Here is a 56,181-nt window from a genome sequence, read left to right on the forward strand (position 1 = left end):
CGACCGGATCCGCCACGTCGCCCACATCGGCGTGCGCACCCGCAACTTCGCCTACGCCAACAACGGGCTCGAGGCTCCGGCCGAGGAGTTCCGGGTCGAGCTGACGGCGCCGAGCGGCGAGCTGTGGACCTGGGGACCTGGGGATGCTCCCCAGATCGTCACCGGCTCGGCGTACGACTTCTGCCAGCTGGTCACTCAGCGGGTCCACCGTGACGACACCGACCTGAAGGCCGTCGGCGAGGACGCTGAGAAGTGGCTCACCATCGCGCAGGCGTTCGCCGGCCCCGCCGGCGGAGGGAGGGACCCGAAGTGACCGAACCGATCCGGATCGCCAACTGCTCCGGCTTCTACGGCGACCGCCTCTCCGCGCTGCGGGAGCAGCTCGAGGGTGGCGACGTCGACGTCATCACCGGCGACTACCTCGCCGAGCTGACCATGCTGATCCTCGGCATGGACACGCTGCGCGACGCCGACCTGGGCTACGCCCGCACCTTCCTCAAGCAGCTCGAGGACACCCTCGGCCTCGCCCTCGACAAGGGCGTGAAGATCGTCAGCAACGCCGGCGGCCTCAACCCCGCGGCCCTGGCCCGCAAGATCGAGGAGCTCGGCACCGGCGCCAAGGTCGCGTACGTCGAGGGCGACGACCTGCGCTCGGCCCAGCTGTTCGAGGGCGCGCTCACCGCCAACGCCTATCTCGGTGCTTTCGGCATCGCGTCCGCACTGAGCAACGGGGCCGACATCGTCGTCACCGGGCGCGTGACCGACGCCAGCGTCGTCGTCGGCCCGGCGATCGCCCACCACGGCTGGACGCCCACGTCCTACGACGCCCTGGCCGGTGCCGTCGTCGCGGGCCACGTCATCGAGTGCGGCACCCAGGCGACCGGCGGCAACTTCTCCGGCTTCGTCGACCTGTTCCGGGCCGGCGCCCCGATGGACAGGCCGCTCGGCTTCCCGATCGCCGAGATCGCCGCCGACGGCAGCAGCGTGATCACCAAGCACGACGGCACCGGCGGCGCGGTCACCGTCGACACCGTCACCGCGCAGCTGCTCTACGAGATCCAGACGACGCGTTACCTCAACCCCGACGTCACCACGCGTCTGGACTCGATCCGGCTGCACCAGCAGGGTCCGGACCGGGTCGAGATCAGCGGCGCCACCGGCACCGCACCGCCCGAGCAGCTCAAGGTCGCGGTCAACCGGCTCGGCGGCTACCGCAACCAGGTGGAGTTCGTGCTCACCGGCCTCGACGTCGACGCGAAGGCCGAGTGGCTGCGCAGCCAGCTCGACCCGCACCTCACCGCGAAGGACGTGACGTGGACCCAGACCCCGGCACGCACGGGGGATGCGGACACCGAGGAGGGCGCCTCGGTCATCCTGCGCTGCATCGGCAAGGACCCCGAGGCCGGCCCGCTCGGCAAGCCGTTCACCGGCCCCGCGGTCGAGCTCGCGCTCGCCAGCTACCCCGGCTTCACGATGACCACCCCGCCGCAGAAGCCCAGTCCGTTCGGCATCTACACGCCCGAGTACGTCGACCGGGCCCAGGTGCAGCACACGGTGGTCCACCACGACGGCACCCGCGAGGTGATCGCCGACCCGACCACGTTCGCCGACCCCGCGGAGCTCGACGCCGAGCTCGGCAAGCGGCCCTCGCCGTACCCCGCCCCGGCCGACACGATCACCCGCCGCATGCCGCTCGGCACCTTCGTGCACGCTCGCTCGGGCGACAAGGGCGGCAACGCGAACCTCGGCCTGTGGGTCAAGCACGACGGCTCGCCCAAGTACGAGGCGCGCGTGCAGTGGCTCGCCAAGATCGTCAAGGACCGCAAGATCCGCGAGCTGATCCCGGAGGCGCGCGACCTCGACGTCGACGTCTACGTGCTGCCCAACCTGGGCGCGGTCAACGTCGTCATCCACGGCCTGCTCGGCGACGGCGTCGCCGCGTCCACCCGGTTCGACCCGCAGGCCAAGGGCCTGGGTGAGTGGGTCCGCAGCCGGATCGTCCACATCCAGGAGGACCTCGTATGAATCACCCCACGAACTTCTTCTCCCCCGCTTCGCTCCTCCGAACAAGTTCGCGGGGACCCCGATGACCTCGTTCGACCACGGCTGGACCCCCGAGCAGCTGGCGCTCAAGCAGAGCGCCATCGAGTTCACCAAGCGTGAGGTCACCCCGCACCTCGACCAGTGGGAGCGCGACGGCGAGCTGCCGCGCGAGCTGCAGAAGAAGCTCGCGCACGCCGGGCTCCTCGGCATCGGCGTCAGCGAGGAGGTCGGCGGCGACGGCGGCACCCTGGTCGACATCTGCGCCGCGCAGGAGGGCTTCATGGCGGCCGGCTGGTCCGGCGGCGCGATGGCCTCGGCCTTCACGCACGGGATCGCGATCCCGCACATCATCCAGAACGGCTCGCCTGAGCTGATCGACGCGTGGGTCCGCCCGACCCTGGCCGGCGACCTGATCGGCTCGATGGCGGTCACCGAGCCCGGCACCGGATCCGACGTCGCGAGCATCAGCACCCGTGCGGTCCGCGACGGCGACCACTGGGTGATCAACGGCGCCAAGACGTTCATCACCTCCAGCGTCCGCGGCGACTTCGTCACCACGGCCGTACGCACGGGCGAGGCGGGCGCGCACGGCATCTCGATGATCGTCGTACCCAAGGGCACGCCGGGCTTCACCGTCTCCCGCAAGCTCGACAAGATGGGCTGGCTGGCCTCCGACACCGGCGAGCTGTCCTACGTCGACGTGCGGGTCCCGGTCGGCAACCTGGTCGGCGAGGAGAACCACGGCTTCTACTACATCGCCGAGAACTTCGTCACCGAGCGGATCTTCCTCGCGCTGATGGGCTACGGCCACGCGATGCGCTGCCTCGACCTGTCCGTGCAGTACTGCAAGGACCGCGAGACCTTCGGCAAGCCGCTGGTCAAGAACCAGGTGGTGCGGGCCAAGCTGGTCGAGATGCACCGCCAGGTCGCGGTCGCGCGCGGCTACACGCTCGAGGTCGCGCGGCGCTACGTCGCCGGTGAGAACGTCATCGCGGAGGCCTGCCTGGCCAAGCAGACCGCCGTCGACACCGCGGTGTGGGTGGCCGACCAGGCCGTCCAGCTGCACGGCGGCATGGGCTACATGCGCGAGTCCGAGGTCGAGCGCCACTACCGCGACGTCCGGCTGCTCCCGATCGGCGGCGGTGCCACGGAGGTCCTCACCGATCTCGCGGCCAAGCTGCTGGGCTACGCGTGATGGGCCTGCTGAAGCCGCTCGGCGGCGAGGTGACGGTGCACATGAAGGCGCCGGTCGAGGACGTCTGGGCGCTGGTCAGCGACGTCACCCGGATCGGTGAGTTCTCGCCCGAGACCTTCGAGGCCACCTGGACCCACGGCGCCACCGGACCCGTGGCCGGCGCCCGGTTCAAGGGACACGTCAAGCGCAACGGCGTCGGGCCCGTCTACTGGACGCCCTGCACGGTCACCAAGGCCGTCGAGAACGAGGTGTTCGAGTTCGCGGTCGGGCTCGACGGCAACGCCCTCAACACGTGGGGCTACCGGATGCAGCCCGAGAACGGCGGCACGAGCGTCACGGAGTACTTCCGGCTCACGCCGGCCTGGTTCATGCGCGGCTACTGGCTGCTGCTGGGCCGGCTGCGCGGCAAGACCAATGAGCGCGGCATGCGCACGACCCTGGAGAGGATGAAGGCGGTGGTGGAGGCATGACCACGACACAGACCCCCGAGCAGGAGCGGCGCGCGGCCATGGAGGCCAAGATCGCCGACCTGCACGCGGAGCAGGAGAAGGCGGTCGAGGCCGGTGGCAAGTACGTCGCCCGGCATCGTGAGCGCGGCAAGCTCACCGCCCGCGAGCGGATCGAGCTGCTCGTCGACGAGGGCTCCGCGTTCCTCGAGCTGATGCCGCTGGCCGGCTGGGGCAGCGACTTCGCGGTCGGCGCCTCGCTGGTGACCGGCATCGGCGTCGTCGAGGGCGTCGAGTGCCTGATCGTCGCCAACGACCCGACGGTCAAGGGCGGCGCCCTCAACCCGTGGTCGCTCAAGAAGTCCTTCCGGGCGGCCGAGATCGCCGAGAAGAACTTCCTCCCGACGATCAACCTCACCGAGTCCGGCGGCGCGGACCTGCCCACCCAGAAGGAGATCTTCATCCCCGGCGGCCGCGGGTTCCGCGACCTCACCCGGGCCAGCGCCCGCAAGCAGCCCACCATCTCGGTGGTCTTCGGCAACTCCACCGCGGGTGGCGCGTACGTGCCCGGCATGAGCGACTACGTGATCATGGTCAAGGAGCAGGCCAAGGTGTTCCTGGCCGGCCCGCCGCTGGTGAAGATGGCCACCGGCGAGGAGTCCGACGACGAGACCCTCGGCGGCGCCGAGATGCACTCGCGGATCTCCGGCTCCTCCGACTTCCTCGCCGTCGACGAGCACGACGCGATCCGGCTCGCCCGTCGTACCGTCGCCCGGCTCAACTGGCGCAAGCAGGGTGCCGTCCCCGCCGCGACCTACGCCGAGCCGGACCTCGACCCCGAGGACCTGCTCGACCTGATCCCCACCGACCTCAAGGAGCCCTTCGACCCGCGCGAGGCGATCCTGCGCATCGTCGACGGGACCGGCCCCGGCAACGAGGTCCCCTTCGACGAGTTCAAGCCGCTCTACGGCTCGGCGCTGTGCGTGGGCTGGGCCCAGCTGCACGGTCACCCGATCGGCATCCTCGCCAACGCCCGCGGCGTGCTGATGAGCGAGGAGGCCCAGAAGGCCGCGCAGTTCATCCAGCTGGCGAACCAGAAGGACACGCCGCTGCTGTTCCTGCACAACACGACCGGCTACATGGTCGGCGCGGAGTACGAGCAGGGCGGCATCATCAAGCACGGCGCGATGATGATCAACGCGGTCTCCAACTCGAAGGTCCCGCACCTGACGGTGATCATGGGCTCGTCGTACGGCGCAGGCAACTACGGCATGAACGGCCGGGCCTACGACCCGCGGTTCCTGTTCACCTGGCCCTCGGCGAAGTCGTCGGTGATGGGCCCGGCCCAGCTCGCCGGCGTCCTCGAGATCGTCGCCCGCGAGTCCGCGGAGAAGAAGGGCCAGCCCTTCGACGCCGAGGGATTCGTCGCGATCAAGGAGATGGTCGAGACGCAGATCGAGGAGCAGTCGCTGCCGTACGTCCTCTCGGGGATGGTCTACGACGACGGCGTCATCGACCCGCGCGACACCCGGACGGTGCTGGGCATCTGCCTGTCCGTCATCGACAACCAGCCGATCGAGGGCGCCATGAACTTCGGCGTCTTCAGGATGTGAGCGCCATGATCACCCGAATCCTCGTGGCCAACCGCGGCGAGATCGCCCGGCGCGTGTTCCGCACGGCCCGCCGGCTCGGCATCGAGACGGTGGCCGTGCACTCCGACGCCGACGCGGACCTGCCGTTCGTGCGGGAGGCGGACGCCGCCGTACGGCTGCCGGGGAACACCCCCGCCGAGACCTACCTCCGCGGCGACCTCGTCATCGCCGCCGCGCTGCGGGCGGGCGCCGACGCGATCCACCCCGGCTACGGCTTCCTCTCCGAGAACGCCGGCTTCGCCCGCCAGGTCGCGGACGCCGGGCTCGTCTGGCTCGGTCCCGACCCGTCGTCGATCGACTCGATGGGCTCCAAGATCGAGTCCAAGAAGCTGATGGACGCCGCCGGCGTGCCGGTGCTCGGCAACCTGACCGTCGACACCGCGACCGAGGCCGACCTGCCGCTGCTGGTCAAGGCGTCGGCCGGCGGCGGTGGCCGCGGCATGCGGGTCGTGCGCTCGCTCGGCGAGCTGGCCGGCGAGGTGGAGAAGGCCTCGGCCGAGGCCGAGTCGGCGTTCGGCGACGGCACCGTCTTCGTCGAGCCGTACGTCGAGCGCGGCCGCCATGTCGAGGTCCAGGTCGTCGGCGACCGGTCCGGGAACGTCGAGGTCTTCGGCACCCGCGACTGCTCGCTGCAGCGTCGCCACCAGAAGGTGGTCGAGGAGGCGCCCGCGCCCGGCCTGTCCGACGCCGTGCGCACCGCGATGCACGACGCTGCGCGGGCCGCGGCCGAGGCGGTCGACTACGTCGGCGCCGGCACCGTCGAGTTCCTCTACGACGCCGACACCGAGCGGTTCTTCTTCCTGGAGATGAACACCCGGCTCCAGGTCGAGCACCCTGTCTCCGAGCTGATCCACGGCGTCGACCTGGTCGAGCTGCAGATCGCGGTCGCCGAGGGCCGGCCGGTCCCCGCGGTCACCGAGCCGGTCGGCCACGCGATTGAGGTCCGCCTCTACGCCGAGGACCCGGCGGCGGACTACGCCCCGCAGACCGGGCGGCTGCTCGAGCTCGAGGTCGAGCACGACGACACCTTCGCCCTCGACGGCTTCGGCACCCGCCTCGACACCGGCTTCGAGACCGGGGACGAGGTCGGCACCTTCTACGACGCGATGCTGTCGAAGGTGATCACCTGGGCGCCGACCCGGGAGCAGGCCGCGCGGTCGCTCGCGCGGGTGCTGGAGAGGGCCCGGATCCACGGCCTGGTCACCAACCGCGACCAGCTCGTCGCGTCGCTGCGACACCCGGCCTTCCTCGACCCGGCCGGCCTGGCGACCTCGTTCTACGGCGACCACCCGGAGACCCTCGCGGCCGGGGGCGCCGACGACCTGCTTCCGCTGGTCGGCGCGGTCGCGCTCGCCGAGCACCGCCGGCTCGCCGCCACGGTGCAGTCCCGGATCCCGGCCGGCTTCCGCAACGTCGTCGCCGCGCCGCGCTCGACCCGCTTCGGTCTCGGCGCCGAGGAGGTCGAGGTGCTCTGGTACGGCGGCCGCGACGGCTACCGCAGCGCCGATCGCGACGACGTGGTCGTCGTGTCCGCGTCGCCTTCGGAGGTCGTGGTCGACGTCGACGGGGTGACCCGGCGCTACGCGGTCCGGGTGAGCGGGGATGCCGTGCTCGTCGACGGTCCGCGCGGCGGCGCCACGCTCCGCATCGTCCCGCGCTTCGTCGACCCGTCCACCCAGGTGGCCGCCGGCTCGCTGCTCGCGCCCATGCCGGGCAGCGTCGTGTCCGTGAGCGCCGCCGTCGGGGACGTCGTACAGGAGGGCCAGACCATCCTCGTGATGGAGGCCATGAAGATGCAGCACACCATCGCGGCGCCCTACGCGGGCACCGTCACCGAGCTGTCGGCGACCGCCGGTCAGCAGGTCGAGGCGGGCGTCGTGCTCGCCGTCGTGGAGCCGGAGAGCTCCGAGGAGGACAACTGATGACCATCCCGTTCACCGAGTCCGAGGAGCGGGTCGCGCTGCGCGACTCCGTCAAGGCACTCGCCGCGAAGTACGGCCACGCGTACGTCGCCGAGCAGGCCCGGTCGGGCGGCAAGACCACCGACCTGTGGAACGACTTCGGCAAGCACGGCTTCATCGGGGTCAACATCCCCGAGGAGTACGGCGGCGGTGGCGGCGGCATGGGCGACCTGGCGGCGGTCCTCGAGGAGGCGTCCGCGCAGGGCGCCCCGCTGCTGATGATGGTCGTCTCACCGGCGATCGTCGGCTCGATCATCACCCGCTGCGGCACCGAGGAGCAGAAGCAGCGGTGGCTGCCCGGCATCGCCAGCGGCGAGACCGTCGCCGCCTTCGCCATCACCGAGCCCGACGCGGGCTCCAACAGCCACCAGATCACCACCACCGCCACCCGCGACGGCGACTCGTGGGTGATCAAGGGCCAGAAGACGTTCATCTCCGGCGTCGACGAGGCCGACGTGATCCTGGTCGTGGCGCGCACCGCCGACGCCAAGACCGGCAAGCTCAAGCCCGCGCTGTTCCTCATGCCGACCGACGCCCCAGGCCTCGAGCGGCAGCACATCCCGATGGAGTTCGTCGCGCCGGAGAAGCAGTGGACGCTCTTCTTCGACGACGTGCGACTGCCCGCCGACGCCCTGGTCGGCGACGAGGACGGCGGACTGTGGCAGCTGTTCGCCGGCCTGAACCCGGAGCGGATCATGGGCGCGGCGATGACCTGCGGCCAGGCCCGCTACGCCCTGGAGAAGGCGGTCGACTACGCCAAGACCCGCACCGTGTGGAAGGACCAGCCGATCGGTGCCCACCAGGGCATCGCGCACCCGTTGGCCAAGGTGAAGATCGAGCTCGAGCAGGCCCGGCTGCTGATGCAGAAGGCCGCCGCGCTCTACGACGCGGGCGACGACTTCACGGCCGGCGAGTACGCCAACATGGCCAAGTACGCCGGCGGCGAGATCGCCTGCAACGCGCTCGACGTCGCCGTACAGACCCACGGCGGCAGCGGCCTGACCACCGAGCTCGGCCTCGGCAACCAGCTCGTCGCCGCCCGCTTGGGCCGGATCGCCCCCGTCAGCCGGGAGATGATCCTCAACTTCGTCGCCATGCACTCGCTGGGGCTGCCGAAGTCGTACTGAGGCGCGGAGGGAGTTTCACCGGCCGGCCGGTGAAACTCGCGCTTGGACGAGGAAGCTTCCTCGTCCAAGCGCCAGTTTTGTCGTCCAACCCCCGCCAGTTTCACCGGCCGGCCGGTGAAACTGGCGCGGCGGGCAGCGCGGCGGGGCACAATGCCGAGATGCTGCGCCTGCTGCCGCCCCTCCTGGTCCTCATCCTCTGGGTCTACTGCCTGGTCGACGTGATCACCGCGCGCGAGGACAGCGTCCGCAACCTCGCCAAGACCTGGTGGCTGCTCATCGTGTTCTTCTTCCCGCTGGCCGGCTCGATCGCCTGGTTCATCGCGGGCCGTCCGGTCACCGAGCGGCCGTTGACCCGCGAGCAGGGCGCGGCGCCGAGCTATCCGGAGTACGAGCGCCGCGGCCGCTTCGCCGCCGCGGACCCCGAGAAGGACGAGGAGTTCCTGCGCAAGGTGCGCGAGCGGGCCGAGGAGCAGCGTCGCGCGCACGAGCAGAGGAAGCGGGAGCAGGAGCGGCGCGAGCAGGAGGGTCCCGAGCCGGTCTGAGCCTGAATCAGTCTGTCGCGCGCCGCAACGGGTACGCGGTGAGGATGGACGACGAGGTACTCCACGGCTATCTGCAGCACCACTGGGCGGGATCGACGGCGGGCGTGTCCCTGTTCCGGCGGGTGGCCCGCACCCACGCCATCGCCACGGTCGCGACCGCCATCGACAGCCTCGCCGACGAGGTCGCCGACGAGCGCGAGACGCTGCGCCGGATCATGCACGACGTCGGCACCTCCCCGAGCACGCTCGGGACGGTCGCGGCGAAGGCGGGCGCCGAGCTCGGTCGGCTCAAGCCCAACGGCCGGATCCTCACCCGCGCACCCCTCACGGACCTCGTCGAGATCGAGGCGCTGCGGATCGCGGTCTGGGGCAAGCGCTGCGGCTGGGAGGCGCTGCGCTCGGTCGCCGACGACGAACCGCGGCTCGACGCCGCACTCCTCGACGACCTCGTCGCCCGGTCCGACCGGCAGCTCGACCTCCTGGCGCAGCTGCACCTGACCACCGCTCGCCGTCGGATCGTGTCATGAGGGTCGTCGTCACCGGCGCGTCCGGGAATATCGGCAGCGCCGTGATCCGGGAGCTCACCGCCGGCGGCCGGCACGAGGTCGTGGGCGTCGCGCGCCGTCGCCCCGAGCTGTCCGACCGCGCCGTCGCGGAGGGGTCGGTCACCTGGCGACCCACCGACGTCGGAACCGACGACCTCGACCCGGTGCTCGAGGGCGCCGACGCGGTCGTCCATCTCGCCTGGAAGTTCCAGCCGACCCACCGCCCGGAGGAGACGTGGCGGACCAACGCCGTCGGCACCCGCCGCCTGCTGTCCGCCGTACGACGCCAGCGGGTCCCCACGCTCGTCTGCGCCTCCTCCGTGGCCGCCTACTCGCCGGCCCACCACGACGACCTGGTCGACGAGGGCTGGGAGACCGACGGGTCGTCCGCGGCGGCCTACTGCCGCGAGAAGGCCTACAACGAGCGCGTGCTCGACGCCTTCGAGGCGTCCGGCGAGGACACCCGGGTGGTACGGATCCGGCCGGCGTTCGTGTTCCAGCGCTCCGCGGCGAGCGAGCAGCGCCGGATCTTCGGTGGCCCGCTGCTGCGGCCGCGGATGCTCGACACGCGGCTGATCCCTGCCCTGCCGGTCCCGCGTGGGCTGCGGCTCCAGGCGGTGCACGCGGAGGACGTCGCACGCGCCATCGTCGCCGCGGTCGAGCGGCCGGTCACCGGGGCGTTCAACCTGGCGGCCGCCGGGGTGCTGCGCCGCCAGGAGCTCGGCGAGATCGTCGGCGCACCGACCGTCGAGGTACCGCCCCGCCTGGTCAGCGGCGCGCTCGACCTCGGCTGGCTCGCCCACCTGGTCGGCGTGCCCGGCTCGCTCGCGGAAGCGCTGCTCGCCGTACCGCTGCTCGCGACGGACCGGGCCCGCGCCGAGCTCGACTGGTCGCCGCAGCACACCGCCGCCGAGGCGATCGAGGCGTTCCTGTCGGGGGCCGCCCGGTCGGCCGGCTCCGGGATGCCGCCGCTGCACCCCTGAGGGTCTCGAGACGGTCGCTGCGCGACCTCCTCGACCGCCGGGGAGACGGTCGCTGCGCGACCTCCTCGACCGACGGGGAGACGGTCGCTGCGCGACCTCCTCGACCGCCGGGGAGACGGTCGCTGCGCGACCTCCTCGACCGCCGGTGGGCCGCGGGTGATGGGATCGACCCGTGGGCGGTGTGCTGGAGGGCTTCGGGACGATCGCGATCGTCATCGCCCTCGGCGCGCTCCTGGCCGACCGCGGCATCGTCGACCTGCACGGCCAGCGCAGCCTGTCGCTGGCGTCGTTCTACCTCGCGAGCCCGGCGCTGCTGGTCACCGTGCTGGAGGACTCCGACCCGTCCCGGGTGCTGTCCGGGCCGCTGGTCGCGACGGCCGCCGGCGTGGTCGTCAGCGCCGGGATCATGGCCGCGATCGCACGGGTACGACGCCTCGACGCCGGCACCGCGGTGGTCGCGAGCCTGTGCTCGGCGTACGTCAACGCGGGCAACCTCGGCATCCCGATCGCGGCGTACGCGCTCGGTGACGCGGCGCTGGTCGTCCCGGCGCTGCTGATGCAGCTGCTGGTGCTCCAGCCGCTGGCGTTGACGGTCCTCGACGTGGTGACCAGCCCGGAGCGCCCGTCGCTCCTCAAGATCGCGTCGCGGCCGGTCACCAACCCGCTGACGATCGCGTCCTTCGCCGGCCTGCTGCTCGCCGGCACCGACACCGAGCTGCCGCAGGTCGTGCACGCGCCGCTGGAGCTGGTGGGTGGGATGGCGGTGCCCGCCATGCTGATCGCGTACGGCGTCGCGCTCCGCCTCGGTCCGCTGCCGGGGCGCGGGGTGACGCCGCGGGCGCTGGCCACGGTCACCTCGCTGAAGATGGTGGTCCAGCCGGTGGCGGCGTACGTCGTCGGGAGGTTCGGGGTCGGTCTCGACGGCACCGACCTGTTCGCGGTGACCCTGCTCTCCGCGCTCCCGACCGCTCAGAACGTGTTCGTCGTCGCGATGAGATACGAGCGCGGCGTGCTGCTGGCCCGCGACGCCATCTTCGTGTCCACCCTCGCCTCGGCGCCGGTGGCGATCGGGATCTCCGCGCTGCTGGCCTGATCGGGCCGCCGGGGGGAGACCCTCCCGTGGCGCGTGGGGTCGATGTCATAGGTTGCGCCTGTGGGAGTTGTCGGAGACCTCGATCGGGCGCAGCGGCGCAAGCCCGCTGTCGGCTTCCCGCTCGCGGTCATCTACAAGTTCTTCGACGACCAGGGCAACTACCTCGCGGCGATCCTCACCTTCTACGCCTTCTTGTCGATCTTCCCTCTCATGCTGCTCGGCACGTCGATCCTCGGGTTCATCCTGGAGGGCCGCGAGGCGCTGCAGGAGCAGGTCCTCGACTCGGCGCTGGGCCAGTTCCCGATCATCGGCGACGCGCTCGGGCGGCCGGAGGGCATCCAGGGCTCGACCGGCGGCATCATCGTGGGTTCGCTGACGGCGCTGTACGGCGCGCTCGGGCTCGGCCTCGCGCTGCAGAACGTGCAGTCGGCGGCATGGGCCGTGCCGCGCAACAGCCGCCCGCACCCGGTGATGACCCGGGTCAACAGCCTGTTCATCCTGGCCGTGGCCGGCACCGCGATCTTCACCGTCTTCGTCGGCTCGGCGGTGCTCACCGAGACTAACCTGGTCGGCGACCTGTCCCGGCACGGGTGGTTCCACTGGCTGGTGCGGCTGTTGACCGTCGGGATCCTCGGCTCGGTGATGACCGTGCTGCTGCGGATGGCGGCCGCCCGGGCGATCCGCGACCGAGGGATTCGGGCCGCGCCCGGTGGCTTCACCGTCGCGGTGCTCTGGCAGGCCCTGCAGTGGATCGGCACCTGGTACGTCACCAACGTCATCGCCAGCACACACCGCAACAACATGACCGAGGCGTTCGGGGTCGTCCTCGGCCTGATGGGCCTGCTCTACATCGGTGCGGTGATGGGCGTGCTGGGCATCGAGGTCAACGTCGTGCTCGCCCGCAGGCTGTGGCCACGCGCGCTCCTGACGCCGTTCACCGACTCCGTCGACCTGACCGAGGCGGACCGCCGTGCCTACGCGATGTACGCCCAGATGCAGCGGCACAAGGGCTTCGAGACCGTCACGGTCCGCTTCGACGGCCGCGACGGCGACTCCCACGAAATCCTCCTCGACCCGCGCACCGAGAAGGTCCACAAGCAGCACATCCCCGGCCGGCCGCCCCGCCCGGAGGCGGCCGAGGAGGCGACCCAGCCGGTCAACCTGCCCCCGTCCGTCTGAACCGACCCGACCCGACCCGATTCGACCACAGCCATGGCCCAGAACTCGTTCACCCGCGGACTCGACGTCCTCATCGCGATCGCCCGCAACGGCCAGGTGAGCGTCGCCGAGGTCGCCGAGGAGCTGGGGCTCGCCACGAGCACGGCGTACCGCTATGTCCGCTCGCTGCGCGACTACGGACTGATCGAGGAGTCCCAGGGCGTCTACGTCCCGGGCTGGCGGCTGATGGAGATCTCGGGCGAGCACCTCACCCACACCCGGCTCGTCGAGGTCGCGGGGGAGTACCTGCGCACGCTGACCTACCAGACCGGTGAGACCGCGGTGCTCGCCGTGCGCGCGGGCTCGCACGCCATCTGCCTGCGCCAGTCCGTCTCGCCGGCGCCCGACCGCTACGCCTTCCGGATCAACGAGCTGCTGCCGCTGTACGCCGGTGCCGGCCAGCGGCTGCTCCTCGCCTACGCCCCCCGCCCGATCGTCGAGGTCGCCCTCGCCAACCTGGTCTCCTACTCGGCAGCCACCATCAAGCCCGATGAGCTGCCCGCCGCCCTCGCCCAGGTACGCCGCGACCAGCTGGCCGTGTCGCGCGGCGAGTTCAAGGAGGGGGCGATCGCGGTCGCCGTACCCGTGTTCAGCAACGGCGAGTGCGCTGCGTCGCTGACCATCGCCGGACCCTCGGACCGGTGCGACAACGCGGAGTGGGTGCGCCGCACCACCCGGCTGCTGCGGGCGGCGGCGACCGAGATGTCGGCCGAGATCGACGCCTGATCCTCTCCGGTCTGCTGCCGGGATTGCTCAGCGCTTCCCTGGGGAAGGGAGGGGCATGGCCTTCCTGGGTGGACCCGAGGCGGCGGCCCGGGTGGCGGCCGACCCGTTCTGGTCGGTGGTACGACGGCGGCACCCCGACGTCGAACTGGTCCTGCTGCCACCGGCCGGACCCGCCGAGCCGGCCGAGCAGCTCTCCGAGCAGCTCCGCGAGCCGATCCCGCAGACGAGCCTCGAGGCGGCGACCGCGGAGTGCGCGGCCCGGGTGGCGGAGCTGTGGGACCGGCTGGTCGGCGCGACCGAGCCCGACGAGTGGCGGGACCGCTGGACCACCGGCGCGACGCCCGAGGTGTCCCGCCACGAGGCCACCTGGACCCGGCTCGGGATGGAGCCGGTCACCGCCGCCGGCGTCCTCGAGCGGGCGGCCGCGCTGCTGGGCGACGAGGACTGGCGGGTGCTCACCCCGCCCGACGGCATGCCACGGGTGCTGGCCGGCCGGCCCGTCCGCCACGGCCGCGAAGAGATCGACCTGGTCCTGGTGCCTGCCACCGGGAGGTTCTTCCTGACCGTCCGCTCCGGGCCGTACCTGCTGGACGGTGCGCGATGAGCGTCTCCGGCATCGAGTACAACGCGATGTCCCGGTCGATCACCGACTGGGAGCACCTCGACCAGCTGATGACCGGCTCGAAGAGCGCCCTCAGCACGGCGAGCACCGCCGGCCTGCCGCCGAGCGTCCAGCCCGCCGGGGTGCTCTTCCTGGAGCGCTGGTCGGGCTTCGCGGGCGAGAGCGCGCTCATCGCCCGCGGCTTCGCCGACGCGCTGACGGCCGCGTCCGACGACTACCTCAACACCGACGACAGCGTCGACCAGCGCTACACCCAGCTCGACGGACGCCTGGGGCCGACGCGGTGAGCGTCACCATCGTGGTCCCGCCGTCCCAGCCGGCCACGTTGCCCGAGCCGCCCGGCGACGCAGCCCAGTGCGACACCCTCGCCGAGACGCTCTACACGACGGCCGCGCGCTACGAGGAGTTCGGCGAGGAGGCCACGCAGCTGCGCAACCTCACCGGCTACTGGTGGGGCGTCGCGTACGACGCCTATGTCGTCGCCTCCGGCAACGCGGCCACCGAGCACACCGCCATGGCCGCCACCGTCCGCCGGGTCGGCCGGGCCGTGACGTCGTACGCCGACACGCTGCGCGACCTGACCGCCACCCACGGCACCCTCGTCGAGCGCAAGGGCGGGCTCGACGAGCGGCGGACCACCCTGATCGCCGACATCGACGCGACCACCGAGGCCACGCCCGGGGTGGTCGCCGCGCTGCAGGAGCGGGCCACCGACCTGCGCACCGGCTACGCCACCCTCGTGACCGACCACGACACCCTGCAGCGCCGGGTCCGGGAGAACGAGGACCTGCTGCGCCAGGCGTTCCAGGCGGCGGACACCCTGGCCGAGGGACTGTCCGCGGCGGGCGGCGTACCGGAGACGGCGCGCAGCGCCATGGACAAGCCCGGTGCGCCGGGCACGGGCGCCACGCCCGCGCAGGTGCGGGACTGGTGGGAGCACCTGACCGACGCCGAGCGGGAGGCGGTCATCGCGGCCTACCCCGGCCTGATCGGCTCGGCCGACGGGCTGCCCGCGGACACGAGGGACCAGGCCAACCGGGTGCTGCTCGACGACGACCTCGCCCGGCTGGGCGCCAAGGAGGCGGACGGCACCCTCTCCGCCGACGAGCGCAAGGTGCTGGACAACGCGCGGGCCACCCAGAAGGCCGTGGAGAAGGCCGACGGCTTCGTCGACCCGACCACGGGCGAGAAGCCCGGCGGCACGCTCTGGCTCTACGACCCGGCGGCGTTCGACGGCGACGGCCGGGTCGCGGTGGGCGTCGGCGATCTCGACACCGCCGACGACGTCTCCGTGCAGGTGCCCGGCATCAGGTCCGAGATGGACGACGTCGGCGGCTACACCGACGAGGCGATCCGGCTCTACGAGTCGGCCCGCTACAACGGCGACGGCTCCTCGGTGGCGACCCTGTTCTGGCTCGGCTACAACACCCCCGAGGGCGCGATCGACCTCGACACGATCACGACCGGACGGGCCGAGGACGGCGGGCAGCGGCTCGCCGACGCGGTCGAGGGGCTGCGCGCCTCCCGGTCCGACGACCCCGCCCACCTCACCGTGATCGGGCACAGCTACGGCTCGACCACGACGTCGTACGCCGCCACCGACCACGACCTGGCCGCCGACGACGTGGTGCTGATCGGCAGCCCCGGCGCGGGGCCGGCCGACACCGCGGCGGACTTCAGCGTCGGTGCCGACCACGTCTACGACGGCCGCAACAGTCGCGACGCCGTCGCCTTCTTCGGCGACGAGGGTGCCTACCACAACCCCGGCGGGCTCGGCGTCGACCCGTCCTCGGAGGACTTCGGGGCGCACCGGTTCGAGGCCGAGTCGGTCGACCGTGGTGCGATCCGGAACTTCGACGACCACAGCCGCTACTACGACCACGAGTCGGAGTCGCTCTACAACCTCGGCAAGATCGTCGACGGCCACGGCGACGAGGTCAACGGGGCCGCGCAGAGCCACGACCCGTGGTGGCGCTGGGCCGTCGACCCGGAGGCCGACCGCGACCCGACGACGAACGTGCCGGGGCGCTCGGACACCCGTGCCGATGACGTTCCGTAGCCTGGGAGTGGCGGCGCTCGCCGTCGTGCTGATCCTGGGAGGGTGCGGCGTGGATGACCGGAAGGGCGCGGCCGGACTGGCCCGACTGCAGGACTCCGTGGTCGCGCGGACCCGCGAGGTCGTCGGCGTGCTCGCCGGCGCCGGGCTCGAGGTCACCCGCGCGGCGGGGGCCGCGGAGTACTGCCGCTCCGAGCCGGCTCCCGGCGTCACCTACCGCAGTGGCGGCGCGGTCGCGGGGACCCCTGCGGAGGTCCCTGCCCAGTTCGCCGCCGCCCGGGAGGCGCTGCTCGCCGCGGGCTGGGTGGTCGTGACGGAGGGCACCGACGGCGGCCGGCCCTGGGCCAACCTGGGCCGCGACGGCCTGCGGCTCGGCCTCTCGCAGGCCAAGCACGGTGAGCGGCTGCTCGGGTTCGCGCTCACCAGTGCCGAGTGCGTCGACGTCGCGGACGGTGGCTTCCTCGACGACGACGACCGCCGCGTCGACCTCCTCGCCACTGAGAAATAACGTCACCGAAACGCCCGGTTCCCACGCCATGGGAACGGCGATTGTTGCGCCCTGCTCCGCGGCCGGATCCTCCTGTGATCCACGACACCCACCAGCCGCCAGGAGCGCACCGCATCATGACGCGACCCCGCACCCTCTCCCTGTCCGCCGCCGCCCTCGCTCTCGCCCTGCCCGTCCTGCTCTCCGCGTGCGGCGGCAGCAGCGAGGCCGACGAGAAGCCGTCGTACGACAAGTCCGCCCCGCTGCACAGCGCCCTCCCGAAGGACCTGCAGGGCAAGAAGTCGATCACCATCGCGAGCAACGTCGAGTACCCGCCGTTCGAGTTCCTCGACACCGACAACAAGACGGTGCTCGGCATCGACCGCGAGATCGCCGACGGGCTGGAGAAGCAGCTCGGCATCGACATCGAGTTCGACAACATCGCCTTCGACGCGATCATCCCGGGCCTCGCCTCGGGCCGCTACCAGATGGCGATGTCGGCGATGACCGACAACCTCGAGCGGCAGAAGGAGGTCGACTTCGTCGACTACTTCGCCGCGGGCGCCGGGATCATGACCCACGAGGCGGACGCCGACAAGTACACGACCCTGGCCGACATGTGCGGCACCACGGTCGCGGTCGTCAAGGGCACCACCGAGGTCCCGCAGGCCGAGGAGGCCTCCAAGCAGTGCGAGGCCGACGGCAAGGACCCGATCAAGGCGACGGTCTTCCCCGGCCAGAACCAGGTCATCCTCGCGCTGCAGAACGAGCGCGTCGACGCGATCTTGATGGACAGCGCGCCCGGCGCGTACGCCGCCTCGCAGACCGAGGGACTCGTCATGAGCAAGCCCTACGAGTCGCAGCCGTTCGGCATCGTGTTCGCCAAGGGCACCGACGAGCTCCAGAAGGCCGTCCAGCAGGCGCTGCAGGCGCTCAAGGACAACGGCGAGTACGACAAGGCGCTGGAGAAGTTCGGTCTCGAGAGCGGCGCCATCGACGAGTTCACCATCAACGGCGGCACCCAGTGACCTCGGTTCCCGTGACCGAAAACTCCGCTCCGGCCCCGTCCCGTCCCGTCCCTGCGCGGGACGGGCGGGACGCCCGGGTCGTGCTCCCCACCCGGCACCCGGCCCGCTGGGCGATGGCGGTGGTGGTCCTCCTGATCGTGGCGGGCGGGATCACCCAGGTCATCGGCAACGAGCGCTTCCAGTGGGACGTCGTCGGTGACTACCTGTTCGCCCAGCCGATCCTGCAGGGCGTCGCGAAGACGCTGATGCTCACCGCCGCCGCGATGGCGATCGGCGTCGGGCTGGGCGTCGTGATCGCCGTGCTGCGGCTCTCGCCGAACCCGATCCTGTCGTCGGCCGCCTGGACCTACTCCTGGTTCTTCCGCGGTACGCCGCTGCTCGTGCAGCTGTTGTTCTGGTACTTCCTCGCCGCGCTCTACCCGACCATCGGCGTCGGCGGCGTGTCGTGGAGCGCCAACGAGCTGATCTCGCCGCTCACCGCGGCGCTGCTCGGCCTCGGGCTCAACGAGGCGGCGTACATGAGCGAGATCGTGCGCTCCGGCATCCTCTCGGTCCCGCCGGGCCAGGCCGAGGCGGCCAGCGCGGTCGGCATGCGGCGCTCGCAGGTGATGCGCCGGGTCGTGCTGCCGCAGGCGATGCGGGTGATCATCCCGCCGACCGGCAACGAGACGATCGGCATGCTCAAGCACACCGCGCTGGTGCTGGTGATCGGCTACACCGAGCTGATGACCACCGCGTCCAACATCTACTCGCGGACCTACCAGACCATCCCGCTGCTCATCGTGGCCGCGCTCTGGTACCTCGCGATCTCGGCGGTGCTCTCCGTCGGTCAGTACTTCATCGAGCGGCACTTCGGCCGCGGCTTCTCGAACCACCGGGTCAGCCGCAAGGGGAGTCGCGGGCGCAAGGGGGAGGCGGTCGCATGAGTGCTCGTGCCGACGGCTCGCAGGAGCCGATGTTCCAGGCCTGGGACGTGCACAAGTCCTTCGGCCACGTCGAGGTGCTCAAGGGCATCGACATGTCGGTCGCCCGCGGCGAGGTGGTCTGCCTGCTCGGCCCCTCCGGGTCCGGCAAGAGCACCTTCCTGCGCTGCATCAACCACCTGGAGAAGTTCGACCGGGGCGAGATGTGGGTCGGCGGCGACCGGGTCGGGTACCGCCCGCACGGCGACAAGCTCAAGGAGCTCAACGAGCGCGAGGTCGCCGTACGCCGCTCCGGGATCGGGATGGTCTTCCAGGGCTTCAACCTCTTCGCGCACCGCACCGCGCTGGAGAACGTGATGGAGGGCCCGATGGTGGTCCGCCGGGAGAAGCGCTCGGTCGTCGAGCGGCGGGCGAGGGCCCTGCTCGACCGGGTGGGCCTCGCCGACCGGGTCGACAACTACCCCTCGCAGCTCTCCGGCGGCCAGCAGCAGCGGGTGGCGATCGCCCGGGCGCTGGCGATGCAGCCCGAGCTGATGCTCTTCGACGAGCCGACCTCCGCGCTCGACCCCGAGCTGGTCGGAGACGTGCTGGCCGTGATGCGCCAGCTCGCCGACGACGGGATGACGATGATCGTGGTGACCCACGAGCTCGGCTTCGCCCGGGAGGTCGCGGACCGCGTGTACTTCATGGACAGCGGCGTGGTCGTCGAGTCCGGCCCGCCCGCCGAGGTGCTGGAGCGGCCGCGGGAGGCGCGCACCCAGGCGTTCCTGTCCAAGGTGCTGGCGTGAGCGTCGCCCGTGTCGACCGTGTCGCCCGTGTCGGCCCGTCGGCCCGGCCGGACCTGGCCGGGCTGGCGGCGTACTCCTCCGTCGCCCCGGGTCCGGTCCCGGTCCGGGTCCGGGCGTCCTCGAACGAGGCGCCCGGCGGGCTGACCGGGCCGGTGCTGGACGCGGCGCTCGCCGCTGTCTCGGGCGCCACGCGGTACCCGCTGATCGGCGGTGCCGACCTGGCGGCCGCTCTGGCCGGGTCGTTGGGGGTCTCGGACTCGTCGGTGGCGGTGGCCGACGGGGCGCTCCCGCTGCTCGACCGGCTCCTGCTCGCCTACCTGCGGCCCGGCGACGAGGTGGTGATGGCGTGGCGCTCGTACGAGGCGTACCCGCTCAGCGTCCAGGTCGCCGGTGGCCGGTCCGTGCCGGTGCCGCTTCGGCCGGACGGGTCGCACGACCTGGCAGCGATGGCGGCCGCGATCGGTGCCTCGACGCGGGTGGTGATCGTCTGCAACCCCAACAACCCCACCGGCACGGTCGTGTCGTGGTCCGCCCTGTCGGACTTCCTCGACTCCGTGCCCCCCGACGTGCTGGTGGTGCTGGACGAGGCATACACGGAGTACGACGCCCGCTCCCGGCCCGCGTCGATGTCCGTGCCCGAGCTGGCTCGGCGGGGGAACGTGGTCGTGCTGCGCACCTTCTCCAAGGCCCACGGCCTCGCCGGCCTGCGGGCGGGCTACCTGGTCTCGTCTGCGGAGGTCGCGGGCGCGGTGCGCTCGGTCCTCCCACCCTTCCCCGTCTCGTCGGTGGCCGTCGCCGCCGCCCTGGCCTCCCTCGCCCATCCGTCGGTCCTCGCCGCCCGGGTGGCGTCGACCCGGGAGGAGCGGACGCGGGTGGCCGCGTTGCTCGGCGGGCGCGGCATCGTCGTACCGGAGGCGGAGGGGAACTTCGTCTGGCTCCCGCTCGGGCCCCGGTCGGCGGAGTTCGCCGACCTGTGCCGCGCGCACGGGCTGCTGGTGCGGCCCTTCGCCGGCGAAGGCGTCCGGATCACCGTCGGTGACCCGGACCTGCGGGCGGTGCTCGCAGAGGTGCTCGCCGCCTGGGAGTGAGGGCCCCCGGGAGGCGAGGGTGAGTGGCGGGGATCGGGCGGGCACGTCCGGTCCCCGCCGGTCGTGTTCCTGTGCTGGCCCCTTCGGGGCGGGTGCGGGCGGCCGCCGTCAGCCGGCCGTGCGGATCGTCAGGTACGCAGCGCGCAGTGGGCGCCGCGCCGACCGCACGTACAGCACCACGCCGATGACGCCGAGCAACAGTATGCGCACCACCCAGCGGGCCTTGCTCAGGTCGGCGACCTCCCACGTCGCGCTGGGCCAGCTGAGCACATCGATGAGTGCCCACGCCCACAGTCCCGCCAGAGCCAGGACGACGACGATCACGGGGAGCACGTCGCGGAGCCTAGTCGCGATACGCCGTCGGTGGTCGGCGATGGGTTGCGCTCGGCTCGTCGCTTCCTGGGCCCCAGGCGGCGGTGGGCAGCTGAGCGGACCGGCCGCAGTAACACGCCGTCCACCTGACTGGGTGCCACTTCTCCGCAGAAGTCGGCCTCAAATGAGGCTGATTCTGCTGACCACCGCCGTGTAGTCGGGTGGACGGCGTGTTACATGCTCAGGCGAGCAGCTTCCCCGGGTTCATGATCCCGAGCGGGTCGAAGGCCGCCTTGACCGCGCGGTGCAGCTCCATGGACGCCGAGCCGACCTGTCGCTCGAGCCAGGCGGCCTTGAGCACGCCGACGCCGTGCTCGCCGGTGATGGTGCCGTCGAGCTCGAGGGCGGCCGCGAAGACCTCGTCGGCCGCGGCAGCCACGGCGTCGGGGATCCCGACGGCCCCATGGTCGAAGACGAAGGTCGGGTGGAGGTTGCCGTCGCCGGCGTGGGCGACGGTCAGCACGGTCACGCCGTGACGGGCGGCGGCGTCGTCGATGCGGCGGATCATCTCGGGCAGCCGGGAGACGGGTACGCCGACGTCCTCGACCAGGCACTGGCCGAGCTGCTCGGCGGCGGGATAGGCGAGGCGGCGGATGGCGAGGAGCTCGTCGGACTCCTTCGGGTCGGTCGACACGGCGGGCTCGTCGACGGCGCCTGCCTCCTCGCACAGCGCGGCGACCGCAGCAGCGTCAGAGTCGAAGCGTCCGTCCACCTGCACGACGAGCATCGCCTCGATGCCGGCCAGCCCCATCCGCTTCCAGGAGTCGATGGCGCGCAGCGTGGTGCCGTCGAGCAGCTCGAGCAGCGACACCTCCGGCCCGGACGCCACGATGCGCGCCACCGCGACCCCGGCGGCCTCGAGCGAGTCGAACGCCGCGACCACCGTCGTGGGCGGTACGACGGGCCGTCGCGTCAGCCGCACGGTGGCGGCCGTGATCACGCCGAGCGTGCCCTCCGAGCCGACCAGCAGCCCGGTGAGGTCGTAGCCGGCGACGTCCTTGGTGGTGCGGGTGCCGGTCGAGACCACGCGGCCGTCGGCGAGGACGACCTCGAGGCCGAGGACCGACTGGCGGGTGACGCCGTACTTCACGCAGCGCAGGCCGCCCGCATTCGTCGCGACATTGCCGCCGACGGTGGAGATCTCCCAGCTCGACGGGTCGGGCGCGAACATCAGCCCGTGCTCGGCCGCCGCCCGGTCGAGGTCCGCGTTGACGACGCCCGCCTCGACGACGGCCACCCGGTCCAGGGGATCCAGCGACCTGATCGCGGTGAGCGCCTCGGTCGACAGCACGAGACAGCCCTCGACCGCGCTCGCGCCTCCGGCCAGCGAGGTCCCGGCGCCGCGCGGCACCACCGGAACGCGGTGGGAGGAGGCGAGACGCAGCGCGGCAGCGACCTCCGCCGTCGTCCGCGGCAGCACGACGGCGCAGGGCAGGCCACCGGGGACGACGGTCGCCATGTCCTGTCGGTACGACGCCAGCAGGTCGCCGTCGGTGATGACCCGGCAGCGCTCGCCGAGCCCGGCGAGCAGATCCGTGACGAAGCCAGAGGTACTCACCGATGTGGTCATGCGGGGACGATACGCACCGGGAGCGAGCTGAGCCCGCGCAGCGTGTTGTGCAGGAACGGCACCGGCTCGCCGGCGGGCTCGATCGAGCGCACCCGCTGGGCGAGCTCGCCGAACAGCACCTCCATCTCCAGGCGGGAGATCGGCTGGCCGACGCACTGGTGGATGCCCATCCCGAAGGTGAGGTGGCCACCGGCCTCGCGCTCGATCCGGTACTGGTCGGCGTCCGGGCCGAACCGCTCCACGTCGCGGTTCGCCGCGCCGGGGAAGACGATCAGCTTGCTGTCCTCGGGCAGCGTCACGCCGCCGAAGGAGACCTCGCGCGACGTCGTACGGAAGAACGACTGGAACGGCGACTCGAAGCGCAGCGCCTCGTCGATGGCGAACTTCGCGAGCCGCGGCGTGGAATGTACGAGGTCCCACTGGTCCGGGTTCCCGGTCAGGCAGCGCAGGGTGTTGCCGATCGCGATGACGGTGGTGTCGAGACCGGCGGAGAGCAGCGCCCGCACGAGTACGGCGGCCTCCTCCGGCGCGACCACGCCGGCGTCGGCGTGCGCCCAGATCTTCGCGCCGAGCCCGTCGGGGCTGAGGTTCTCGCGCGCGCAGTTGTTCATCGTCCACTCGATGGTGTGCTCGCCGGCCCGCATGTAGTGCTCGTAGCGGGCGTCCTCGGGTCCGAACTGCGCGAAGTTCATCGCCCCGTGCGCGAGCAGGTTCTCGGCCCGGCCCTCGCGCGGGATGCCGACCGCGTCGCCGAACACCCGGATCGGGAACAGCTCGGCGAGGTCGGTGATCGCGTCGAACTCGCGCATGTCGAGGAGCTTGTCGACCAGCGGCGTCGCGAACTCCTGGAAGCCGGCGCGCAGCGGGCGCATGTTGCGCGGGCTGATCACGTCGGCCATCACCGTGCGCAGCGGGGTGTGCATCGGCGGGTCGGAGTCGAGGATGCCGGGCTTGCGCCACGGCGGCTGGTGGTGGTAGTTCCGCGGCCCCACCCCGGCCCCCGAGATGAAGGTCTCGTGGTCGACGAGGATCTCGCGGACCTCGGCGAACCGGGCGAACGCCGCGACGTCGTACGTGTCCAGCCACACCGCCGGACCAGCCTCGCGCATCCGGTCGAAGAGCGGGTACGGGTCGGTCAGGTTCGCGTCGTCGTACGGGTCGTCGGCGATGTTCATGCCGGGACGGTAGGAGCGGCCGGAAGCCGCCAACAACGAAGGTTCCCGCGTGATGAGAATCCGCGTTGCCGGGGTGTGCCGGCCCTCCGCGACGATGTGCCCATGACCGCTCACCTGACGCAGACCTCCGACCGCGTCGTCGTCCTCGGCACCGCCCGGCTCACGCTCGCGGACCTCGTCGCCGTCGCCCGCCACGGCGCCCGCGTCGAGCTCGACGCCGCCGTCGACGAGCGCCTGCGCGCCAGCCAGGAGTGGGTCGAGGCCGCCGGCCTGGAGCGCCCGATCTACTCGATCAACACCGGCTTCGGCTCGCTCGCCGGCCGCCAGGCCTTCGCCGACCCGGCCGACGCGGCCGAGCTGTCGCGCCGCCTGGTCCTCAGCAACGCCTCCGGCATCGGTCGGTACGTCGACGCCGAGCTGGTCCGCGCCACCATGCTGATCCGCGCGGTGAGCCTGCTGTCCGGCCACTCCGGCGTCCGCCCCGAGGTCGCCCGGCTCGTCGTCGACATGCTCAACGCGGGCGTGCACCCGGCGATCCCGGAGTACGGCTCGCTCGGCGCGTCCGGCGACCTGATCCCGCTGGCCCACCTCGCGGTCGTGATGACCAGGGGCGTCGCGGGCCGCGAGAGCGCCGAGGAGGACGTCCGGAACTCCGGCGAGGTGCTCCTTGATGGCCGGGGCGGCAACCGGGTCGTCACCGGCGCGCAGGCGATGGCCGACGCCGGCCTCGAGCGGATCGCGCTCGCCGCGAAGGAGGGCCTGGCGCTGCTCAACGGCACGTCCTTCTCCTGCGCCCAGGTCGCGCTCGCGCTGCACGACGCGCAGAACCTGCTCGACACCAACCTGGTCACCGCCGCGATGTCGATCGAGGCGCTCAAGGGATTCGGTGACGCGTTCATCGCCGAGCTGCACGAGGCCCGCGGCCAGTCCGGCCAGGTCGAGGTCGCCGCCCGGATCCGCCGGCTGCTCACCGGCGCGACGCTGGTCGACGGCGACCGCGACCACGATCCGGTCCGCCAGCCCCCGCAGGACGCCTACTCGCTGCGCTGCGTGCCGCAGGTGCTCGGCCCGATCACCGACACCCTGCGCTTCGTGGCCGGTCTCGTCGAGAACGAGATGAACGCCGCCACCGACAACCCGCTGATCTTCCCGTCCCTGCCGCGCTCGCTGAAGGCCGTGTCGGGCGGAAACTTCCACGCGGAGTACATGGCCTTCGCCGCCGACTTCCTCGCCATCGCGGTCACCGAGATCGGCAACATCACCGAGCGCCGGCTGTTCCGGATGGACGACGGCACCCTCAACCGCGGCCTTCCGGACATGCTCGTCAACAGCGCGCAGGTCGGCATGGACTGCGGCTACATGCTTCCGCAGTACCTCGCCGCCGCGCTGGTCTCCGACTGCAAGACGCTCGCGCACCCCGACTCCGTCGACTCGATCCCCACCTGCGCCAACCAGGAGGACCACGTCTCTATGGCCAACAACGCCGGCCGGCACGCCCGCCAGGTCGTCGCCAACATCGAGGCCGTCGTCGCCATCGAGCTGCTCATGGCGGCCCAGGCGCTGGACCTGCGGATCCTGCAGGACGAGGTCACCGAGGACGGGCTCGCCCCGACCAGCCGGGCAGTGCGGGCGCTGGTGCGCGGCAGCGAGGACGCGCAGGGCCAACCGGTCGCGCACCTCACCCAGGACCGGGTGCTCTACCCGTGGCTGCGCAAGGCCGTCGAGCTGGTCCACTCCGGCGCCGTCGTCGCGACCGCGGAGGGCCTCTCGTGACCGCGGACGTCCGGGTCCGCGTGGCTGCGGCCCGGCAGGTCGCCGATCGGGTCCGCGAGCTGGTGCTGGCGCCGGTGAACGGTACGCCGCTGCCCGGCTGGACGCCCGGCGCGCACGTCGACGTCGTGCTCACCGACGAGCTCACCCGCTCCTACTCCCTGTGCTCGGAGCCCGGCGCCGACACCTGGCGGATCGCGGTGCTCGAGGAGACCGACGGCCGCGGCGGCTCCAGCCACGTCCACCACGCCCTCGCGGTCGGTGACGAGCTGGTCACCTCCGCACCCCGCAACGACTTCGAGCTCGTCGTCGGCGAGCGCCGGATCGTGCTCGTCTCGGGCGGCATCGGGATCACCCCGATCCTGCCGATGGCCGCGGCCGCCGACGCCGCCGGCGCGGACTGGAGCCTGCTGCACCTGGCCCGCAGCGAGGCCGCGGCGGCGTACGTCGACGAGCTGGCGTCGTACGGCGACCGCGTCGTGCGCCACGTCGACACCGACGGCGGCCCGATCGACCTGGCCACCGCGCTCGACGGGCTCGGCGGTGCCGACGCGGACGTGTACGCGTGCGGCCCGGCGCCGCTGCTGGCCGCGCTCGAGGAGTACGCCGCCGCCCGCCCCGGAACCCGCCTGGTGCTGGAGCGGTTCACCGGCGACGGGGACGCGATCCGCGCGGGCGACCACGCGTTCGTGGTCGAGATCGCCGACGGGACCGAGATCCCCGTGGCCGCCGACCAGACCGTTCTCGACGCGCTCACCCACGCCGGCATCCGGGTGCTCAGCTCCTGCCGGGAGGGCGTCTGTGGCACGTGTGAGACGGTCGTCCTGGAAGGCGAGCCGGATCATCGCGACCACGTCCTCAGCGACGAGGAGCGCGAGAGCGGCGAGATGATGATGCCCTGCGTGTCGCGGTGCCGCGGCGCGCGGATCGTCCTGGATCTGTGAGGAGAGGGAGTACATGAGTCAGCAGGTGAAGGCCGTCGTCGCCAGGGCCAAGGGTGCGCCGGTGGAGGTCGTGACGATCAATGTGCCCGACCCGGGTCCGGGCGAGGCGGTGGTGAAGGTGCTCTCGTGCGGGGTGTGCCACACGGACCTGCACTACCGCGAGGGTGGGATCAATGACGACTTCCCGTTCCTGCTGGGGCACGAGGCCTCGGGGGTCGTGGAGGCCATCGGGCCGGACGTGACCTCGGTGGCTCCGGGGGACTTCGTGGTGTTGAACTGGCGTGCGGTGTGTGGTGAGTGCCGGGCCTGCAGGCGCGGTGAGGCGCAGTACTGCTTCAACACCCACAACGCGACCCAGAAGATGACGCTGGCCGAGGGTGATGATGCCGGCACGGAGCTGTCGCCGGCGTTGGGGATCGGTGCGTTCGCGGAGAAGACCCTGGTCGCCGCGGGCCAGTGCACGAAGGTCGACGCGAAGGCCCGCCCGGCCGCGGTCGGTCTGCTGGGTTGCGGTGTGATGGCCGGGATCGGTGCGGCGATCAACACCGGTGCCGTGGGCCGGGGCAAGTCGATCGCGGTCATCGGTTGCGGTGGGGTCGGTGTGGCCGCGATCGCGGGTGCCGCTCTGGCGGGTGCCTCGCCGATCATCGCGGTCGACATCGACGCGAAGAAGCTCGCCAAGGCGCGGGAGATGGGCGCGACCCACACCGTCGACTCGACTCAGGTCGACCCGGTGGCGGAGATCAAGCGGATCTGCGGCGAGACCTATGAGGGTGCCGACGGTGCCGATGTCGTGGTCGAGGCGGTGGGTCGTCCGGAGACGTGGAAGCAGGCGTTCTACGCCCGCGACCTGGCCGGCACCGTCGTCCTCGTCGGGGTGCCGACCCCGGACATGAAGATCCCGGAGATCCCGCTGATCGACGTGTTCGGCCGCGGTGGCGCGTTGAAGTCGTCCTGGTACGGCGACTGCCTGCCCTCGCGTGACTTCCCGATGCTTGTCGACCTGTACCAGCAGGGTCGTTTGGACCTGGACGCGTTCGTGACCGAGGAGATCGGCATCGAGGACATCGAGGCCGCGTTCGACAAGATGCACCACGGCGACGTGCTGCGCTCGGTGGTCATCCTGTGACTGCTCGGGTCGATCATGCCGTGACGTCGGGGACGTTCAGCCTCGACGGGGAGACCTTCGACGTCGACAACAACGTGTGGGTCGTCGGTGACGACACCGAGTGTGTGGTGATCGACGCCCCGCACTCGGTCGACGACATCCTGGCCGTGGTCGGGGACCGGCGGGTGAAGGCGATCGTGTGCACCCACGCCCACGACGACCACGTCCGCGTCGCCCCTGAGCTGCGGGAGAAGGTCGTCGCCCCGATCCTGCTGCACCCCGACGACAGGCCGCTGTGGGAGCTCACCCACACCCAGTACCTGTGGGACGTGGACCTCGCCGACGGCCAGACCCTGGAGGTGGGCGGTACGACGCTGCAGGTGCTCCACACTCCGGGCCACGCCCCGGGTGCGGTGTGCCTCTACGCCCCCGACCTGGGCTGCGTGTTCACCGGCGACACGCTGTTCCACGGCGGTCCCGGTGCGACCGGTCGCTCCTACAGCGACCGGCCCACCCTGGAGGCCTCGATCCGCAAGCGGTTGTTCGACCTGCCCGGTGACACGGTCGTGCACACCGGGCACGGCGAGGACACCACCATCGCCGCGGAGCGGGAGCTCCTGGGCGCCTGACCCGTTCGGCGGCCCGTGCTGTAACACGCTGTCCACGTCGCGACACGCCGCGCGACACGCCGTCGCGCTGCTGACAACCGTCGGGTAGTCGGGTGGACAGCGTGTTACAGCGGTCGAGCCCGCGCACCACCGATCAGGCCCGCAGCAGCTCGCGCAGCCGGTCCAGCGTGGCGTCGTCGAGCCCCAACCCGTCGCGCAGGTACGCCGACCGGTCGCCGTACAGCTCCTCGACGGCAGCCCACGCGGCGTCGAGGTACTCCACGTCGACCACGAGCGTCGGCTCGTAGACGGCGACGAGGTCGGGCCCGCCGTGCTTCTCGATCTCGGCCTCCACCCGGGCCCGGGAGGCGGCGCTGCGGGCGTTGGTGAGCAGGTAGTCACTCTCGATCGTCGGGTCGTCGACGCCCGCGACGTGGAGCAGCAGGGCGGCGACCCAGCCGGTGCGGTCCTTGCCCTGCGAGCAGTGGAAGAGCTGGGGGCCGCCGGCGGCGAGCTGGCGGAGCACGCCGCCGAAGGCGGTGCGGCAGTGCTGCTCGACGACGAAGCCGCGGTAGACCTCGTCCATCAGCGCGACCGCCTCGGCGTGGCTGGTGAGGCTGGAGAGCCGCTCGATCGGGATGCCGATGGCGTCGAAGTGGAGGTTCTCGGCGCCGGGGACCTCGGGGTCGGGGTGCACGGCGATCTCGGTGGGGGAGCGCAGGTCGATGACCGCGGTCAGCCCGATCGCCTGCAACGCGGCGAAGTCGTCGCCGGTCAGGCGCAGGTCGTTGGAGCGGTAGAAGACGCCGGTGCGGAGCTTGCCGCCGTCGCGGGTGGCGTAGCCGGGGCCGGCCACGTCGCGGAAGTTGTCGGCCGAGGCGAGCCGGAGATACTCCTGGTCCTGGGTCACGGCACGACCCTAGGAGACGTGCCGACCTCGTGGCGGTCGGGGGAGGAAGCGCGAGGTCCGGGCGGCGTACGACGCATAGCCGGGTCGTTGCATCATCGTCTGCTCGATCAGCTTGGCCCCGGTCGCCTCGCTGAGGAACCAGGTCATCGCGAGCGGCGCGACGACGGTGGCCAGGCCGGCGACCCAGCCGGACGCGAGACCGCCGGCGAGCCACAGGCCCCACCACACGCACGCGTCGCCGAAGTAGTTCGGGTGCCGGGTCCATGCCCACAGCCCTGTGTCGAGGACCGGCGGGCGCTGGTCGCGCGGTCGGGAGCGGTACGCCGCCAGCTGGGCATCGCCCACCGCCTCGAAGAACAGCCCGACGGCCCACACCACCGCGCCGACGAGCACCACCGGCCACCACCGCACCGCGAGCACCACGCCGACCGAGACGGGCAGCGCGATCACCGGCACGATCGCGCCCTGCAGCGCGAACACCTTCCGCACCGCGCGGCCCATGCCGACCTCCGCGAGGCTGCCGCCGAGCAGCTTCTCGTAGCGCGGGTCCTCGCCGCGGTGCTGGGCCGCCCGGCGGCCGATGTGCCAGGCCAGCCGCCCGCCCCAGAGCACCACCAGCGCCACCAGGAGCCACGAGCGCCACGGCGTGCCCGCGTCCGTCAGGACCGCGCCGGCCCCACACGCCAGCGCGTCCCCGGCGAACGCGACCCCCCAGGCCACGTCGACGACGGCCACCCGGCCCTGGCGGCGGGCGACCAGCGCGGTCACCGCCATCACCACGGCCGCGGCGGCGACGGACAGCACGATGCTGACGACCACGCTCATGCCCGTCTCCGCAGCAGCAGCTGGTCGACGCCCATCCGCCCGTCGCGGAACGCCATCGAGCCACCGACGAGGTAGAGCCGCCAGACCCGGACCAGCTCCTCGCCGACCAGCGCGGTGATCGCGTCGAGGTTCTCCTCGAACCGGGCCAGCCAGCCGGCGACGGTCAGCACGTAGTGCTCGCGCAGCGCCTCGACCCCGCGCAGCTCCAGTCCGGCGTCCTCCAGCAGGCCGATCGTCGCGCCGACCGGCCGCATGTGCATGTCGGGAGCGATGAAGGACTCGATGAACGGCCCGCCGCCGGGGTGGTTCGCGCCGCGCGACATCTGCTGGACCAGGACGTGGCCGCCCGGACGGACGGAGTCGTGCAGCACCCGTGCGTACGCCGGGTAGTTCCGCTCCCCGACGTGCTCGCCCATCTCGAGTGACGCGACCGCGTCGTACTCCGCGCCCGGGAGCGGCACCGCGTCGCGGTAGTCGCACAGCCGGATCTCGACCAGGTCGGCCACGCCCCGGCGCCGGGCGGCCGCCTCGGCGAATCTCCGCTGCTCGGCCGAGATCGTCACGCCGACCACCCGGGCGCCGAAGTGCTCGGCCGCGTGCAGCGACAGCGATCCCCACCCGCAGCCGACGTCGAGCAGCCGCATCCCCGGCTCCAGGCCGAGCTTGCGGCAGACCAGGTCCAGCTTGGCCTCCTGCGCGTCGGCCAGCGGCTGGTCGGGCGAGGAGTGGTAGCCGCAGGAGTACGCCATGGTCCGCTCGTCGAGGACCAGCGAGTAGAAGTCGGCGGTGGTGTCGTAGTGATGGCTGATCGCCCGGCGGTCACGGTCCTTGCTGTGCAGCCTGCCCCGGACCCGCGCCTGGGTGGCCGGTGCCGTCGGTGGCCGACCGAGCAGGTCGAGGCCGACGGCGGTCCGCACCGCCCCCGCGAGCGCGCGCAACGACGGCCGGCTGGGCAGGTCGCGCTCGGAGGCCACCGCGAAGGCGTGGGTGAGGGCCGCGTCCAGGTCACCCGGTACGTCGAGCTCCCCGGTCACGTAGGCCTGCGCGGCCCCCAGCTCGCCGGGGTGCCAGAGCAGCCGGCGCAGCGCGTCGGGCGAGCGGACCTCGACGACCGGCGCGTCGACCGGGCCGGCCGTCGTACCGTCCCAGGCGACCAGGCGCACCGGCAGGTCGCCGCCGACGAACGGTCGCAGTGCGTGCTCGAGATCCGTTGCGACCGTCGTGCTCATCGGCCCTCCTCCGGCCGGGCCAGCACCAGCTGGTGCACGTCGATGTAGTCGGCGGCGAAGCCGGCGCGGCAGTACTCGAGGTAGAAGTGCCACATCCGCACGAAGGTCGCGTCGAAGCCGAGGTCCGCCACCCGCTCGCGCGCGGCGAGGAACGCCCGGTCCCACCGCTGCAGGGTGGGGGCGTAGTGCCGGCCCATGGCGAGGTCGTCGGTGATCCGCAGGGCGGTGTGTCGCCGGGTCACGTCGTCGATCGCCCGCACCGAGGGCAGCGCGCCGCCGGGGAAGATGTACTTGGTGATGAAGGTGTGCGTCGACCCGGTGGCGAGCATCCGGTCGTGGGGCAGCGTGATCGCCTGGATCGCCACCCGGCCACCCGGGGCGAGCGCATGGTCGATGGTGCGGAAGTACGACGGCCAGAACTCGCGACCGACCGCCTCGATCATCTCCACCGACACCACGGCGTCGTACGCCGCGGCGGGCTCGTCGAGCAGCGCCCGGTAGTCGCACAGGTCGACGTCGACCCGGTCGGCGCACCCGGCCGCGGCGATCCGTTCTTGTGCCAGCGCCTGCTGCTCGACCGACAGGGTGATCGACCGGACGCTCGCGCCACGGGCGGCGGCCCGGATCGCCAGCTCGCCCCAGCCGGTGCCGATCTCGAGCAGCCGGGTTCCGGTGGTGACCCCGGCCCGGTCGAGCAGCCGGTCGATCTTGCGGTGCTGGGCGGCGGCGAAGTCCTCGGACAGGGCCGTGGCCAGGTCGTCGAACAGGGCGCTCGAGTAGGACAGGGTCGGGTCGAGGAAGGCCGCGAACAGGTCGTTGGACAGGTCGTAGTGGTGGGCCACGTTCGCCTGGGTGTTCTCCCGCGTGCCGCGGTGGCTGCGGGGCAGGCGCGGTGAGACGACGCCGCGCAGGCGCTGCAGGCTGCGCGGGACCAGGTCGGCGATGTCCGCGGCGAGCACGGTGAGGAATTCGCCGAGGACGCCGTCGCCCGGGACGCCGTCCTCGGCCCAGGCGCCGGTCAGGTATGCCTCGCCGAAGCCGATCAGCTTGTCCCGTCCGACGCGGGCGAACAGCTCGGCCGGACGGTGCACGACGACGGCGGGCCCGCCGAGCCCGAGCTGCTCGACGGTGCCGTCGGGCCGCCGCAGACGCACCGTGACGTTGCGGCGGGCGACCGCCGCGCGGAACAGGCGCTCGGCGATCCGGGCGGAGAGCCCGCCCTCGGGGACCGGGGCGAGGCCGGGCCAGGTGGTGGTGGGGGAGGCCGTGAGCGTCATCGGTGGTCTCCTTCGGGAGAGGACGGGCGCGGTCGGGGCTGGACCGGCAGGCGGCGGGCCCACAGCGCGATGCCGTGCGCCCTGATCAGGGCCGCACCACGCAGGCCGGCGAGCGGCAGCCGGGGAGGTGTCGTGGGGGTACCCGTGAGGGTGGCGTCGAACCGGGCGCCGTCGTCGGTGACGAGGCGGACACCCAGGTGCAGCCGGCCGGTCGCCGGGTCGGGCGGCGGTGCGAGCACCTCGTAGTGCCCGTCGGTCCCGTGGAAGGGCGAGACGTACATCGCCTTGTCGACGACACAACGGCCCTCGGCGCTGGTGCGCTCGGGGTCGAGCAGGTAGGCGTGCCGGTCGCCATAGGTGTTGTGCACCTCGACGACGGTGGCTGCGGGACGGCCGTCCTCCTCGCCCGCGGCCCAGCACCAGTGGACCGTGATCGGGTTGAAGCAGTGCCCGAGGGCCCGGGGTTGGGCGGCCATCAGGGCGCGGCCGCCCCGCAGGTCGATGGCGTGCGCGGCCAGGAACCGGTCAAGTCCCTCGCGCACGGAGGCGTCGTCGCCGGCGAAGTGGTCGCGCCCCAGGAACCGGCCGCCCACGCCCTCGACCGACCCGTCGCCCGCGACCCGGTCGAGGTCGACGACGGTGAGGTGCGAGCGGTGGGTGAAGTCGTTGCGCAGCGGCTCGCGACGCCGGTGCACCAGGGTCGTGGCGTACGTCGTCGCGGCGACACGCTCCGGGGAGAGCAGCCCCAGCCGCTCGACCGCCCGCTGCCCGGACCGCGCGCCGTCCTCGTGGAAGCCCCAGCCGTGGTAGGCGCCGGCGAACACGACCCGGTCGGTGTCGATCCCGGGCAGCCTGGCCTGGGCGGCGACCGACTCCGGTGTGTACAGCGGATGGGCGTACTCGCGCCGGACCAGCACGCTGGCGGGGTCGACGTCGTCCTGGCCGCCGAGGGTCACCAGGTAGTGGGTGTCGGTGGGCAGCCGCTGCAGCCGCGTGAGGTCGTAGGTGACCTGGACCCGCTCCTGGGCGACCCGCGGGCGACGGAAGTTCCACGACGCCCAGGCGTCGCGGGAGCGCGGCAGCAGGCGGGTGTCGGTGTGCAGCAGGGCGGTGTTGCTCGTGTACGGGATCGCGTCGAGCACCTCCTTCTGCTCACGCGTCGGCGCCGCGAGCATCCCGAGCGCCTGGTCGGGATGGGTGGCGACCACCACGGCGTCGTACGCCTCCCGCCCGGCGGGCGTGGTCACCTCGACGCCCTCGTCGGTCTCCTCGAGGGCGAGCACCGGGGTGGCGGTGCGGATCCGGCCGCCCGCGGCCTCCAGCGCCGCGGCGATCGCCGACACGTAGGTCGCCGATCCGCCCGTCACCGTGCGCCACGGCGGGGAGCCGAACACGGCGAGCATGCCGTGGTGCTGGAGGAAGGCGAACAGGTACGCCGCCGGGTAGTCCAGCGCCGTGTCCGGGTCGCAGGACCACACCGCCGCGACGAGCGGCTCCATGAAGTGCCGTCGGAAGTACGGCGAGAAGCCGTGGTGGTCGAGGAAGGCGGCCAGGGTGGTGAGGTCGTCGGTGCGGGCATCGAGGAGGCGTCGCGCCGCCCGGTGGAAGCGCGGCACCTCGGCCAGCATCCGCAGGTACGCCGGGTTGCGGTGGTTGCCCGCGCCGGCGGGGAACAGCCCGCGCCGCCCGAGCGCACCGGCCCACTCCAGGCCGGTCACCTCGTCGCTGGTCGACATCGACATCTCGGAGGCCTGGGTCGGCACGCCGAGCTCGTCGAGGATCCGGGTCAGCACCGGGTAGGTGCGCCGGTTGTGGACGATGAACCCGCTGTCGATGCGCAGCTCGCGACCCGTCGGGTCGGTGACCGTGTGGGTGTCGGCGTGGCCGCCGAGCCGGTCGTCGGCCTCGAACAGGGTCACCCGGGCGCCGGTCGAGGTGCGGGAGGCGAGGTAGGCCGCGGTGAGCCCGGCGACGCCGGAGCCCACCACGGCGATCCGCCGTGGTGTCGTGGTCATGGCTGGCCCCTAGGAGTCCAGGGTGAAGAAGGCGATGGGCTGGCTGGTGGGCTGGTCGGAACCGCCGTCGGGCTCCACCGTGATCCCGACGCCGGTCGCCCGGGAGGCGTCCCCGTCCAGGAGCACCGTCGCGTCGCGCAGGTCGGGCATCAGGCCGGCTGCCTCCATCTCGCCTGCCGGGGTCTGCAGCCACAGCTCGTAGACCTTGCCGTCGGGGGCGGGCGCCATGTCGGTCGTCCGGATGACGGCGCGGCCCTCGCTGCGCGAGACCACGATGGTGGCGGTGGACCCGTCCGGGAACCTCTTGTCGACCGAGGTGGCGTCGGCGGCGGCCAGGACCCGTTCGGCGGCGGTCAGCGTGGGCTTCGCCGGGGTGTCGTCGGCCCAGGGCCGCAGCAGGAGCCCGCCCGCCGCAGCCACCAGGACGAGGACCGCGGCCACCAGCAGCAGGTTGCCGGTCCGGCCGAGCCGGCCCGGCCGGATCCGACGGCGGGCCGTGGCGAGGTCCACCGGCGCATCCGCGGGTGCGGGCGTGCTCTGCGGCGGCAGCGGCCGGATCTGGGTGATCCCCTCGAGGACCCGGTCCCGGAGGGCGGCCGGCGGCTCGACCGGCTCGGCGCTCCCCAGCACCGCTGCGGCCTCACGGAGGCCGTCCACCTCGTCGCGGCACTCGGCGCACTGGGCCAGGTGGGCCTCGAAGTGGGCCCGCTCCACGTCGTCGAGCGCATCGACGGCGTACGCGCCGGAGAGCGCGTGCACGTCCCAGCCGGGCGTCTGGTCGTGATCGGTCATCGTCCTACTCCGATCGTGTCGCGCAGCCGGATGAGGCCGTCGCGGATCCTGGTCTTCGCTGTCCCGACCGGTAGGTCGAGCAGGGCGGCCACCTCGGTGTGGGTGTAGCCGCCGAAGTACGCCAGCTCGATCGCCTCGCGCTGGACCTCGGTGAGCTGACCGAGCGCTGCACGCACGCGGTGCGCCTCGAGCGAGGCGTGGGCGGCCTCGGCGGTCGTGTCGTGCTCGATGCTCTGGTTGCGCTGCTCCCAGGTCACGTCGCGCCGGCTCGCGGCCTGCGCGCTGCGGACCCGGTCGACCGCCTTGCGGTGGGTGATGGTCATCAGCCACGCCAGTGCGCTGCCGCGCTCCGCGTCGTACCTGCTCGCCTGGCGCCACACCTCGAGGAACACCTCCTGGGTGACCTCCTCGGCCTGCGCCCGGTCGCGCACCACGCGCAGCGCGAGTCCGTGGACGCGAGCCGCGGTGGCGTCGTACAACGTGGCGAAGGCGGCGTTGTCTCCCCGGGCGGACTGCCGCAGCAGCGCTCCCAGGTCAGGACCGTGACCGCCGGCCGGCGCCCCCGGGTGGGGGGCGCCGGCCGGGTCGCCGGGGACCGGATCCATGGTGGTGATCCTTCCGGTTCAGCTGGTGTGCGGGAAGTGCCCGGATCGGGTCACTTGACTCCGGTGAGCACCTTGTCGATGACGTAGACGGTCGCGTTCGCCGTCGGGATGTTGCCGCACAGGACCTTGGCGGTGACCGTGCCGTCGGAGACGGTCATGCCGCTCTCGGCGTCGCCCTCGATGGTCAGCTTGTCGCCCGCGAGGGTCTCCTTGTCGCCAGCGACGTCGTCGGCGGAGTCGTTCTCGCCGAGGACGTGGTGGGCGAGCACCTTGTAGAGCGCGCTGTCCTGACCCTTCTCCTTGCCCTCCATGACCAGGCCGTTGAGCTGGTCCTCGGGGATCTCGGCGAAGGCGTCGTTGTACGGCGCGAAGACGGTCAGCGCCTCGCCTCCGTTGAGGGTGTCGGCCAGGCCGTCGATGCTGGTGACCGCGGTGACCAGCGTGCTGAGCAGCGGGTTGTTGCTGGCCGCGGTGGCGACCGGGTCCTTGACCATGCCGTCGAAGGAGCCGGCGCCCGAGGTCGGGATCGCCGAGCAGCCGGGACCGAAGGTCTGGGCGGCGGCGCCCTCGGCGGCCGGGGAGTCGCTGGTCATGCCCGAGTCGCCCTTGGAGGTGCTGCCCGCGTCGGCCGCGTCGCCGTCGTCGCCACAGGCGGCGAGGGAGACGGAGAGGGCGAGGACGGCGATGCCGGCGCCGGTGACCCGGCGGAACTTCTGGAGCTTCATGGTGGTGCCTTCCGTGGAGGGTGATCGGTGCGGTGGTGCCTTGTGCAGGTGATTCGGAGCCGTGGCGGTCGCGGATTGCGTTCGATCGAACGGTTTGAGGGGTTTTTCGGCCGCGAAGTCCCCCGGACCGTTCGATCGAACGGATCGGGGGAGGTCAGGACACCCGGACGAGCAGCTCGTGCAGCCCGCTGGCGCCGTTGGGGAACGGCTCCGCGCGGGCGGCGGTCTGCGGCTCGCCGTTGCCGGCGACCGCGCGGACCGCGATCCGGTGCGAGCCCGGCTCGGCGGGCCAGCGGTGGAACCACTGGCGCCAGTAGTCGTCGCCGCCGTCCGGGCCGAGCTGCGCGTCGACCCACCGTCCGCCGTCGATGCGGACCTGGACCCCGGCGATCCCGCCGCGCTCCTGGGCCCACGCGACGCCGCCGACCACGACGTCGCCGGCGTCGAGCTCGGCCAGCGCCTTCGGCGTGTCGATCCGGGCGCTGATCTTGATCGGCGCGTCGGTCGCCCAACCGCGCTCGGTCCAGTAGGCCTGCCGGTCGTCGTACGTCGTCAGGGTGAGGCGGCGCAGCCACTTGGTGGCGCTGATGAACCCGTACAGGCCCGGGATCACCAGCCGCACGGGGAACCCGTGCTCGCGCGGCAGTGCCCTGCCGTTCATGCCCACCGCGACCAGGGCGTCTCGGCCGTCGGTGGCGAGCGCGAGCGGCGTGCTGATCGTCATCCCGGCGAAGTCGGTCGAGAGGATCTGGTCGGCCTTCGTGCTCCCGATCCCGGCGAGGTCGAGCACGTCGGTGAGTCGTACGCCGAGCCAGCGGGCGGCGCCGACGTAGGGACCGCCGACGCTGTTGGAGACGCAGGTCAGCGTGATGTCGCGCTCGACCATCGGCATGGCGAGCAGGTCGTCGAAGCTCAGCGTGACCTTGCGGTCCACGTCGCCGTCGATGGTGAGGGACCAGTCGTCGGCGCTGATCACGGGCACGTCGAGCCGCGTGTCGACCCGGTAGAAGTCGCCGGTGGGCGTGCGGAACGGGGTGATCCCGCGGACCTGGTCGTCGAGCCCACGGGGCAGCGGCGGGGCGGGGTCGGTCGGCGTGGGGAGGGTGACGTCCTCGGGGCGGGCGCGCAGGCCGGACACGAGGCGTCCGGCGACCCCGCCCACGGCCGCCAGCGCGGCGAGGGCGGTGACGGTCAGCAGGACGGTACGACGGCTGCCCTCGGCAGCAGTCGCCTGCTGGTGGGTGCCGGCCAGGAGCCGCAGTGCGGCCACGGCCGCCACGGCCGCGACCACGGAGGGCAGCAGGTCGAGCGGCTCCACCTCCGGCCGCGTCAGCACGGCGCCCCCGGCGACGGCGACCAGCGCCACCAGCAGACCGGCGCCGACGGCGAACCGGCGCCGGGCCAGGAGCCCGGCCACCGCCGCGAGCACCAGCACCCCCGCCAGCACCGAGCCGACCAGGATCGCTTTGTCTGCGCTCCCGAAGTTGCGGATCGCCCACTCCTTCATCGGGGTGGGGGTCCGATCGATGACAGCCGAGCCGACGGCGAGCACGGGCGAGGTGGCCGCGTCGCTGAGCGCGGCTGCCAGGTGGGCAAGCCCTATCCCGACGAGGGTGGACAGGACGCCGTAGGAGGCCCATTGCAGGCGAGTCGTCATGCCCGGTATTCGGAGCACCACCCCGAGTCGGATGCCGCGGTGCGCGGACTACTCCTCGATCCACCCCGCGCTCTGGGCGATGCGAACCGCGTCCCGGCTTCGTTCGACGTCGAGCTTGCGGCGGATCGATCGCAGGTGGGTCTTCACGGTGGTGACCGAGACGAAGAGCTTGGCGGCCAGGTCGTTCTGGTCGGCGCCCTGCGCGAGCAGGGTGAGTACCTCGCTCTCGCGGGTCGTCAGTGGGGAGGCCTCCACGGCCACCGCCGTCTGCTCGAGGGGGAGTCGGATCGATGTGGTCCGGTTCGCCGGACTCCTCATCGCACGGTCGACCGCGGCGACGACCTCAGCCCGCCACGCCTCGGTGGCCGGATTGTCGGTGACCAGGTGCGAGAGGAGCTCCCGGATAACGGCCGGGTCGTGGATCGTGAACGGCCGCAGTACGCCGGTGCGCTGGGTGTCGGCCAGCGCCTGGGCGATCAGTCGATGTGCGGCGTCGGGGTCGCCGAGCCGGTGGTGCACGACAGCCTGCAGCACGCAGGTCGAGGGATAGGTGAGCGTGATCGATGGGATCTGTGCGGCGGTGACGGGACTCAACCGTTCCAGAGCGCTCGGGTACTCCCGGTCCTGGACGAGCTCCGTGGCCTCCAGCAGCCGGGCCTCGGCCTCGGCGTCCATCCGGCGCAGGTCCTCGACGGCGGCCTGCAGCCGCCGCTCGTCGCGGCTGCTGATCGCCAGATACCCGTCGAGCAGGACAAGCATCGTCAGCCACGGACCGGCGGTGCGGACGAATGGGTCATCGAGTACGCGGTCAAGGAGCTGCCGGGTCCGCTCCACCTCGCCGGCGTCGATGGCTGCCAAGGCCTGGACCGCCGTCGTGACCGCGCAGACCATGGCGCTGCGGCGACCGGTGTCGCCCGCGGTCACAAGATCGTCGATCAGCGCTGCGTCCATCGCGACGTTGGTGCAGTGGCGGGCCCACTGCTCGACGGGACGGATGCGTTGCTCCCACGATCCTCCGAGCTCGTCAGCCGCGTCGCGCGACAGGTGCCGCAGAGTCGCGGCGTGGTGGAGCGCGCTGGGCACCTGTCCGCGCAGCATGGCCATCAGCGCCAGCCGTGACAACGCCGCCGCGGCCACCCTGGCCAGCCCGACCAGCTGGCCCAGGTCGCGTGCGGCGGCCAGGTGGCGCTCGATGCGGTTCATCGCTGCGAGATCGACGGAGGCGAGGTGCTCCTGCAACGTCGCTGCGAGGTTGAGATGGAGCAGCGCCCGGCGCCCCGGATCCAGCGCAGCGCTGACTCCCACGAGGGCGTCGGCCTGATCGAGGGCATCGTCGTCGACACGATGCTCGACGAGCGCCGTCCAGAGGCGGAGGATCACGATGTCGGCGGCGCGCTCCTGGTGCGCCGCCGACCCTGGTTCCGGAGACGGATCGGGCGCTGTGTCTGCTCCCACCCACGGATTCCACCCGGGCACGAGCCCGCTGAGCTCACCACACAGGCCGGCGAACCTCTCCCAACCGTCGACAAAGTCGTCCATCAGCCCCCCCGGGCGCTCCCTGCTCGGTGCGTGACGCACCGACTCCCTGGCCTCAGGGCGAGCGTACGACGCCGAGCGTGGCGCCACGGGTTTCAGGCGGCAGGCGACGAGAGCGAGTTGCGTAGCCGTCGCCGAGCCCGGGAAGCGGCGGCCGAGACCGCACCGGGCGTGCGTCCCTGCGCGGCCGCGATCGCGGCGGTCGGGTGACCGTCGACCTCGATCCACCACAGCAGCTCACGCCAAGGCGCCGGAAGGGCGGCCAGAGCCGCGCCCACGTGGCTCTCTGTCAAAGGCGGAGGGGCCTCCACCTCCACCGGTTCCAGGACCGCCCAGTCGTCGACGAGAAGGTGCCGTGCGTCGTGTCGCATGGTTTCGTAGCACAGCCTGCGCACTGCGGTCGCCAGGTAACCGCAGAAGTTCTCGGTGGGCCCGCGTCCGCGACGCATTGCTCGGAAGATCTTGGCGAACGCCTCCGCGGCCGCGTCCTCGCCGCGCGTTCGGTGGCAGCCCGTCGTGGCCGCAATGGCGGTCGCGGTCGGCAGGTGACGACGGTAGAGGGCTTCGAAGGCGGCGTCGTCGCCGGCACGGAATCGGCGCAGGAGCTCCTCGTCGGAGGCCTGGCGGTCGCCCGCGTCCGGCATTGCGCCTGCAGTCGTGGGGTGGGGGTCCTGTTCGCGGTGAAGCACCAGCCGAGGATCGCCCGGCGTGGGAGCGTGATCATCCCACCGAGGCAGGGGACGAGGGATGACCTTCGACGGCGAGGTAGGACGTCAGGGCAGGAGCGGGAGGGAGGAGAGAGGCGTCTCCGGGGCAGAGCGGGGATGGGGTGTCGCTGTCCGCGGCCAGGTCGGATCCACCGCCCCGACGGCGACCGGTGCTGCAAGGGCGACGGCGATCAGCGCCAGACCCAGGAGGCGTTGGCGCCACGGCGCCAGGACGGTGGGACGACGACTGCGCGGCGTTGCCATGCCCTCTCAGAGCGCCGAGACGTCCCGATGTGACGCGGAGTGGGATAGGTCACACAGGCGTCGCGATGTGCACGAGCGCGTCGCCCGCGTTGACGATCGGCGCACGGGTCAGCCCGATCACGATGCCGTCGCGGTCGGCGTGGACCAGCCGGACCCGACGGCCGAAGGTGTCGGACAGGCCGCCGAGGCGCTGCCCCGACTCGACCCGGTCGCCGAGCCTGACCTCGAGGTGCAGGATCCCGGTGCCGCGGGCCCGGACCCAGGCGCTGGAGCGGGACTCCGCCGGTGCGGGGTGGTCGGCCCACGCGGGATCGGGCTCGATCATGTCGAGGGAGGCGAGCACGCGCCGTACGCCAGCGACACCGACGGCGATCGGCTCGGCCTGGAAGCGCATCGCCTCGCCGGCCTCGTAGAGCAGCACCCGGGCGCCGCGGTCGCGGGCGGCCTGGCGCAGCGAGCCGTCGCGCAGTCGCGCGTGCAGCATCACCGGCGCCCCGAACGTCTCGGCGAGCTCGCGGGTGCGCGGGTCGTCGAGGTCGGCGCGGATCTGGGGCAGGTTGCTGCGCCGGTCGGCGGCGGTGTGCAGGTCGATGCCGACGTCGCACTTGCCGACGACCTCAGTCATGAACAGGTGCGCGATCCGGCTGGCCAACGAGCCGCGGGCCGAGCCGGGGAACGAGCGGTTGAGGTCACGACGGTCCGGCAGGTAGCGGTCGCCGGTCATGAACCCGAAGACGTTGACGACGGGTACGGCGACCAGCGTGCCGCGCAGCGTCTTGGGCGACAGGCTCGCCACGATCTGCTGCACCACCTCGACACCCATCACCTCGTCGCCGTGGATCGCGGCGTTGACCCAGACCGTGGGCCCGGGCTCGCGGCCGTGGACCACGCGGACCGGGAGGCTGATGTCGCCACCGGTCACCAGCCGGGTGATCGGGAGCTCGACCTCCTTGGCCGAGCCGGCCCGCACCCGCACGTTGCCGATCGCGAACGACTCACGAAGCGCCATCAGGAGGTGGCCCCGGTGCGTCCGCGGTTCTTGCGTCGTACCTTGCGCGGCGGCCGCCCGCCGACGTACGAGCGGCCGGAGTCGACGAGGAAGCCCTGCCGCAGCGCCTCGCGGCCGACCAGCATCCGGAAGCCCATCTCGTCGCGCCTGGTCAGCGTCACCTCGGTGGTGATCGTGTGCCCGAGGAGCTCGAGCTCGGTGAGGACCACGAAGCGTTCCTGCGTGTGGCCCGTCGAGCTGCGGATCGTACGACGGTCGTGGACGGGGCACTCGACGTACACCGCGTCCTCGGCCGAGCGCTGCCACGGGTGGATGGAGAACCGGACCCACGCGAGGCCGTCGCGCTCGAACTCGTGGAGGTCGAAGGCGTGCAGCGCCGACGTACGGGCGCCGGTGTCGAGCTTGGCCTTCACCGGGCCGATGCCGGAAGGGCCGAGCCCCGGAAGACGCACCCACTCGCGCCACCCGGCGACCACCGGAGGGCTGGTTGAATGGGCAGCGTCCACAAGCCAATCCAATCAGGTCGGGTATGAAGCTCGCGATCCTCTCCCGCGCCCCGCGCTCCTACAGCACCCAGCGGCTGCGCACCGCCGCCCTCGACCGGGGGCACCAGGTGAAGGTGCTCAACACGCTCCGGTTCTCCATCGACCTCTCCGGCGACGATCCCGACCTGCAGTTCCGCGGCAAGCAGCTCTCGGACTACGACGCGGTGCTGCCACGGATCGGCAACTCGATCACGTACTTCGGCACCGCCGTCGTGCGCCAGTTCGAGCAGATGGACGTCTACACGCCCAACACCGCCAACGGGATCGCCAACTCACGCGACAAGCTGCGCGCCACCCAGATCCTCTCGCGTCACAACATCGGGATGCCCGCGACGACCTTCGTCCGCGACCGCGCCGACGTGATCCCCGCGATCGAGCGGGTCGGCGGCGCCCCGGTCGTGATCAAGCTCCTCGAGGGCACCCAGGGCATCGGCGTCATCCTCGCGCCCAGCATCAAGGTCGCCGAGGCGATCATCGAGACCCTGCAGAGCACCAAGCAGCAGGTCCTCATCCAGCGCTTCGTCAAGGAGTCGAAGGGTCGCGACGTGCGCGCGCTCGTCGTCGGCGACCGGGTGGTCGCGGCGATGCGCCGGGTCGCGCAGGGCGACGAGTTCCGCTCCAACGTGCACCGCGGCGGCAGCGTCGAGCGGGTCGAGCTCGACCCGGCGTACGAGCAGGTCGCCGTGCGTGCCGCGCAGATCATGGGCCTCAAGGTCGCCGGTGTGGACATGCTCGAGGCCAAGTCCGGACCGCTCGTCATGGAGGTCAACTCCTCCCCGGGCCTGGAGGGCATCGAGACCGCCACCAAGCTCGACGTCGCCGGCGCGATCATCGACTACATCGACAACCAGGTCGCCTTCCCCCAGATCGACGTCCGCGAGCGGCTGTCCGTCTCGACCGGGTACGGCGTCGCCGAGCTCGTCGTCCACGGCGACGCCGACCTCGTCGGCAAGTCGATCGGTGACTCCGGGCTGCGCGACCGCGACATCACCGTGCTGACCCTGCACCGCGGCACCCTGGTCATCCCCAACCCGTTCCCGCACCACGTGCTCGAGGCCGAGGACCGGCTGCTGTGCTTCGGCAAGCTGGAGGAGATGCGCTCGATGATCCCCGCGCGCCCCAAGCGCCGCGCGCGGGTCAAGAAGCTCCCGAAGACGCCGATCCACGAGTCGTAGGGGTCGGGTCCGGGGCGCGTATCTGACGAATGGGCTGTGATCTCGGCGGTTTCACAGCCCATTCGTCAGATACGCGGCGGGACGCGGCAGGATGGCCCGCATGACTGACGCACCCGCCGAGCTGGTCCACCTCGACGTCGCTGACGGCATCGCGACGATCACCCTCGACTCGCCCCACAACCGCAACGCGCTCTCGCGGCAGCTGGTCACCGAGCTGGTCGGCCATCTGGCGACCGCGGACACCGCGGACGACGTCCGCGTGATCGTGCTGGCCTCGTCGGGCCGGGTGTTCTGCTCGGGTGCGGACCTGTCGGAGGCCTCGACGGTCCCGATGCAGGAGGGCGCCCGGGCGATCGTGGCGCTGCAGCGCCAGATCGTCGCCTCGGCCAAGCCGGTCGTGACGGTCGTCGAGGGCGCCGCCCGCGCCGGCGGCATCGGCATCGTGGCCGCCTCCGACGTCGTCATCGTCGCCGACGACGCCACCTTCGCGCTGACCGAGGTCAAGCTCGGGCTGACCCCCGCGGTCATCTCGCTCACCGTCTTCCCGCGGCTCACCCCGCGCGGGCTGGCCTGGACCGCGCTCGGCGGCGAGGTGTTCACGGGCGCCGAGGCGGCGTCGTACGGGCTGGCGACCGTCGCCGTCCCCGCCGGCGACCTGCGCGCGACCGTCGACGACATGGTCGGCAAGCTCGCCACCGGCGCTGCCCAGGGCCTGCGCGAGACCAAGAGGCTGCTCGCCGCCGACCTGCTCGAGCGGATCGACGCGAAGGGCGAGGAGCTGGTCGAGCTCAGCGCCCGGCTGTTCGGCTCCGACGAGGCCCGCGAGGCGATGACCGCGTTCCTGACCCGCAAGAAGGGCTGATCAGCCTGCGCGAAGGCGTTTGCGGTGGACCGATCCGGAGCATGGGCCTCGGTGGAGGTGGAGCGGTGGACACGAGGACGAGCAGGCTCGCGGCGATGGGAGTGGCCGCGGCGGCGACGATGGTGATGATGGTGACGGTCCTGTCGGGAGGTACGACGGCCCACGCGGCGCCGTCGGCCGCGGCGAGCGACGAGGCCTGCCTGATGCGGGCGACGACCGGCCAGGTGCGGTGCTACCCGAGCGCCGACGCGCTGCTGGAGGCGGTGACGGGGGAGCCGGCCGACGGGTTCACGACTGCCGACCTCGCGGCGCCCGCCACGGTGGCGGCGATCGAGTCCGGACTGGCCGGCCCCGGCGAGACAGCGGGGCTCCGCGGGGCCGGCGTACCTCTCGCGTCGGTCGTGACCGCGGTCTTCTACGACGGCCTCAACGGCACCGGCGCCGCGCTCGTCATGGAGGCGCCCAGCGGCTGCGACGACGACCTGGGCGTCGAGTGGGCCTGGCCCACCCTGACCCCCGAGTGGCGCAACCGGATCCGCTCGGGCATCGGCTACGCGCGCTGCGACTTCAAGGTCTGGAACCACGCCTGGTACGCCGGCGCGGCCTACGGGTACGTCTCGAGCTCGGGCTACTTCGGTGCGCTCGACGGCGCGGCCAACTCGGTCAGGATGCGGTAGGCGGGGCGGACTCGCCGGTGGGGACGTCGACGAGCTGCGCGCGGCGGAACTCCAGGACGGACGGTGACCCGGGGTCGGTGCACGCCGGGAGGCCGTCCCCGAGCCGCGCCTCGGCCCTCGACCCGTCGGGGAAGTCGATCCGCGCGACCGGGTTCGCCCCACCGCACCAGTTGCTCCACGACGCGGTCACCATGGCGCGCTGTCCGACGCCGAGCGAGAGCGGTGTGAACGTGGCGGGGACGGTGGTGCTGGTCGCCGCTGCGTCGCTGCCGACGGTGATCCGCACGCCGGGTCCGACAGGGCACGGGCGAGCCGCGGGTCCGTCGAGCACGAGCACGACCTCGTCGGGGTTGACGCCGGTCGGGCCGATGGTCACCGTGTCGCACGCCGGGGAGGCGGCCGGGCCGGGGGCGTGGTCGTCCCCGCCTCGGAGCACGACACCCGCCACGCCGAGCCCGGTCACCACGCACGCGGTGGCCGCCACCAGGGCCACCCGGCGCTGACGGTGCCGGCGCTGGCCGGCCTCGACCCGCTCGAGGAGGTCGGGGACGTGGGGCACCGGGACCTCGCCGTCGCGGACGAAGGCGCGCAGCTGACGCTCGAGGTCACTCATCGCCCGGCCTCCCCACGACGTCGTCGGGCAGCTGGTCGGGGAGCTCCACGCCCATCAGCCGGCGCAGGCTCGCCATCCCGCGGCTGGCCTGGCTCTTGACCGTGCCGGGACGGCAGGCGAGGACCTCGGCGATCTCCTTCTCGGAGCAGTCCTCGTAGTAGCGCAGCACGAGGACGGCCCGCTGTCGCGGCGGGAGCTGCTGGAGGGCGGCCCACACGTCGGACTCCCAGTCCGGGCCCGCGGTGGTCGCCGCTCGCTCCTCGGGCTCGGCCCGCAGCTGCTCGCGCCGGTCGCGCTTGCTGCGGGTCCACCACAGGCGGGTCATGGTGCGCCGGGCGTAGGCGTCCTGGTGCTCGACGTCGCGGACGTGTCGCCAGCGCCGGCCGAGCCGCAGGAAGGTCTCCTGGGTGAGGTCGGCGGCGGTGTGGGGGTCGCCTCCGGTCAGGAGCATGCCGTAGCGCAGGAGGCCGTGCTGCTTCGCCGCCACGAAGGCGGCGAACTCGGCGTCCACGCGCTGCTCACCCCCTCCCGTGACTCCCGAGACCACTTGTTCACGACTACCCCAAGGCCGTTCGTGGCTCCGAGGGTTGCATCAGCCGCCCGATTCGGTGAGGACTCCGGCGTGTCGCTTCTCTAGAACATGTTCTACCTGTCGCCTAGGGTGCTCGCGTGGACTTCGCGATGGTCACCGCCTACCACCCGATCGACCAGCTCGTGCCGCTGGCGCGCGCCGCCGAGGAGGCCGGCTTCGCCGCGCTCAGCCTCGCCGACCACGTCGTCGACCTGGAGACGATCGCGACGCCGTACCCCTACACCCGCGACGGCGGCCGGCGCTGGAAGCCCGACGTCGACTGGCCGGACCCGTGGGTGACCATCGGCGCGCTCTCCCAGGTCACCACCGAGCTGCGGTTCTTCACCTCGATCTACGTCGCGGCGATGCGCAACCCGTTCGTGGTCGCCAAGGCGGTGGGTACGGCGGCCGCCCTGTCCGGTGGCCGGGTCGCCCTCGGCGTCGGGGTCGGCTGGTGCCGCGAGGAGTTCGAGCTGCTCGAGGAGGACTTCGCGACCCGCGGGCGTCGTACCGACGAGGGCCTGGACCTGATGCGCGAGCTGTGGCGGCCCGGCTGGACCGAGTTCGCCGGCGAGTTCTACAGCTGCGAGCGCCTGGCCATGCTGCCCGAGCCGCCCGGCCCGATCCCGGTCTGGGTGGGCGGGCTGTCCGACGTCGCGTTCCGCCGGGCGGCCCGCAACGACGGCTGGATCGGCGACATGGCCACGGTCGACGAGGCGATCGCGATCGTCGAGCGGCTGCAGGCGCTGCGGCGCGAGGAGGGCAAGGATCCCGACGCGCCGTTCGCCGTCGTACCGGCACTCACGGACGCCTTCGCGCCCGAGGACTTCGCCCGCGCCGCCCGCGGCGGCGTGACGATGTGCATGACGATGCCGTGGATGTACTACTACCCGCCGGACGCCACCTTGGAGCAGCGCCTCGACGGCATCACCCGGTTCGGCGCGGAGGTGATCGCGCCGACCCGGGCCCTGGTGGGCGCTCAGCCCTCCAGGTAGGCGGTCAGCAGCGACACGATCGTGCGGTGGGCACGGTCGATGTCGATGTGGGTGCCGAGCAGTCGCTCGTTGCGCAGGCTGCGCAGCATCGCCGGCAGCAGCTCGGACATGGCGGCGCGCCGCTCCTCGTCGAGGCCCTCGACCCCGTCGAAGAAGCGGAGGAACGCCAGTGTCGAGAGCTCGTCGAGGTGCCGGATCGACGCGGCCGTGCGCGGATGGGTCTCCGCGAGCAGCTCGAGTGGTCGCGGCAGAGCCCAGCGCATGGTCTCGACGGTGACGGCGTACGGCGACTCGAGGACCGAGCTGTAGAGCTCGGCGACCTCGGCCACGCGGCCGGCCAGGGTCGTGCTCTTCGGTGTGCCCCACAGGTCGGGGCCGACCTCGGCGACCTGGTCCGCGACGGCGGACCAGAACCCGTCGGAGTCACCGAAGAGGTTCTGTACCGAGCCCCAGCTGAGCCCGGCCTCCTTCGCGACCATGTTGATCGACACCGTCTCCGGGCGGCCGGTCCCGAGCATCTCGACCGCCGTGGACAACAGCTTCTCGCGCGCGGCCACGCCGCGGCGGTTTGGTTTGCGGGACATCGTTGCCCCGGACGTCATGCTCATCGTGTTCCCCCCTTGGACACGCGATGCTTCGGGCCGTTCACCTACCACGGTACTGCCTTTGGTGGGAGTTCGCTGTCCCGTCCGATAGTTGCCTGCCCACGCCTGTAGAGTTGGTGGCTTGCCGCTTTCGGGCGGCTCTTCAGGAACGAGTGCGGACGGTAGGGGTCACGTCGGTGGCAGATGAGCTGGTGGAGCGCGAGGTCGCTGGAGAACAGGCCTTCGTCGACCGGGTCTACCGGCAGCTGGAGCAGGCGGGGAAGGCCGCCCAGCAGCTGGCGAAGGAAGGTCACTCCCGCGGCCGCCTCGGTCACGAGGGCGGCCTGGTGGAGCGCGACGCGATGGTCTTCCAGGCCGCGAAGCGGATCGCGCAGCTCGACGCTGCCCACGAGGGTCTCGTCTTCGGGCGGCTCGACCTCGACGCGGCGGTCGACGCCGCGCCGCGGTACGTCGGCCGGATCGGCCTGCGCGACGACGACCACGAGTCGCTGCTGATCGACTGGCGTGCGCCGGCCGCCGCCGTGTTCTACCAGGCGACGGCTGCGGACCCCCACGGCGTCCTGCGGCGCCGGGTGCTGCGCAGTGCCGGCCGCTCGGTCGTGGGAGTCGAGGACGAGCTCCTCGACGCCTCCGGGCTGGAGGCGGCCGAGGCCTCCGGGCGGGAGCTGCCGATCATCGGCGAGGGCGCGCTGATGGCGCAGCTCTCCCGTGCCCGCGACCGCTCGATGCACTCGATCGTCGCGACCATCCAGGCCGAGCAGGACAAGGCGATCCGGGCCCCCTCGCGCGGCGTCGTGTCGATCTCCGGTGGACCCGGCACGGGCAAGACGGTCGTCGCACTGCACCGGGCGGCGTACCTCCTCTACACCGACCGCCAGCGCTACGAGCGCGGCGGCGTGCTCGTCGTCGGCCCGTCCGGCGTGTTCATGCGCTACATCGAGCGGGTGCTGCCCTCGCTCGGCGAGACCGCGGTCGCGCTGCGCAGCCTCGGCGAGGTCGTCGACGAGGTCCGCGCGACCCGCCACGACGAGCCGGCGGTCGCCGACATCAAGGGCTCGGCGCGGATGGCGGAGCTGATGCGGCGTACGGCGCGCCAGCAGGCGCCCGGCAGCCCGCGCGAGTACCGCGTCTTCTGGCGCGATGACCGCCTTGTCCTCGACCGCGGCAAGCTCGGTCAGGTACGCCGGCAGCTGATGTCGCAGGGACTGCGCAACAAGCAGCTCCCGCGCGTCTCCCACGCGCTCCTCGACGCGCTGTGGCGCCAGGTCCGTGGCGAGCGCGGCCGTGAGCAGGGCCGGGAGAAGTTCAACGACGAGATGCTCTCGCGTGACGACTTCCTCGACTTCGCCCTCGGCTGGTGGCCGCCGCTCGACGCGCCGACGGTGCTGTGCTGGCTGCGCGAGCCGGAGTTCCTGGCCCGCGTCGGCGAGGGCCTGCTCTCCGCCGAGGAGCAGCGGCTGCTGTCCAAGACCTGGGCCGGCCTCGACCCGTCGCGGCCGATCAGCCCGCAGATCTCGATCGAGGACGTGCCGCTGCTCGACGAGCTGCGCTACGCCCTCGGCGACGTACCGCAGAAGGCCGACGACGAGCGCGACGACCCGATGGCGCTGATCGAGGGCGCGGTCGACATCCAGGAGCTGATGACCGCCTCCGACCGCGAGTTCGCGCCGTCGGGCCGCGCCTGGCGCCCGCCGATCTCGAGCATCGAGGACGACGGGTACGCCCACGTCCTGATCGACGAGGCCCAGGACCTCACGCCCATGCAGTGGCGGATGGTCGGGCGCCGCGGCCGTGCCGCCTCCTGGACCATCGTCGGCGACCCCGCCCAGTCGTCCTGGCCGGTGCCCGCCGAGTCGGACGCCGCGCGCGCCGCGGCGCTGGAGCGCAAGCAGGTGCACTCCTTCCACCTGTCGACCAACTACCGCAACTCGGCCGAGATCTACGCGTACGCCGCGGCCTACGCCTCGCGCGTCGACCTCGACGCCGACCTGCCCGACGCGGTGCGTCGCACCGGTGAGGAGCCGGTGGTCGTCGACCTGCCGGTCGGCGCCGGTGTGGCTGAGCTCGAGGCCGCCACCCGCGCCGCCGTGCTCGACGTCGCCGGCCGGGTCTCGGGGACGGTGGGCATCGTCGTACCGGTGGCGCGGCGGTCCGAGGTCAACGCCTGGCTCGCCTCGTGGCCCGAGCTGGCGGCCGACGCCGCCGGCGCTCGCGCCGCCATCGACTCCTCGGTCACGCCCTCGGGTGAGGACCGGGTCGTCGTCCTGACCGGCCTCGACACCAAGGGCCTCGAGTTCGACGGCATCGTCGTCGTGCGGCCGCAGGAGATCGAGGACGAGTCGCTCACCGGACGAGCGACCCTGTACGTCGTGCTCACCCGGGCGACGCAACTGCTCACCACTGTCGGCTGAGTCCGGCCCGCTGCTGCCTGTCCGCTGTAACACGCTGTCCACGCGACTGGTCGCCGGTTCTCAGCATCGAACCGGCTGGCTGGCCCGGCGTGTCGCGCTGACAGCTGACAGGTGGTCGGGCGGACAGCGTGTTACTTCCCGCCCGGGTCCCGGCCTGGCCCACCGTTCACCATGAGGCGTGTCGGCGAGGACCGGAAGATCGCGGGCCTCGAACCGCAGTAGGGCTCAACTGCCAGGGGAGTGACCCGAACGGGCCAGAGCCGGTGAGTACGCCGACGGACGCCTCTGGTGGCGGCTGCGGCCGACCATCGGGAGATGAGCCGCATCCTCCTGGCAGTCGTGGTCGTCGCAGCGCTGGTCCTGATGGTCCGCGGCCTCGGCGCCCAGATCTTCTTCGAGAACACCGGCGAGGCGGTCGCCGCCGCCCGCCACGGTGCCCGATCGATCGGGTGGGCCTGCCTGCTGCTGACGCTGGCCGCGGCGTACGGCTGGCTGGTGTTGGGCCGCTCGCCGTGGGTCGCGGTCGGGCTGATGGCGCCGGTCGTGCTGTGCGGTGGCCTCACGTGGCTGATGCCCGACAGCCTCTGGGGAGTGCTGGCAGCGCTGGTCGCCGTACCGGCTGCGGGGGTGGCGGTCCTCGTCGTACTGCTGGTGCCGCGTCGGTGAGCGCCGCCGCGGCCCGCCGCTCCCGCTGTAACACGCTGTCCACCTGACTGGTCGGCGGTTCTCAGCAGCAGACCGCCTGCTGGCCCGGCGTGTCGCGCTGAGAGTCGACAGGTAGTCGGGTGGACGGAATTGCGCGCCCGGGCACACTGGACGGATGACGACGGACCGGCGCCTGCCGACGGTGGAGGACGTCCGCGGCCGGCTGGGGGAGGCGCTCTTCCTGCGGGTCGCCGGTCCTGATGGTGCCCGCCACCGCGACCGGATCCACCACACGCCCGGTCCGCGGTGGTTCGACGGCGACAGCCCGATCGCGCGGGTCCACGGCGACGCCGCGATGTTCGTCGGCGGGATCCGGGCGTTGCTGCTGCAGAGCCTGCATCCCGCGGCGATGCGCGCCGTGTCGGAGCACTCCGGCTACCGCGGCGACATGTGGGGACGGCTGGCGCGCACCAGCCGGTTCCTCGCGGTCACCACGTTCGGGACGGCGGCCGATGCGCAGCGCACGGTCGACGCCGTGCGGGCGATCCACGACCGGGTCAGCGGCACGATGCCCGACGGGACGACGTACGCCGCCTCCGACCCCCACCTGCTGCTGTGGGTGCACGTCGCGGAGGTGGACAGCTTCCTGCGCGCCCACCGGGTCTACGGGGCCGAGCCGCTGGACGCTGCCGGGTACGACACCTACGTCGCCCAGACGGCCTCGGTGGCGCGACGTCTCGGCGTGCTCGACCCACCGACCACGGTGGTGGAGCTCGGGGAGACCCTGGCGTCCTTCCGACCCGAGCTGCGCGGGACGCCGGAGGCGCGCGAGGCCGTCGGCTACGTGCTTCTGCGGCCCCCGCTGCCGCTGCTGGCCCGGCCGGCGTACGGCGGGCTGGCCTCGGCGGCGGTGGGGCTGATGCCCCGCTGGACGCGCGTCCCGCTCCGGCTGCCCTGGCTCCCGCTGGCCGAGCGCACCGCGGTCCGGGCGATGGGCGCAGCGGCCGTCGGCACCATCCGCTGGGCGATGGCGCCCCGCGCGGCGTCGGCCTGACCCGCGCCCCCATCGAGCCCCGGATCTGTGCGTTGTGCAGCAGGCCAACGCCCCCGCCCCGACTTGTACACCTCGCCCGAGAGCCAGGGCCCGCCGCGCTGCCACCGTTGAGACCTATCCGGCGACCACGACAGCGTTGTCGTCGCCACGTCCAAGGAGGCATCCGATGGCCAGGTACGCAACCCGAGGAGCTGACGGCACGACCGTCCCGTGGCGCGACAAGAAGCGCTACCTGTGGATCCTCGGACTCGTCGTTCCGCTCACCCCGATCGTGGGGATCGCGCTGTTCGAGGCGACGGACGACGCGCTCTTCTTCTGGCTGACGCCGGTCGTGTTCTTCGGGATCATCCCGCTGATCGACCTGGTGGCCGGCTACGACAACACCAACCCGCCGGACGACGTGATCGACGCGCTCGAGAACGACAGGTTCTACCGCTGGGTGACCTACCTCTACCTGCCGGTGCAGTACGGCGGGTTCGTCGCCTCGATCTGGTACCTCGCGACCACCGACATGTCCGTCCTCGCCAAGGTCGGCCTCGCGATCTCCGTCGGCGTGGTCGGCGGCGTCGCGATCAACACCGCCCACGAGCTGGGCCACAAGCGGGAGTCGCTCGAGCGGTGGGCGTCCAAGATCGCCCTCGCGCAGACCTTCTACGGCCACTTCTACATCGAGCACAACCGCGGCCACCACGTCCGCGTCGCGACGCCGGAGGACCCGGCCAGCGCCCGGATGGGTGAGAGCGTCTACCGCTTCTGGCCGCGCACCGTCTCCGGCTCGCTGAAGAGCTCGTGGGAGCTCGAGGCCAAGCGCTACCAGCGCAAGGGCACGCACCCCTTCCACCTCGGCAACGACGTGCTCAACGCCTGGCTGATGACCGTGGCACTGTGGGGTGGCCTGATGCTGTGGCTCGGCCTCGCGTACGACGTCAACCCGCTCAGCCTGCTGCCGTACCTCCTCCTGCAGGCCGTCGTCGGGTTCTCGCTGCTCGAGGTCGTCAACTACATGGAGCACTACGGCATGGTCCGCCAGAAGGTCGGTACGCCGGGCAAGATGCGCTATGAGCGGGTCACGCCGGCGCACTCGTGGAACTCCAACAACATCGCCACCAACGTGCTGCTCTACCACCTGCAGCGCCACAGCGACCACCACGCGAACCCGACCCGCCGCTACCAGACCCTGCGCGACTTCAAGGACGCGCCGGTGCTGCCGACCGGCTACACCGGGATGATCGTGGTCGCGATGTTCCCGCCGGCCTTCCGGGCCCTGATGGACAAGCGCGTCATCGCCCACTACGACGGTGACCTGCGGCTGGCCAACCTGCACCCCGCCAAGCGCGAGAGGCTGCTGCGCAAGTACCCGGTCCCCGCCGAGCTCCTCGCCGCCGAGGCCGCCGTCCGGGTCGACACCAGCGCCCACGACTTCGAGGGCGAGGTGCTCGCCGCCCAGTGCCCCGGCTGCCAGTACACCTACGAGGTCGCGGAGGGCAACGAGCTCGAGGGCTTCGCCGCCGGTACGGCGTGGAAGGACATCCCCGACGACTGGTGCTGCCCCGACTGCGGGGTGCGCGAGAAGGTCGACTTCAAGGCCGTCGAGCCGCGGCACCACCTCATCGGCAAGGTCGGCGCGTGATGCACATCGTGGCCGACAAGGCGTTGTGCGAGGGCCTGGGGATGTGCGAGTCCATGGCCAACGACTACTTCGAGGTGGACGAGGACGAGGAGCTGGTCAGCGTCCTCGACGCCCACCCGCCGGAGTCCGACCGGGCCCACGTGTACGCCGCCGTCCAGGCCTGCCCGGTGCTGGCACTGACCCTCGAGGGCTGAGCGTCACCGTCAGACCACCGAAGGCGCACCCACCTGCCGGGTGCGCCTTCGGTGCGCTGTCGATGGCAGGCGTGGCTCCTCATCGACTTCGCCGGTCCGTCAACGTCTGGAGAACGCGCGGCGCGAAGAACCGTCGCTTGTAGGCGCTGGGGTCGACGACGTCCAGGACGTCCAGCTCGACGAGCTGTGCCACGAGCTTGTTGGCGCGGCCGTAGGAGAGGCCCAGTTCGGCCTCCACGGTACGGACCGTGAAGCTGGGATTGGCCACCGCCAGATCCACGACGGCTTGGGCGCTGCCGGCTCGAAGGTTCGAGGACTGGACGACCCGTCGGAGCTCCTCCTGGATCCTCACAAGGTCGATCATGCCGTCGCGCGTCGCATCAGCGGCCGCTTGGAGCCCGGTGGCGAAGAAGCGCACGAATCCATCCCAGTCGCCGTGGGTGCTCACGGCGAGGAGGCGGTCGTAGTAGGTGCTCCGACGAGCTTCGAACCATGGTGAGACGGTCAGGGTCGGCTCGCTGAGGACACCCCACATCTGGAGGGTCAGCACGACGAGCAGGCGACCCACCCGGCCGTTGCCGTCGCGGAACGGGTGGAGCGTCTCGAACTGGTAATGCGACATCGCCGCCGCGACGACCGGATCTATCTGCCCGCGGTGGTCGCTGCGCATCCACTCCACGAGATCAGACAGACCGGCCTCGAGATCGGGGCCGGGAGGGGCAGGCACGAACCTTGCTCCGCGCACGACGAAGTCACGCGGATCCGCCTCCTTCCGGACGCCGATCACGACCTGCGTCTCCCTGGGGCGACCGCTGACGTCCGCCAAAGGCGTGCCGCGCATGAGTAGGCCCTGGAGATCGCTGATGAAGGCGGCCGAGACCGGCCGGCCATCGGCGACCCAGTCGAAGCCGTGATTGGCCGTGCGGACGTAGTTGAGGATCTCGAGCAGCTCGGGCGTGGTCGGGGCATCCTCGTCCGCCGTGAGGACCTCAGCCACAGGCGCGTAGGTGCCTTCCAGCGCCGATGTGCTCTGCGCCTCCAAGCGCAGGGTGGGAGTGCGCAGCAATGTGGGATTCGGAAGCTGCCGCGCGGTGCTGTCGAGGGCAGCCAAGGCGGCCCGTGCGTCGGCGACCGCGAGATACGTCTGAGGGCTCAGGTCCGGCATGGTCGATGGCAAGGGGTCCGGTACGAACGCGTGGTGCTGCCACGCCCCGAGAACGGGATCGCTGCCGCTGATGGCGACAAGTGCTCCCGGGGCGTCCTTCCCGAACATACTGAGGTCCACAATGTCACTCTACTGGCCTTTGAGTGACATTGTTCGAAGAAGATGTCTGTTGAGTGACATGCGGACGGTCAGCCGCGGTGGAACAGCGCGTGGTGCCGCAGCGCGACGGAGAGCTGCGGGCTGATCCGGGTGATCGGCCGGCCGAGCATCTCCTCGGCCTGGCCGAGCCGGTAGCGGATCGTGTTGCGGTGCACCACCAGCGTCCGCGCGGCCTCCTCGGCGCTGCCGCCGCTGTCGAGGTACGCCGTCAGTGTCTCCCGGATCCGCTGCACCCCCTCGTCCTCGCCGGCGAGCGGCCCGAGCTGGCGGGTCGTGAACCGGTCGACCTCCGGCGAGCAGCCGAGCAGCACGGGCAGCTCGACGTCGGCGTACACCGCCAGCCAGTCGTCGGAGTCGGGTGCGGTGACCCGCAGCGTGCCCTGGGCCTCGCGGTGGGAGGCGACGAAGCCGGCGATGTTGGGGGTGGCGGAGCCGACGCCCACCACGACGCTCCCGGTCCGCAGGTCGGCTGCGGCAGCCACGAGTCCCGAGAGGTCCGGCTGGTCGCGGGTGCCGAGCCACATCCAAAGCTGGCGGCCGCCGGGCTTGACGATGAGCGGGTTGGCGGCGCCGATCCGGCGGGCGAGGTCGGCGGCCAGTGGTTCGAGGGCGCCGGCCTGCTCGGCGTCGCCGACGGACAGGACGACCGCGGTGTGGTGCACCGAGATCGGGTAGCCCCCCAGTGCGGCGGACGCCTCGCGGGCGTCGCTCAGCTCGCCGGCGAGGATCGAGCGCACCGACTCGAAGCGCTGGGCGGCCGCGCCGGCCAGCACCCGTGAGCGCGCGGCCTCGTAGGCCGCGATGGACTCGGTGATCGACTGGTCGAGCCAGACCCCGGCCCGGTTCCAGAAGTACATGAGCAGGTCGGCCCGGTCGAAGTCGGCCGGGGGGAGTGCCCTGATCAGCTCGCTGACATAGGCCCACACCTCCTGCTGGGCCACCCGGTAGAACCGGATCAGCGACTCCAGCGGCAGCTGCCGGTCGGCGATGTCGACGGACAGGACGCGGGCCGCCTCGGGGAGGTGGAAGTGCTGCTCGGGCTGGGCGAAGTCGCCGAGGAACGCCAGCCAGTGATCGCGGATCGTCAGCCGCAGTGTCTCGGACAGGCCGTCGACGAGCTCGACCTCGGGCATCTCGCGCACGATCGCCGCCTTCACCCGGTCGACCCAGGCTTCCACCTGGTCGGGCTGGGCCGACTCGGCGGCGTACGCCAGCAGCCACGGTGCGAGGTCGGACGGCACGGACTCGCTGCTCATCCG

The 56,181-nt window shown here is 72.1% G+C and carries 55 protein-coding genes and 1 pseudogene (1 of these 56 only partly in view); 35 read left to right on the forward strand and 21 right to left on the reverse strand.

Annotated elements, in window-relative coordinates; genetic code table 11:
- The 21 genes from QI633_RS00520 to QI633_RS00620 form a co-directional block, all read left to right on the forward strand.
- Positions 1–313, forward strand: partial view of a TIGR03084 family metal-binding protein gene (locus QI633_RS00520; RefSeq protein WP_282427766.1) — the 3' portion only. 485 nt of this gene lie to the left of the window's left edge; 313 of the gene's 798 nt are visible here — the last part of the coding sequence; its start codon lies beyond the left edge, outside the window; it ends in the stop codon at positions 311–313.
- Positions 310–2,025: an acyclic terpene utilization AtuA family protein gene (locus QI633_RS00525; RefSeq protein WP_282427767.1), complete on the forward strand. Its 1,716-nt coding sequence runs from the start codon at positions 310–312 to the stop codon at positions 2,023–2,025. The genes QI633_RS00520 and QI633_RS00525 overlap by 4 nt, the downstream gene beginning before the upstream one ends.
- A gap of 61 nt (positions 2,026–2,086) precedes the next feature.
- Positions 2,087–3,238, forward strand: a complete 1,152-nt coding sequence (locus QI633_RS00530) for an acyl-CoA dehydrogenase family protein (RefSeq protein WP_141796421.1) — start codon at positions 2,087–2,089, stop codon at positions 3,236–3,238.
- Complete coding sequence (locus QI633_RS00535) at positions 3,238–3,708, forward strand: SRPBCC family protein (protein WP_141796420.1); 471 nt, start codon at positions 3,238–3,240, stop codon at positions 3,706–3,708. Before QI633_RS00530 ends, QI633_RS00535 begins: the two co-directional genes overlap by 1 nt.
- Positions 3,705–5,297 carry an acyl-CoA carboxylase subunit beta gene (locus QI633_RS00540; RefSeq protein ID WP_141796419.1) on the forward strand — a complete coding sequence of 531 codons (1,593 nt, stop codon included), beginning with the start codon at positions 3,705–3,707 and terminating at the stop codon, positions 5,295–5,297. Before QI633_RS00535 ends, QI633_RS00540 begins: the two co-directional genes overlap by 4 nt.
- A 5-nt stretch (positions 5,298–5,302) precedes the next feature.
- Positions 5,303–7,258, forward strand: a complete 1,956-nt coding sequence (locus QI633_RS00545; RefSeq protein ID WP_282427768.1) for a biotin carboxylase N-terminal domain-containing protein — start codon at positions 5,303–5,305, stop codon at positions 7,256–7,258.
- Complete coding sequence (locus tag QI633_RS00550) at positions 7,258–8,424, forward strand: acyl-CoA dehydrogenase family protein (RefSeq protein WP_282427769.1); 1,167 nt, start codon at positions 7,258–7,260, stop codon at positions 8,422–8,424. The genes QI633_RS00545 and QI633_RS00550 overlap by 1 nt, the downstream gene beginning before the upstream one ends.
- A 158-nt stretch (positions 8,425–8,582) precedes the next feature.
- On the forward strand, positions 8,583–8,966 hold the full coding sequence (locus QI633_RS00555) for a PLD nuclease N-terminal domain-containing protein (protein WP_141796417.1): 384 nt from the start codon (positions 8,583–8,585) through the stop codon (positions 8,964–8,966).
- 44 nt (positions 8,967–9,010) lie between these two features.
- Complete coding sequence (locus tag QI633_RS00560) at positions 9,011–9,493, forward strand: hypothetical protein (protein WP_282427770.1); 483 nt, start codon at positions 9,011–9,013, stop codon at positions 9,491–9,493.
- The gene (locus tag QI633_RS00565; RefSeq protein WP_282427771.1) at positions 9,490–10,494 is read left to right on the forward strand and encodes an NAD-dependent epimerase/dehydratase family protein; all 1,005 of its coding nucleotides are present in this window, start codon (positions 9,490–9,492) and stop codon (positions 10,492–10,494) included. The genes QI633_RS00560 and QI633_RS00565 overlap by 4 nt, the downstream gene beginning before the upstream one ends.
- Positions 10,495–10,666: 172 nt before the next feature.
- Positions 10,667–11,587 carry an AEC family transporter gene (locus tag QI633_RS00570; RefSeq protein WP_141796414.1) on the forward strand — a complete coding sequence of 307 codons (921 nt, stop codon included), beginning with the start codon at positions 10,667–10,669 and terminating at the stop codon, positions 11,585–11,587.
- A gap of 60 nt (positions 11,588–11,647) precedes the next feature.
- Positions 11,648–12,766: a YihY/virulence factor BrkB family protein gene (locus tag QI633_RS00575; RefSeq protein ID WP_141796413.1), complete on the forward strand. Its 1,119-nt coding sequence runs from the start codon at positions 11,648–11,650 to the stop codon at positions 12,764–12,766.
- A gap of 33 nt (positions 12,767–12,799) precedes the next feature.
- On the forward strand, positions 12,800–13,531 hold the full coding sequence (locus QI633_RS00580) for an IclR family transcriptional regulator (RefSeq protein ID WP_282427772.1): 732 nt from the start codon (positions 12,800–12,802) through the stop codon (positions 13,529–13,531).
- A gap of 55 nt (positions 13,532–13,586) precedes the next feature.
- Positions 13,587–14,135 carry a hypothetical protein gene (locus QI633_RS00585; RefSeq protein ID WP_141796411.1) on the forward strand — a complete coding sequence of 183 codons (549 nt, stop codon included), beginning with the start codon at positions 13,587–13,589 and terminating at the stop codon, positions 14,133–14,135.
- On the forward strand, positions 14,132–14,440 hold the full coding sequence (locus tag QI633_RS00590; protein WP_141796410.1) for a hypothetical protein: 309 nt from the start codon (positions 14,132–14,134) through the stop codon (positions 14,438–14,440). The genes QI633_RS00585 and QI633_RS00590 overlap by 4 nt, the downstream gene beginning before the upstream one ends.
- The gene (locus QI633_RS00595) at positions 14,437–16,212 is read left to right on the forward strand and encodes an alpha/beta hydrolase (RefSeq protein ID WP_282427773.1); all 1,776 of its coding nucleotides are present in this window, start codon (positions 14,437–14,439) and stop codon (positions 16,210–16,212) included. Before QI633_RS00590 ends, QI633_RS00595 begins: the two co-directional genes overlap by 4 nt.
- Positions 16,199–16,717: a hypothetical protein gene (locus QI633_RS00600; RefSeq protein WP_282427774.1), complete on the forward strand. Its 519-nt coding sequence runs from the start codon at positions 16,199–16,201 to the stop codon at positions 16,715–16,717. Before QI633_RS00595 ends, QI633_RS00600 begins: the two co-directional genes overlap by 14 nt.
- Before the next feature lie 116 nt (positions 16,718–16,833).
- Positions 16,834–17,724 (forward strand): ABC transporter substrate-binding protein, encoded by an 891-nt coding sequence (locus tag QI633_RS00605; protein WP_282427775.1) that lies wholly within the window; start codon positions 16,834–16,836, stop codon positions 17,722–17,724.
- An 80-nt stretch (positions 17,725–17,804) separates the two neighbouring features.
- On the forward strand, positions 17,805–18,650 hold the full coding sequence (locus QI633_RS00610; protein WP_282427776.1) for an amino acid ABC transporter permease: 846 nt from the start codon (positions 17,805–17,807) through the stop codon (positions 18,648–18,650).
- Complete coding sequence (locus QI633_RS00615; RefSeq protein WP_282427777.1) at positions 18,647–19,435, forward strand: amino acid ABC transporter ATP-binding protein; 789 nt, start codon at positions 18,647–18,649, stop codon at positions 19,433–19,435. The genes QI633_RS00610 and QI633_RS00615 overlap by 4 nt, the downstream gene beginning before the upstream one ends.
- Positions 19,432–20,523 (forward strand): histidinol-phosphate transaminase, encoded by a 1,092-nt coding sequence (locus QI633_RS00620; RefSeq protein WP_282427778.1) that lies wholly within the window; start codon positions 19,432–19,434, stop codon positions 20,521–20,523. The genes QI633_RS00615 and QI633_RS00620 overlap by 4 nt, the downstream gene beginning before the upstream one ends.
- Positions 20,524–20,631: 108 nt before the next feature.
- Here the strand turns inward: QI633_RS00620 and QI633_RS00625 are convergent, their stop codons facing one another.
- From QI633_RS00625 to QI633_RS00635, 3 genes are all read right to left on the reverse strand, one after another.
- Positions 20,632–20,856 (reverse strand): PLDc N-terminal domain-containing protein, encoded by a 225-nt coding sequence (locus QI633_RS00625; protein ID WP_160158125.1) that lies wholly within the window; start codon positions 20,854–20,856, stop codon positions 20,632–20,634.
- A 220-nt stretch (positions 20,857–21,076) separates the two neighbouring features.
- On the reverse strand, positions 21,077–22,465 hold the full coding sequence (locus QI633_RS00630; protein WP_282427779.1) for an FAD-linked oxidase C-terminal domain-containing protein: 1,389 nt from the start codon (positions 22,463–22,465) through the stop codon (positions 21,077–21,079).
- A complete protein-coding gene (locus QI633_RS00635; RefSeq protein ID WP_282427780.1) occupies positions 22,462–23,640 on the reverse strand; it encodes a cytochrome P450 in 1,179 nt (392 codons plus the stop codon). The genes QI633_RS00630 and QI633_RS00635 overlap by 4 nt, the downstream gene beginning before the upstream one ends.
- A 102-nt stretch (positions 23,641–23,742) precedes the next feature.
- Between QI633_RS00635 and QI633_RS00640 the strand changes: the two genes are divergently transcribed.
- Genes QI633_RS00640 through QI633_RS00655 form a run of 4 tightly spaced genes read left to right on the forward strand, consistent with a single transcriptional unit; the run spans position 23,743 to position 28,091 of the window.
- On the forward strand, positions 23,743–25,413 hold the full coding sequence (locus QI633_RS00640) for a histidine ammonia-lyase (RefSeq protein ID WP_141796403.1): 1,671 nt from the start codon (positions 23,743–23,745) through the stop codon (positions 25,411–25,413).
- A complete protein-coding gene (locus QI633_RS00645) occupies positions 25,410–26,354 on the forward strand; it encodes a PDR/VanB family oxidoreductase (protein ID WP_141796402.1) in 945 nt (314 codons plus the stop codon). The genes QI633_RS00640 and QI633_RS00645 overlap by 4 nt, the downstream gene beginning before the upstream one ends.
- 13 nt (positions 26,355–26,367) lie before the next feature.
- Entirely contained in the window at positions 26,368–27,483 is a 1,116-nt protein-coding gene (locus QI633_RS00650; RefSeq protein WP_282427781.1) for an S-(hydroxymethyl)mycothiol dehydrogenase, read from the forward strand.
- Entirely contained in the window at positions 27,480–28,091 is a 612-nt protein-coding gene (locus tag QI633_RS00655) for an MBL fold metallo-hydrolase (protein WP_141796400.1), read from the forward strand. Before QI633_RS00650 ends, QI633_RS00655 begins: the two co-directional genes overlap by 4 nt.
- A gap of 133 nt (positions 28,092–28,224) precedes the next feature.
- On the opposite strand, the gene QI633_RS00660 is transcribed toward QI633_RS00655, so the two are convergent.
- From QI633_RS00660 to QI633_RS00720, 13 genes are all read right to left on the reverse strand, one after another.
- Positions 28,225–28,980 (reverse strand): tyrosine-protein phosphatase, encoded by a 756-nt coding sequence (locus tag QI633_RS00660; RefSeq protein ID WP_282427782.1) that lies wholly within the window; start codon positions 28,978–28,980, stop codon positions 28,225–28,227.
- Positions 28,981–28,989: 9 nt separating this feature from the next.
- Positions 28,990–29,805, reverse strand: coding sequence for a DUF1295 domain-containing protein (locus QI633_RS00665; RefSeq protein WP_282427783.1), 816 nt, complete (start codon positions 29,803–29,805; stop codon positions 28,990–28,992).
- Positions 29,802–31,034 carry a cyclopropane-fatty-acyl-phospholipid synthase family protein gene (locus tag QI633_RS00670; RefSeq protein ID WP_282427784.1) on the reverse strand — a complete coding sequence of 411 codons (1,233 nt, stop codon included), beginning with the start codon at positions 31,032–31,034 and terminating at the stop codon, positions 29,802–29,804. Before QI633_RS00670 ends, QI633_RS00665 begins: the two co-directional genes overlap by 4 nt.
- Positions 31,031–32,311 (reverse strand): class I SAM-dependent methyltransferase, encoded by a 1,281-nt coding sequence (locus QI633_RS00675; RefSeq protein WP_282427785.1) that lies wholly within the window; start codon positions 32,309–32,311, stop codon positions 31,031–31,033. Before QI633_RS00675 ends, QI633_RS00670 begins: the two co-directional genes overlap by 4 nt.
- On the reverse strand, positions 32,308–34,326 hold the full coding sequence (locus tag QI633_RS00680; protein WP_141796395.1) for an FAD-dependent oxidoreductase: 2,019 nt from the start codon (positions 34,324–34,326) through the stop codon (positions 32,308–32,310). Before QI633_RS00680 ends, QI633_RS00675 begins: the two co-directional genes overlap by 4 nt.
- Positions 34,327–34,335: 9 nt before the next feature.
- Positions 34,336–35,118: an anti-sigma factor gene (locus QI633_RS00685; RefSeq protein WP_282427786.1), complete on the reverse strand. Its 783-nt coding sequence runs from the start codon at positions 35,116–35,118 to the stop codon at positions 34,336–34,338.
- Positions 35,115–35,723 carry an ECF RNA polymerase sigma factor SigK gene (sigK, locus tag QI633_RS00690; protein ID WP_282427787.1) on the reverse strand — a complete coding sequence of 203 codons (609 nt, stop codon included), beginning with the start codon at positions 35,721–35,723 and terminating at the stop codon, positions 35,115–35,117. The genes QI633_RS00685 and sigK overlap by 4 nt, the downstream gene beginning before the upstream one ends.
- A gap of 50 nt (positions 35,724–35,773) precedes the next feature.
- Positions 35,774–36,448, reverse strand: coding sequence for a fasciclin domain-containing protein (locus tag QI633_RS00695; protein WP_141796392.1), 675 nt, complete (start codon positions 36,446–36,448; stop codon positions 35,774–35,776).
- Between the two features lie 154 nt (positions 36,449–36,602).
- Positions 36,603–38,105 (reverse strand): molybdopterin-dependent oxidoreductase, encoded by a 1,503-nt coding sequence (locus QI633_RS00700; protein ID WP_141796391.1) that lies wholly within the window; start codon positions 38,103–38,105, stop codon positions 36,603–36,605.
- 48 nt (positions 38,106–38,153) lie between these two features.
- Complete coding sequence (locus tag QI633_RS00705) at positions 38,154–39,560, reverse strand: LuxR family transcriptional regulator (protein ID WP_282427788.1); 1,407 nt, start codon at positions 39,558–39,560, stop codon at positions 38,154–38,156.
- A gap of 176 nt (positions 39,561–39,736) precedes the next feature.
- Positions 39,737–40,330, reverse strand: a complete 594-nt coding sequence (locus tag QI633_RS00710) for a sigma factor-like helix-turn-helix DNA-binding protein (protein ID WP_282427789.1) — start codon at positions 40,328–40,330, stop codon at positions 39,737–39,739.
- Positions 40,331–40,661: 331 nt separating this feature from the next.
- Positions 40,662–41,621 (reverse strand): succinylglutamate desuccinylase/aspartoacylase family protein, encoded by a 960-nt coding sequence (locus QI633_RS00715; protein WP_141796388.1) that lies wholly within the window; start codon positions 41,619–41,621, stop codon positions 40,662–40,664.
- Entirely contained in the window at positions 41,621–42,127 is a 507-nt protein-coding gene (locus QI633_RS00720; RefSeq protein ID WP_174245170.1) for a RimK/LysX family protein, read from the reverse strand. Before QI633_RS00720 ends, QI633_RS00715 begins: the two co-directional genes overlap by 1 nt.
- 23 nt (positions 42,128–42,150) lie before the next feature.
- On the opposite strand from QI633_RS00720, the pseudogene QI633_RS00725 reads away from it, so the two are divergent.
- From QI633_RS00725 to QI633_RS00735, 4 genes and pseudogenes are all read left to right on the forward strand, one after another.
- Positions 42,151–43,011: pseudogene (locus tag QI633_RS00725) on the forward strand (RimK family alpha-L-glutamate ligase); the annotation flags it as partial.
- A 39-nt stretch (positions 43,012–43,050) separates the two neighbouring features.
- Positions 43,051–43,341, forward strand: a complete 291-nt coding sequence (locus QI633_RS27585; protein ID WP_349016735.1) for a TrkA C-terminal domain-containing protein — start codon at positions 43,051–43,053, stop codon at positions 43,339–43,341.
- 100 nt (positions 43,342–43,441) lie between these two features.
- Positions 43,442–44,203, forward strand: coding sequence for an enoyl-CoA hydratase-related protein (locus QI633_RS00730; protein ID WP_282427790.1), 762 nt, complete (start codon positions 43,442–43,444; stop codon positions 44,201–44,203).
- Between the two features lie 65 nt (positions 44,204–44,268).
- Positions 44,269–44,880 carry a hypothetical protein gene (locus tag QI633_RS00735; RefSeq protein ID WP_141796385.1) on the forward strand — a complete coding sequence of 204 codons (612 nt, stop codon included), beginning with the start codon at positions 44,269–44,271 and terminating at the stop codon, positions 44,878–44,880.
- On the opposite strand, the gene QI633_RS00740 is transcribed toward QI633_RS00735, so the two are convergent.
- The gene (locus tag QI633_RS00740; protein WP_282427791.1) at positions 44,867–45,493 is read right to left on the reverse strand and encodes a hypothetical protein; all 627 of its coding nucleotides are present in this window, start codon (positions 45,491–45,493) and stop codon (positions 44,867–44,869) included. The two genes, QI633_RS00735 and QI633_RS00740, sit on opposite strands and share 14 nt — an antisense overlap.
- Entirely contained in the window at positions 45,486–46,004 is a 519-nt protein-coding gene (locus QI633_RS00745; RefSeq protein ID WP_141796383.1) for a SigE family RNA polymerase sigma factor, read from the reverse strand. Before QI633_RS00745 ends, QI633_RS00740 begins: the two co-directional genes overlap by 8 nt.
- A 158-nt stretch (positions 46,005–46,162) precedes the next feature.
- On the opposite strand from QI633_RS00745, the gene QI633_RS00750 reads away from it, so the two are divergent.
- Positions 46,163–47,059: a TIGR03619 family F420-dependent LLM class oxidoreductase gene (locus QI633_RS00750; protein WP_282427792.1), complete on the forward strand. Its 897-nt coding sequence runs from the start codon at positions 46,163–46,165 to the stop codon at positions 47,057–47,059.
- On the opposite strand, the gene QI633_RS00755 is transcribed toward QI633_RS00750, so the two are convergent.
- Positions 47,044–47,667 carry a TetR/AcrR family transcriptional regulator gene (locus QI633_RS00755; protein WP_141796382.1) on the reverse strand — a complete coding sequence of 208 codons (624 nt, stop codon included), beginning with the start codon at positions 47,665–47,667 and terminating at the stop codon, positions 47,044–47,046. The genes QI633_RS00750 and QI633_RS00755 overlap by 16 nt on opposite strands.
- A 173-nt stretch (positions 47,668–47,840) precedes the next feature.
- Here QI633_RS00755 and QI633_RS00760 point away from each other — a divergent pair, with 173 nt between their 5' ends.
- The 5 genes from QI633_RS00760 (at position 47,841) to QI633_RS00780 (ending at position 53,598) form a co-directional block, all read left to right on the forward strand.
- A complete protein-coding gene (locus QI633_RS00760) occupies positions 47,841–50,075 on the forward strand; it encodes a UvrD-helicase domain-containing protein (RefSeq protein WP_282427793.1) in 2,235 nt (744 codons plus the stop codon).
- A 315-nt stretch (positions 50,076–50,390) separates the two neighbouring features.
- On the forward strand, positions 50,391–50,741 hold the full coding sequence (locus tag QI633_RS00765; protein ID WP_282427794.1) for a hypothetical protein: 351 nt from the start codon (positions 50,391–50,393) through the stop codon (positions 50,739–50,741).
- A gap of 154 nt (positions 50,742–50,895) precedes the next feature.
- The gene (locus QI633_RS00770) at positions 50,896–51,774 is read left to right on the forward strand and encodes an oxygenase MpaB family protein (RefSeq protein WP_282427795.1); all 879 of its coding nucleotides are present in this window, start codon (positions 50,896–50,898) and stop codon (positions 51,772–51,774) included.
- A 166-nt stretch (positions 51,775–51,940) separates the two neighbouring features.
- The gene (locus QI633_RS00775; protein ID WP_282427796.1) at positions 51,941–53,404 is read left to right on the forward strand and encodes a fatty acid desaturase; all 1,464 of its coding nucleotides are present in this window, start codon (positions 51,941–51,943) and stop codon (positions 53,402–53,404) included.
- Complete coding sequence (locus QI633_RS00780; protein ID WP_282429333.1) at positions 53,404–53,598, forward strand: ferredoxin; 195 nt, start codon at positions 53,404–53,406, stop codon at positions 53,596–53,598. Before QI633_RS00775 ends, QI633_RS00780 begins: the two co-directional genes overlap by 1 nt.
- A gap of 79 nt (positions 53,599–53,677) precedes the next feature.
- On the opposite strand, the gene QI633_RS00785 is transcribed toward QI633_RS00780, so the two are convergent.
- Both QI633_RS00785 and QI633_RS00790 read right to left on the reverse strand, forming a co-directional pair.
- Positions 53,678–54,883 (reverse strand): Fic/DOC family N-terminal domain-containing protein, encoded by a 1,206-nt coding sequence (locus tag QI633_RS00785; protein WP_174245168.1) that lies wholly within the window; start codon positions 54,881–54,883, stop codon positions 53,678–53,680.
- Between the two features lie 68 nt (positions 54,884–54,951).
- Positions 54,952–56,178 carry a PucR family transcriptional regulator gene (locus QI633_RS00790; RefSeq protein ID WP_282427797.1) on the reverse strand — a complete coding sequence of 409 codons (1,227 nt, stop codon included), beginning with the start codon at positions 56,176–56,178 and terminating at the stop codon, positions 54,952–54,954.
- Between the last annotated feature and the right edge of the window lie 3 nt (positions 56,179–56,181).

This window comes from Nocardioides sp. QY071, from assembly GCF_029961765.1.
GTDB lineage: Bacteria > Actinomycetota > Actinomycetes > Propionibacteriales > Nocardioidaceae > Nocardioides.

What these genes read in the sequence shown, in the direction of transcription:
- QI633_RS00530 (WP_141796421.1), top strand. Translation starts at nt 2,087, where the DNA reads ATGACCTCGTTCGACCACGGCTGGACCCCCGAGCAGCTGGCGCTCAAG.
- QI633_RS00535 (WP_141796420.1), top strand. Translation starts at nt 3,238, where the DNA reads ATGGGCCTGCTGAAGCCGCTCGGCGGCGAGGTGACGGTGCACATGAAG.
- QI633_RS00540 (WP_141796419.1), top strand. Translation starts at nt 3,705, where the DNA reads ATGACCACGACACAGACCCCCGAGCAGGAGCGGCGCGCGGCCATGGAG.
- QI633_RS00545 (WP_282427768.1), top strand. Translation starts at nt 5,303, where the DNA reads ATGATCACCCGAATCCTCGTGGCCAACCGCGGCGAGATCGCCCGGCGC.
- QI633_RS00550 (WP_282427769.1), top strand. Translation starts at nt 7,258, where the DNA reads ATGACCATCCCGTTCACCGAGTCCGAGGAGCGGGTCGCGCTGCGCGAC.
- QI633_RS00555 (WP_141796417.1), top strand. Translation starts at nt 8,583, where the DNA reads ATGCTGCGCCTGCTGCCGCCCCTCCTGGTCCTCATCCTCTGGGTCTAC.
- QI633_RS00560 (WP_282427770.1), top strand. Translation starts at nt 9,011, where the DNA reads ATGGACGACGAGGTACTCCACGGCTATCTGCAGCACCACTGGGCGGGA.
- QI633_RS00565 (WP_282427771.1), top strand. Translation starts at nt 9,490, where the DNA reads ATGAGGGTCGTCGTCACCGGCGCGTCCGGGAATATCGGCAGCGCCGTG.
- QI633_RS00580 (WP_282427772.1), top strand. Translation starts at nt 12,800, where the DNA reads ATGGCCCAGAACTCGTTCACCCGCGGACTCGACGTCCTCATCGCGATC.
- QI633_RS00585 (WP_141796411.1), top strand. Translation starts at nt 13,587, where the DNA reads ATGGCCTTCCTGGGTGGACCCGAGGCGGCGGCCCGGGTGGCGGCCGAC.
- QI633_RS00590 (WP_141796410.1), top strand. Translation starts at nt 14,132, where the DNA reads ATGAGCGTCTCCGGCATCGAGTACAACGCGATGTCCCGGTCGATCACC.
- QI633_RS00600 (WP_282427774.1), top strand. Translation starts at nt 16,199, where the DNA reads ATGACGTTCCGTAGCCTGGGAGTGGCGGCGCTCGCCGTCGTGCTGATC.
- QI633_RS00605 (WP_282427775.1), top strand. Translation starts at nt 16,834, where the DNA reads ATGACGCGACCCCGCACCCTCTCCCTGTCCGCCGCCGCCCTCGCTCTC.
- QI633_RS00615 (WP_282427777.1), top strand. Translation starts at nt 18,647, where the DNA reads ATGAGTGCTCGTGCCGACGGCTCGCAGGAGCCGATGTTCCAGGCCTGG.
- QI633_RS00630 (WP_282427779.1), bottom strand. Translation starts at nt 22,465, where the DNA reads ATGACCACATCGGTGAGTACCTCTGGCTTCGTCACGGATCTGCTCGCC.
- QI633_RS00635 (WP_282427780.1), bottom strand. Translation starts at nt 23,640, where the DNA reads ATGAACATCGCCGACGACCCGTACGACGACGCGAACCTGACCGACCCG.
- QI633_RS00640 (WP_141796403.1), top strand. Translation starts at nt 23,743, where the DNA reads ATGACCGCTCACCTGACGCAGACCTCCGACCGCGTCGTCGTCCTCGGC.
- QI633_RS00650 (WP_282427781.1), top strand. Translation starts at nt 26,368, where the DNA reads ATGAGTCAGCAGGTGAAGGCCGTCGTCGCCAGGGCCAAGGGTGCGCCG.
- QI633_RS00665 (WP_282427783.1), bottom strand. Translation starts at nt 29,805, where the DNA reads ATGAGCGTGGTCGTCAGCATCGTGCTGTCCGTCGCCGCCGCGGCCGTG.
- QI633_RS00670 (WP_282427784.1), bottom strand. Translation starts at nt 31,034, where the DNA reads ATGAGCACGACGGTCGCAACGGATCTCGAGCACGCACTGCGACCGTTC.
- QI633_RS00675 (WP_282427785.1), bottom strand. Translation starts at nt 32,311, where the DNA reads ATGACGCTCACGGCCTCCCCCACCACCACCTGGCCCGGCCTCGCCCCG.
- QI633_RS00680 (WP_141796395.1), bottom strand. Translation starts at nt 34,326, where the DNA reads ATGACCACGACACCACGGCGGATCGCCGTGGTGGGCTCCGGCGTCGCC.
- QI633_RS00685 (WP_282427786.1), bottom strand. Translation starts at nt 35,118, where the DNA reads ATGACCGATCACGACCAGACGCCCGGCTGGGACGTGCACGCGCTCTCC.
- sigK (WP_282427787.1), bottom strand. Translation starts at nt 35,723, where the DNA reads ATGGATCCGGTCCCCGGCGACCCGGCCGGCGCCCCCCACCCGGGGGCG.
- QI633_RS00695 (WP_141796392.1), bottom strand. Translation starts at nt 36,448, where the DNA reads ATGAAGCTCCAGAAGTTCCGCCGGGTCACCGGCGCCGGCATCGCCGTC.
- QI633_RS00700 (WP_141796391.1), bottom strand. Translation starts at nt 38,105, where the DNA reads ATGACGACTCGCCTGCAATGGGCCTCCTACGGCGTCCTGTCCACCCTC.
- QI633_RS00715 (WP_141796388.1), bottom strand. Translation starts at nt 41,621, where the DNA reads ATGGCGCTTCGTGAGTCGTTCGCGATCGGCAACGTGCGGGTGCGGGCC.
- QI633_RS00730 (WP_282427790.1), top strand. Translation starts at nt 43,442, where the DNA reads ATGACTGACGCACCCGCCGAGCTGGTCCACCTCGACGTCGCTGACGGC.
- QI633_RS00740 (WP_282427791.1), bottom strand. Translation starts at nt 45,493, where the DNA reads ATGAGTGACCTCGAGCGTCAGCTGCGCGCCTTCGTCCGCGACGGCGAG.
- QI633_RS00755 (WP_141796382.1), bottom strand. Translation starts at nt 47,667, where the DNA reads ATGAGCATGACGTCCGGGGCAACGATGTCCCGCAAACCAAACCGCCGC.
- QI633_RS00765 (WP_282427794.1), top strand. Translation starts at nt 50,391, where the DNA reads ATGAGCCGCATCCTCCTGGCAGTCGTGGTCGTCGCAGCGCTGGTCCTG.
- QI633_RS00770 (WP_282427795.1), top strand. Translation starts at nt 50,896, where the DNA reads ATGACGACGGACCGGCGCCTGCCGACGGTGGAGGACGTCCGCGGCCGG.
- QI633_RS00775 (WP_282427796.1), top strand. Translation starts at nt 51,941, where the DNA reads ATGGCCAGGTACGCAACCCGAGGAGCTGACGGCACGACCGTCCCGTGG.
- QI633_RS00780 (WP_282429333.1), top strand. Translation starts at nt 53,404, where the DNA reads ATGCACATCGTGGCCGACAAGGCGTTGTGCGAGGGCCTGGGGATGTGC.
- QI633_RS00790 (WP_282427797.1), bottom strand. Translation starts at nt 56,178, where the DNA reads ATGAGCAGCGAGTCCGTGCCGTCCGACCTCGCACCGTGGCTGCTGGCG.